General features: G+C 35.7%; 46 protein-coding genes and 5 pseudogenes (1 of these 51 cut by a window edge). 5 read left to right on the plus strand and 46 right to left on the minus strand.

Annotation, left to right across the window (positions count from 1 at the left end):
• Positions 1 to 473 precede the first annotated feature (473 nt).
• From AC25Y5_RS07005 to AC25Y5_RS07030, 6 genes are all read right to left on the minus strand, one after another.
• The gene (locus tag AC25Y5_RS07005) at positions 474 to 1,724 is read right to left on the minus strand and encodes an amidohydrolase family protein (protein ID WP_488139685.1); all 1,251 of its coding nucleotides are present in this window, start codon (positions 1,722 to 1,724) and stop codon (positions 474 to 476) included.
• Between the two features lie 677 nt (positions 1,725 to 2,401).
• A complete protein-coding gene (locus AC25Y5_RS07010; protein WP_488139686.1) occupies positions 2,402 to 2,602 on the minus strand; it encodes a hypothetical protein in 201 nt (66 codons plus the stop codon).
• Positions 2,603 to 2,836: 234 nt separating this feature from the next.
• Positions 2,837 to 3,817 carry a quinone oxidoreductase family protein gene (locus tag AC25Y5_RS07015; RefSeq protein ID WP_488139687.1) on the minus strand — a complete coding sequence of 327 codons (981 nt, stop codon included), beginning with the start codon at positions 3,815 to 3,817 and terminating at the stop codon, positions 2,837 to 2,839.
• A gap of 486 nt (positions 3,818 to 4,303) precedes the next feature.
• Positions 4,304 to 5,587 (minus strand): GntP family permease, encoded by a 1,284-nt coding sequence (locus AC25Y5_RS07020; RefSeq protein ID WP_488139688.1) that lies wholly within the window; start codon positions 5,585 to 5,587, stop codon positions 4,304 to 4,306.
• 97 nt (positions 5,588 to 5,684) lie between these two features.
• Complete coding sequence (locus AC25Y5_RS07025) at positions 5,685 to 7,196, minus strand: CoA-acylating methylmalonate-semialdehyde dehydrogenase (protein WP_488139689.1); 1,512 nt, start codon at positions 7,194 to 7,196, stop codon at positions 5,685 to 5,687.
• Between the two features lie 43 nt (positions 7,197 to 7,239).
• Positions 7,240 to 8,148: an NAD(P)-dependent oxidoreductase gene (locus AC25Y5_RS07030; RefSeq protein WP_488139690.1), complete on the minus strand. Its 909-nt coding sequence runs from the start codon at positions 8,146 to 8,148 to the stop codon at positions 7,240 to 7,242.
• Between the two features lie 398 nt (positions 8,149 to 8,546).
• On the opposite strand from AC25Y5_RS07030, the gene AC25Y5_RS07035 reads away from it, so the two are divergent.
• Positions 8,547 to 9,161 (plus strand): TetR/AcrR family transcriptional regulator, encoded by a 615-nt coding sequence (locus AC25Y5_RS07035; RefSeq protein ID WP_488139691.1) that lies wholly within the window; start codon positions 8,547 to 8,549, stop codon positions 9,159 to 9,161.
• A 701-nt stretch (positions 9,162 to 9,862) separates the two neighbouring features.
• On the opposite strand, the gene AC25Y5_RS07040 is transcribed toward AC25Y5_RS07035, so the two are convergent.
• The 12 genes from AC25Y5_RS07040 to AC25Y5_RS07095 form a co-directional block, all read right to left on the minus strand.
• A complete protein-coding gene (locus tag AC25Y5_RS07040) occupies positions 9,863 to 10,768 on the minus strand; it encodes a DMT family transporter (RefSeq protein WP_488139692.1) in 906 nt (301 codons plus the stop codon).
• 301 nt (positions 10,769 to 11,069) lie between these two features.
• Entirely contained in the window at positions 11,070 to 11,276 is a 207-nt protein-coding gene (locus tag AC25Y5_RS07045) for a hypothetical protein (protein ID WP_488139693.1), read from the minus strand.
• A 621-nt stretch (positions 11,277 to 11,897) separates the two neighbouring features.
• Positions 11,898 to 13,340 (minus strand): vWA domain-containing protein, encoded by a 1,443-nt coding sequence (locus tag AC25Y5_RS07050; RefSeq protein WP_488139694.1) that lies wholly within the window; start codon positions 13,338 to 13,340, stop codon positions 11,898 to 11,900.
• 80 nt (positions 13,341 to 13,420) lie between these two features.
• Positions 13,421 to 14,587 carry an AAA family ATPase gene (locus AC25Y5_RS07055; protein WP_488139695.1) on the minus strand — a complete coding sequence of 389 codons (1,167 nt, stop codon included), beginning with the start codon at positions 14,585 to 14,587 and terminating at the stop codon, positions 13,421 to 13,423.
• Positions 14,588 to 14,672: 85 nt separating this feature from the next.
• On the minus strand, positions 14,673 to 14,867 hold the full coding sequence (locus tag AC25Y5_RS07060) for a hypothetical protein (protein WP_488139696.1): 195 nt from the start codon (positions 14,865 to 14,867) through the stop codon (positions 14,673 to 14,675).
• Positions 14,868 to 14,891: 24 nt separating this feature from the next.
• A complete protein-coding gene (locus AC25Y5_RS07065) occupies positions 14,892 to 15,785 on the minus strand; it encodes a DUF6744 family protein (protein ID WP_488139697.1) in 894 nt (297 codons plus the stop codon).
• A 489-nt stretch (positions 15,786 to 16,274) separates the two neighbouring features.
• On the minus strand, positions 16,275 to 16,613 hold the full coding sequence (locus AC25Y5_RS07070) for a YolD-like family protein (protein WP_488139698.1): 339 nt from the start codon (positions 16,611 to 16,613) through the stop codon (positions 16,275 to 16,277).
• 1 nt (position 16,614) lies between these two features.
• Positions 16,615 to 16,878, minus strand: a complete 264-nt coding sequence (locus AC25Y5_RS07075; RefSeq protein WP_488139699.1) for a YolD-like family protein — start codon at positions 16,876 to 16,878, stop codon at positions 16,615 to 16,617.
• A gap of 5 nt (positions 16,879 to 16,883) precedes the next feature.
• Positions 16,884 to 17,258, minus strand: a complete 375-nt coding sequence (locus tag AC25Y5_RS07080) for a YhjD family protein (protein WP_488139700.1) — start codon at positions 17,256 to 17,258, stop codon at positions 16,884 to 16,886.
• A gap of 3 nt (positions 17,259 to 17,261) precedes the next feature.
• On the minus strand, positions 17,262 to 17,483 hold the full coding sequence (locus tag AC25Y5_RS07085; RefSeq protein WP_488139701.1) for a transcriptional regulator: 222 nt from the start codon (positions 17,481 to 17,483) through the stop codon (positions 17,262 to 17,264).
• Between the two features lie 303 nt (positions 17,484 to 17,786).
• The gene (locus AC25Y5_RS07090; protein WP_488139702.1) at positions 17,787 to 18,929 is read right to left on the minus strand and encodes a hypothetical protein; all 1,143 of its coding nucleotides are present in this window, start codon (positions 18,927 to 18,929) and stop codon (positions 17,787 to 17,789) included.
• 164 nt (positions 18,930 to 19,093) lie between these two features.
• Positions 19,094 to 19,369 (minus strand): hypothetical protein, encoded by a 276-nt coding sequence (locus AC25Y5_RS07095; protein ID WP_488139703.1) that lies wholly within the window; start codon positions 19,367 to 19,369, stop codon positions 19,094 to 19,096.
• Between the two features lie 138 nt (positions 19,370 to 19,507).
• On the opposite strand from AC25Y5_RS07095, the gene AC25Y5_RS07100 reads away from it, so the two are divergent.
• Both AC25Y5_RS07100 and AC25Y5_RS07105 read left to right on the plus strand, forming a co-directional pair.
• A complete protein-coding gene (locus tag AC25Y5_RS07100) occupies positions 19,508 to 20,086 on the plus strand; it encodes a Ku protein (protein WP_488139704.1) in 579 nt (192 codons plus the stop codon).
• Positions 20,083 to 20,847 (plus strand): ATP-dependent DNA ligase, encoded by a 765-nt coding sequence (locus AC25Y5_RS07105; RefSeq protein WP_488139705.1) that lies wholly within the window; start codon positions 20,083 to 20,085, stop codon positions 20,845 to 20,847. The genes AC25Y5_RS07100 and AC25Y5_RS07105 overlap by 4 nt, the downstream gene beginning before the upstream one ends.
• A 174-nt stretch (positions 20,848 to 21,021) precedes the next feature.
• Here the strand turns inward: AC25Y5_RS07105 and AC25Y5_RS07110 are convergent, their stop codons facing one another.
• The 6 genes from AC25Y5_RS07110 to AC25Y5_RS07135 form a co-directional block, all read right to left on the minus strand.
• Entirely contained in the window at positions 21,022 to 22,008 is a 987-nt protein-coding gene (locus AC25Y5_RS07110; RefSeq protein ID WP_488139831.1) for an acrylyl-CoA reductase family protein, read from the minus strand.
• A 1-nt stretch (position 22,009) separates the two neighbouring features.
• Positions 22,010 to 22,465, minus strand: a complete 456-nt coding sequence (locus tag AC25Y5_RS07115) for a PaaI family thioesterase (protein ID WP_419961749.1) — start codon at positions 22,463 to 22,465, stop codon at positions 22,010 to 22,012.
• A 112-nt stretch (positions 22,466 to 22,577) separates the two neighbouring features.
• On the minus strand, positions 22,578 to 23,426 hold the full coding sequence (locus AC25Y5_RS07120) for an alpha/beta fold hydrolase (RefSeq protein WP_488139706.1): 849 nt from the start codon (positions 23,424 to 23,426) through the stop codon (positions 22,578 to 22,580).
• An 87-nt stretch (positions 23,427 to 23,513) separates the two neighbouring features.
• Positions 23,514 to 24,095 carry a TetR/AcrR family transcriptional regulator gene (locus AC25Y5_RS07125; protein WP_488139707.1) on the minus strand — a complete coding sequence of 194 codons (582 nt, stop codon included), beginning with the start codon at positions 24,093 to 24,095 and terminating at the stop codon, positions 23,514 to 23,516.
• Between the two features lie 300 nt (positions 24,096 to 24,395).
• Positions 24,396 to 24,980, minus strand: coding sequence for a recombinase family protein (locus AC25Y5_RS07130; RefSeq protein WP_488139708.1), 585 nt, complete (start codon positions 24,978 to 24,980; stop codon positions 24,396 to 24,398).
• A gap of 242 nt (positions 24,981 to 25,222) precedes the next feature.
• The gene (locus tag AC25Y5_RS07135) at positions 25,223 to 26,587 is read right to left on the minus strand and encodes an MFS transporter (protein WP_488139709.1); all 1,365 of its coding nucleotides are present in this window, start codon (positions 26,585 to 26,587) and stop codon (positions 25,223 to 25,225) included.
• Between the two features lie 284 nt (positions 26,588 to 26,871).
• Here AC25Y5_RS07135 and AC25Y5_RS07140 point away from each other — a divergent pair.
• Positions 26,872 to 27,372, plus strand: a pseudogene (locus tag AC25Y5_RS07140) (zinc-binding dehydrogenase); the annotation flags it as partial.
• On the opposite strand, the pseudogene AC25Y5_RS07145 reads toward AC25Y5_RS07140, so the two are convergent.
• From AC25Y5_RS07145 to AC25Y5_RS07240, 20 genes and pseudogenes are all read right to left on the minus strand, one after another.
• A pseudogene (locus AC25Y5_RS07145) lies at positions 27,372 to 27,579 on the minus strand (alcohol dehydrogenase catalytic domain-containing protein); the annotation flags it as partial. The pseudogenes AC25Y5_RS07140 and AC25Y5_RS07145 sit on opposite strands and share 1 nt — an antisense overlap.
• A gap of 1,407 nt (positions 27,580 to 28,986) precedes the next feature.
• Entirely contained in the window at positions 28,987 to 30,417 is a 1,431-nt protein-coding gene (locus AC25Y5_RS07150) for an aldehyde dehydrogenase family protein (protein ID WP_488139710.1), read from the minus strand.
• Positions 30,417 to 31,448 (minus strand): NADP-dependent oxidoreductase, encoded by a 1,032-nt coding sequence (locus AC25Y5_RS07155; RefSeq protein ID WP_488139711.1) that lies wholly within the window; start codon positions 31,446 to 31,448, stop codon positions 30,417 to 30,419. The genes AC25Y5_RS07150 and AC25Y5_RS07155 overlap by 1 nt, the downstream gene beginning before the upstream one ends.
• A gap of 47 nt (positions 31,449 to 31,495) precedes the next feature.
• Positions 31,496 to 32,470, minus strand: coding sequence for an NAD(P)H-quinone oxidoreductase (locus AC25Y5_RS07160; protein ID WP_488139712.1), 975 nt, complete (start codon positions 32,468 to 32,470; stop codon positions 31,496 to 31,498).
• Positions 32,471 to 32,503: 33 nt separating this feature from the next.
• Positions 32,504 to 34,264: a thiamine pyrophosphate-binding protein gene (locus AC25Y5_RS07165; RefSeq protein WP_488139713.1), complete on the minus strand. Its 1,761-nt coding sequence runs from the start codon at positions 34,262 to 34,264 to the stop codon at positions 32,504 to 32,506.
• Positions 34,265 to 34,283: 19 nt separating this feature from the next.
• Complete coding sequence (locus AC25Y5_RS07170; RefSeq protein WP_488139714.1) at positions 34,284 to 35,054, minus strand: IclR family transcriptional regulator; 771 nt, start codon at positions 35,052 to 35,054, stop codon at positions 34,284 to 34,286.
• A gap of 34 nt (positions 35,055 to 35,088) precedes the next feature.
• Positions 35,089 to 35,586: a TRAP transporter small permease gene (locus tag AC25Y5_RS07175; RefSeq protein ID WP_488139715.1), complete on the minus strand. Its 498-nt coding sequence runs from the start codon at positions 35,584 to 35,586 to the stop codon at positions 35,089 to 35,091.
• Between the two features lie 23 nt (positions 35,587 to 35,609).
• On the minus strand, positions 35,610 to 36,923 hold the full coding sequence (locus tag AC25Y5_RS07180) for a TRAP transporter large permease (RefSeq protein WP_488139716.1): 1,314 nt from the start codon (positions 36,921 to 36,923) through the stop codon (positions 35,610 to 35,612).
• Positions 36,924 to 36,962: 39 nt separating this feature from the next.
• Positions 36,963 to 38,102 carry a TRAP transporter substrate-binding protein gene (locus AC25Y5_RS07185; protein WP_488139717.1) on the minus strand — a complete coding sequence of 380 codons (1,140 nt, stop codon included), beginning with the start codon at positions 38,100 to 38,102 and terminating at the stop codon, positions 36,963 to 36,965.
• Positions 38,103 to 38,116: 14 nt separating this feature from the next.
• Complete coding sequence (locus AC25Y5_RS07190; protein WP_488139718.1) at positions 38,117 to 39,127, minus strand: zinc-dependent alcohol dehydrogenase; 1,011 nt, start codon at positions 39,125 to 39,127, stop codon at positions 38,117 to 38,119.
• Between the two features lie 20 nt (positions 39,128 to 39,147).
• A complete protein-coding gene (locus AC25Y5_RS07195; protein WP_488139719.1) occupies positions 39,148 to 39,948 on the minus strand; it encodes an SDR family NAD(P)-dependent oxidoreductase in 801 nt (266 codons plus the stop codon).
• Positions 39,949 to 39,965: 17 nt separating this feature from the next.
• Positions 39,966 to 41,735: an acetolactate synthase catalytic subunit gene (locus tag AC25Y5_RS07200; protein ID WP_488139720.1), complete on the minus strand. Its 1,770-nt coding sequence runs from the start codon at positions 41,733 to 41,735 to the stop codon at positions 39,966 to 39,968.
• A 744-nt stretch (positions 41,736 to 42,479) separates the two neighbouring features.
• Positions 42,480 to 42,734, minus strand: a pseudogene (locus AC25Y5_RS07205) (site-specific integrase); the annotation flags it as partial.
• A gap of 118 nt (positions 42,735 to 42,852) precedes the next feature.
• A pseudogene (locus AC25Y5_RS07210) lies at positions 42,853 to 43,145 on the minus strand (IS110 family transposase); the annotation flags it as partial.
• 225 nt (positions 43,146 to 43,370) lie between these two features.
• Entirely contained in the window at positions 43,371 to 44,222 is an 852-nt protein-coding gene (locus tag AC25Y5_RS07215; protein WP_488139832.1) for a tyrosine-type recombinase/integrase, read from the minus strand.
• 493 nt (positions 44,223 to 44,715) lie between these two features.
• On the minus strand, positions 44,716 to 45,708 hold the full coding sequence (locus AC25Y5_RS07220; protein ID WP_488139721.1) for a hypothetical protein: 993 nt from the start codon (positions 45,706 to 45,708) through the stop codon (positions 44,716 to 44,718).
• 120 nt (positions 45,709 to 45,828) lie between these two features.
• A complete protein-coding gene (locus tag AC25Y5_RS07225; RefSeq protein WP_488139722.1) occupies positions 45,829 to 46,059 on the minus strand; it encodes a hypothetical protein in 231 nt (76 codons plus the stop codon).
• Positions 46,060 to 46,594: 535 nt separating this feature from the next.
• On the minus strand, positions 46,595 to 49,642 hold the full coding sequence (locus AC25Y5_RS07230; RefSeq protein WP_488139723.1) for a P-loop NTPase fold protein: 3,048 nt from the start codon (positions 49,640 to 49,642) through the stop codon (positions 46,595 to 46,597).
• 48 nt (positions 49,643 to 49,690) lie between these two features.
• Entirely contained in the window at positions 49,691 to 50,812 is a 1,122-nt protein-coding gene (locus tag AC25Y5_RS07235) for a DUF6602 domain-containing protein (protein WP_488139724.1), read from the minus strand.
• 652 nt (positions 50,813 to 51,464) lie between these two features.
• Positions 51,465 to 52,847 carry a reverse transcriptase domain-containing protein gene (locus AC25Y5_RS07240; protein WP_488139725.1) on the minus strand — a complete coding sequence of 461 codons (1,383 nt, stop codon included), beginning with the start codon at positions 52,845 to 52,847 and terminating at the stop codon, positions 51,465 to 51,467.
• Between the two features lie 1,779 nt (positions 52,848 to 54,626).
• On the opposite strand from AC25Y5_RS07240, the pseudogene AC25Y5_RS07245 reads away from it, so the two are divergent.
• A pseudogene (locus AC25Y5_RS07245) lies at positions 54,627 to 55,199 on the plus strand (site-specific integrase).
• A gap of 367 nt (positions 55,200 to 55,566) precedes the next feature.
• On the opposite strand, the gene AC25Y5_RS07250 reads toward AC25Y5_RS07245, so the two are convergent.
• Positions 55,567 to 56,952 (minus strand): restriction endonuclease subunit S, encoded by a 1,386-nt coding sequence (locus AC25Y5_RS07250; protein ID WP_488139726.1) that lies wholly within the window; start codon positions 56,950 to 56,952, stop codon positions 55,567 to 55,569.
• Positions 56,945 to 57,671: the 3' portion of a class I SAM-dependent DNA methyltransferase gene (locus tag AC25Y5_RS07255; RefSeq protein ID WP_488139727.1), read on the minus strand. The gene runs 704 nt beyond the window's last position; only the last 727 of its 1,431 coding nucleotides appear in the window; its start codon lies beyond the right edge, outside the window; it ends in the stop codon at positions 56,945 to 56,947. Before AC25Y5_RS07255 ends, AC25Y5_RS07250 begins: the two co-directional genes overlap by 8 nt.

Consider the following 57,671-nt stretch of genomic DNA (forward strand, 5'->3'; position numbering starts at 1 on the left):
TAAAGTACTGAGTCGCGGATTATTTGCGGAAGAAAAATACAATTAATAATCAACTATTCTCTTACACGGCCGATAATATAAATACATGAGTATATTACCTTTAGAAATAAAAATTTACACCGAATAAAAAAGCCTACAAGTTTCGTAGGCTTTCCGGAAATAATAATAAATATAAATGTTGAAACTGGCATTATGTTAACCAATTGTGTATGGACTATGCAAGTCCGTACAGCAATTGGGCCATATTGTTGAGGAATGTTTTCTCGTATTCATATAGAATAATAATTAAATTTTGAAGAGGTGTACTTGAACTCCCACAGATAGATTCGATTTACTCGAAAATGCTCATTAGCAGGATTTCAAACCATTTGTAAGAACTATAACGGATGTATGGAAAGGATACCAAATAAAAAATCCCCCTCAACACGTGCGTCGAGGAGAATAAACTCTTTAGGGATGATTGAGGAATCTTATTATTGTTTTAAGAAATCTATTTCTATTTCATTTTTTCGTGGTTCACGTCTAAACAGATATTTACCATTCCTAATTGATGCAATTACTTCTGCACGCTCACGAATTGCTTCATAAGTATCTTGTGCATCTAAAACGATAAAGTTAGCTGGTTTTCCCACTTCAATGCCATAATCATCGTTAACTCTCATAAGGTTTGCACCGTGGTATGTGATCAGGTTGAACGCCTTATTGATTTCATCAATGTGTGTATAATGTGCTAAATGGATACCATTGTCTAAAATGTTCATCATATTTCCATTGCCTAATGGATACCAGTAATCCGCAATGGAGTCTTGGGCAAATGCAACGTTATTTCCATTATTTAATAATTCTTTTACTCGTGTTAAGCCACGACGTTTAGGATAACTGTCGCCACGTCCTTGTAAATGTGCGTTTTCAGTTGGACAAGAAATAAAGTTAATTTTTGATTCTTTAAATAAACCTAACATTTTATTGGCATAACTGTTATCTACTGAACCGAAGCTACATGTATGACTTGCTGTTGTATATTTACCATAGTTTTTTTCCATAACGAGCGCATTTAACACTTCTAAAAACCGACTATTTGGATCATCGTTTTCATCACAGTGAATATCAATCATCACGTTATATTTTATTGCCATGTTGACAATACGTTGCAATGATTCAACACCATGTTCATATGAAATTTCAAAGTGGGGGATGCCTCCTACTACGTCAGCACCCATATTAAGTGCTTCTTCCATTAAACGTTCTGCACCTTCATATCTAAAGAACCCTTCTTGGGGAAATGCTACAAGTTGTAATGTAACGATATCTTTCAATTCTTCGCGTAGTTTAATTAAAGCTTTCATCCCTGTTAAATTAGGATCAGTAATATCTACATGTGTACGAATGAATTGAACCCCTTTACTCAATTCTTTTTGAATTCCTTTAATCGCACGCTCACGCACCATTTCTTCAGTCAATGATTTCTTATTATCACTCCAACGCTGTATACCTTCAAATAACGTACCTGAAACATTCGCATTTCCTTCTCCTAGCCCTGAAAAGATATAATCTAAGTGTAAATGGGGGTCAACATAAGGTGGCAACACCAAACAGCCTTTTAAATCAATCACTTCATCTGCGTTGTTTAAATCATTACCTATTGCTTTAAACTGACCGTTTTCTACTAAAAATTCATGAGATTCTGGGTTCCCATATATATTCGCATTAATAAATTTTTTCATATATACATTACTCCTTTACTTATTCTAATATAATACATTGTTATATTAACCATTATAACAGTTGTAAAAGGCAAACAAGAATTCTTACTCTAAAAATAATATGATAAGCCTATTTAAGAATCAGGCGCGATTGTTTAATAAGCGTCTCTGTTCTTATTGAGTAATGGAGTTAACTAATTCCGTGAACTAGTAGGTTCAGAAGCAACTAGTACATTGTACAACATACTGTTTAAAAAAAATGTCGTATTATGACAAAGTTATAATAGTTCACAATTTTGTCATAAGTTGCAGTAATACAAGTCGAAATAGTCGATTCTTAAAGATTCCAACACATAAAAATAAAGCCAGACTTCGGAAAAAAACATAAATCTAGTTCCTTATGTATTACGTGAAGGGGAGCAACTATTTGATGTTATAAAAGCAAACAAAATGGAAGGTATCATTGCTAAGCGCGTAGGCAGTCTCTATTTGCCTGGAACACGCTCAGATGATTGGCGAAAAATCATTAACTGGAGTTAGAGGCTTCCCAAAAGTTAAAAGAACTTATGGAAAACCTCTAATTTAGACCCAAATTGATGAAAATGTTACTCATTCGTTACCCTGTGGCTATTTCAGTGTATATAAAGGTCTATAAGCCCCACTTTTATTGAGATTCAGGGGGCTAATATTACATCATGCTAGTCATTTTTCTTCACCCATTCATTTAGCCACTTTATTTCACCTTGCGACAATCCCCGTTCAACCACTGCTTCTCTTTCTTCTACATGGTTCCAATTTTCTTTTTCCCATTCTAAGTGGGCTTCCCACTCACGCATTACTTTAACTGCCTTTTCTGTTTCTAATTGCTGTCTAGTTTTGAATGCTATTATTTTCGCCATATTTACCACCACTTCCGATCTAATTTGTTCCTTCTATAATAAAGGTTTCAACCGGAAGAATCAAAAAGGCCCAAACTATTCGAGTTTCTAGTTTGGACAATCTTTATATGATATTTGATTTTCGTTTCTTATATTTCTATTCCTTCTTTCTGTAACACACCCGTTAGTTGAAGAAGGAGGACGCGTTAAAAAGACCCAACTAGTTTACTAAGAATTATTAAAATTCATTCCCAATTAGTTAATTTCTAACAAAACTTTTCCTATGCTTTGTCTGCTTTCTACTAAGCGATGGGCGTGTGCAGCCTCTTCTAATTTAAAACGCTGCCCAATCTTTATGTCTAAACTCCCCTCCGCTAAATAACCCATTATATGTTCGGCTGTCCCACGAAATAGTTCCGGGCGGTTATTTCTCGTCGTACCCAAACTAAAACCGAGAACAGCTCGACAGCTGGCATGCAAATCTGTGGTTTTAAATTGGGCGAAATCCCCGCTTGCATTTCCAAAGTTGACCAATCGTCCATACATCGCTAAACAATTCAGGCTCTTTTCTGCCATCTCACCAGATATTGAGTCTAATATGATATCGGCTCCTTTCCCGTTAGTTAGTTCATTCACTTTAGCTACAAAATCATCGTTTTTGTAACAAATAACATAATCTGCACCTGCTTCTATGGCAGCTGAAACCTTGTTTTCACTACCTACGGTTCCAATGATACAGTTCGCACCTAAAATTTTTGCCAACTGGATAGCTGTCGTTCCAATTCCTCCTGCCGCCGCATGAATTAGAACCGTTTCCCCCTGCTGCAACCTTGCTACATTGGCGAGAAGTTTATAAGCCGTAAAAGAAACCAATGGACTAGCAGCAGCTGTCTGAAAATCAACGTTATCTGGGAGGACAAAAGTAAGATTTTCATCAGCTACGATATATTCCGCATATGATCCAGTTTTCGGAAAGGCAATCACCCGTTGTCCTACTTTCAAACTTAGCACATCGGTTCCTACAACCTCAATAATCCCTGCTGCATCTAATCCGGGAATAATGGGAGGTTTCCCAGCTGCATGGAATTTCCCTTGTCTTGTTTGAATATCAGCAAAATTGACACTCGTTGCTACTACACGTATTAACACTTGGTTGGCTTTAATAGAAGGAGTATCCACGTTGATATATTTTAATACATCAGGACCACCAAATTCATTGATAACAATAGCTTTCATAATAAATACCTCCAAAGAATATTTTGTCTAAATTAAATTCGACTTCCTATTAAACTAACCAGCCGTTAGTTTAAGTGTAATCAAACAGTGCCGCATCCCCTACAATATTTCATGTGAATTTTATTACAAAAAAACACACCAAAATGGCAGCCAACCTGTAAGATTCAGCGGTTTGTATTCTCATATTTATAGCCTCGTTAGATCAAAAATCGTACATCCTTCTCCTAACAATCATGAAATTTTAAACACTCGTGTTAGTTTCATGCACAGGCACCCTAAAAAGATTATAGCAATTCATGAGTGTGTAGAAATTTAATAGGAAGCCGAAGAATCATTATCTATTCGGCTTCCTTCTTTCACTTTATGCAATTCAGATATATTATCCGAATTGCTTCTGTTATACACCTGACATTAGCCTCAGAACCGACCTTTTTTGTCCGATCCTTATTGAGGGCTAGGTCTTTGTAGAAAAAACATAGTAATTATTTAATAAATCCCAAGAATTCCAAGTGTAATTGCGGGTATTAACGATAGCATTGGAAAAACAATAGCTACAACCGCCATCTCCTTATAGGATTCTTTGTGGGTCATTCCTGTTACGACTAATATTGTTAGTATTGCTCCATTGTGGGGCAATGAATCCAAACCACCTGAAGCTATTGATGCTATTCGGTGAAAAGCTTCTGGTGCCGGCCCAGTAGTTGTTGCAATTTCATAATAATGTTTCCCTAATGCTTCTAGCGTAATCCCCAACCCGCCTGATGCAGAACCAGTTGCCCCGGCTAAGACGTTTACGGCTATCGCCTCGGAGATAAGAGGATTAGCATTGATTCCTAAAATAGCATCACTTAACTTTTCAAAGCCTGGGACCGACCGTACTATTGTGCCAAATCCAACAGCAGCACTTGTATTAATCATCGCCATGACAGAATCACTGGCACCGCCATTAACTGCTTTGGCAAATCCTTTGAATTCCCTAACAGATATTATTAAGATAAGAAGAATACCAGTTATAAGCGCAATTACAATATCCCACTTTAATACATTTAATGCTATAATTACGGCCACTAATGGCAATAATGAAAGAATTATATGCGGGAAATCTTTACGCACTTCTTGACTTTGTTCTTCATCAGGTTCTATAAATACCTCACCAGCTTGCCTTAATACCTTTTCTCTTCTATTTAAATAGAGTATTGATCCAATCGCCATAACTGCTGTAGCAACTAATCCAATAATTGGTGCTGCGGTCGCAGTTGTATTAAAGTAGGAAGTCGGAATTAAGTTTTGAATTTGTGGTGTTCCCGGCAACGCGGTCATTGCAAATGTCATCATACCCGCAACAATAGTCCCCGGAAGAAGACGCCTAGTAATATTTGCTTCTCTAAACATATTTAGTGCTAAGGGATAGACTGCAAACACAACGACAAATACGCTAACCCCTCCATATGCGAGTACGCTTGATGCTATAATTACCCCAAGAATGGCACGCTCTTTACCAAAAACCTTTGCAATACCTATCGCTACAGAATGAGCCATACCACTGTATTCCATTAACTTCCCAAAAATTGCTCCGAGCATAAATACTGGGAACCAATCTTTAGCAAAATTCACAAAACCAGTCATGTATGTATCAGTATAAGCATCTAATAAGTTAAGGCCGCCAAACAATGCAACGATACCTGCACAAATTGGTGCAATCCAAATAATAGACCAACCACGATAAGCCAATACCATCAGCAAAACTAAACCAATAAAAATCCCCAGCATATTACCCCTCCCACATTAACTCCCATTAAATTTAATTATCTCCTAAAATAAGAAAGGATCGCAGTTTGACGTTGATTGCGATCCTGTAAGGAATTACTTAACTGCTTGGAAAGTTAAAGTCAGTTTTACTTTCATTGTACGAAGTATCGAACCATTTTTCTGAAATTGTTTTAGTTTTAGTAAAGAAACGTACAGTGTCTGGTCCAAACATCTGGCCTTCTCCGAATCTAGAACGCTTCCATCCACCAAAGTTGTGATAGCCAACTGGGATAGGAATTGGCACATTTACCCCAACCATCCCCACCTCAATGCTATCAGTGAAGGTTCTAGCTGCTTTACCGCTATCAGTAAAAATTGTTACTCCATTTCCAAACTCATGTTCATTAATTAAATCAATTGCCTCTTCAAGCGTATCTACCCTAACAACAATTCGAGCGGGACCAAAAACCTCTTCTTTATAAATCTTCATATCAGAAGTAACATTATCCAATAATGTTGCACCTAAATAAAAACCTTCCTCATGAGTTACCTGCGGATTACGGCCATCTACTGCTAGTTCAGCGCCTTCAGCGATAGCTTCATTAATCGCTTTCACTACGTTTGCCTTCGACTCTGCACTAATCAGAGACCCAAAGTCAGCGTTCTCATCGTCAAACGTACCTACTTTTAGTTCTCTGACTTTTTCTTTTAACCTCGATACAAATGCTTCAGCTGTTTTTTCTCCAACTGGGACTGCGCTAGAAATCGCCATACAACGCTGAGATGCCGCTCCATATGCTGCTCCGATAAATGAATTTACGGCTGTATCGATATCAGCATCCGGCATAATAATCATATGGTTTTTTCCTCCGCCAAACGCTTGGACTCGCTTATGATGCTTTGTTCCTTTTTCATAAATTGCTTCGGCTACTGGCGTTGAACCAACAAAGCTTACGGCCATTACGTCTTTATGTGTGAGCAGTGCATCCACCGCTTCTTTATCGCCATTTACTACATTCCAAACGCCCGCGGGTAAACCTGCTTCCGCCCATAGTTCTGAAAGTATTAATGCGGTAAGTGGAACTTTTTCGGATGGCTTTAAGATCATTGCATTTCCAACTGCTATCGCCATCGTACTCATCGCCACAGGCACCATTATTGGGAAGTTAAAAGGTGAAATACATGTTACAACCCCCAATGGTTTGTGAACAGAATATGAATTTATTTCTCCACCAACGTTTACCGAATGTTCACCTTTCAAAAGATGCGGCGCGCCAAGTGCAAAATCTACTGATTCAATCGCTCTCGATATCTCGCCTTTTGCATCATTAATTGTTTTACCATTTTCTTTCCCAATCGTATGCGCTAATTTTTCCGTATTTTCTACAAGTAAAGCACGAAACTTATGGAACACATCCATTCTTTTAGCTACGGAAACTTTCGACCAAACATCAAATCCCTTTTTTGCTAATTCTACAACTTCCCCTACTTCTTCTGCAGAAGCTAACGGAACCTCTGCAATTTTTTGGCCGAGTGAAGGATTATAAACATCTCCGTATCTTCCGCTCTTCCCTTCTACTTTTTCTCCATTAATAAAATGACTTAGTTTTTCGATTTCTACTGTTTTCATTTATTCTTCTCCTCCTATACAATCATATAATTTCATTTTCTATTTAAGTTTCTTGAAGTTGTCTTTTTATTTCATCTTGTATCATTAAATAGGAAGCAGACATATCTTTATCCGCATGGCCTTTTTCAATTTCCGATTCATAGTACTCAATCAGCTTCTCCGCAAGTGGTAGCTTCCCATGAAGCGAATCAGAGACATGCTTAGCAAGCTTTAAATCTTTTAGCAATAAATTGGTTGTAAATGCCCCTTTTATATATTCATCTTTTGAAATATATGTTTGATAATTCCGGGTGAAGACCGTACTCTGACCAGAGCTTACATTAACTATGTCGTATACGATATCGGGATCAACACCAGCTCTTTCAGCAAGTGTCAGAGCCTCAGCGGCTGCCTGATTGTGGAATCCAGCCATTAAGTTATTAATTAGTTTTACGACTGTCCCTACCCCGGGATCATCCCCAACATGGAATACATTTGCTCCAAGTACCTCGAAGTAAGGAAGTGTAGAATCGTACGTCTCTTTATTTCCACCAACCATGATTGATAAGGTAGCATTTTCAGCCCCCATCACGCTTCCACTCACAGGAGCTCCAAGATATTCTAGTTTTTTTCGTTCAGCCGCCTGTGCAATTTTCCTATTTAGCTCGGGTGAGATTGTACTTAAATCTACTAAAGCTAAAGGTTTTTCACAGCAATTAATAATGCCTGCTTCTCCTAGATATACGCTTTCTGCAATAGCGGGAGTTGGTAGACTCGTAAATATGATATCTACTAGGTTTGCTAATGAGGTAGTAGTCAGACCAGCATTTCCTCCTAATTCAGCAAAACTATTTTCCCTCTCTTTATTTACATCTAGTGCATAAACCGAGTACCCTTTTTCAAGTAAATTTTTGGCCATTGGAAAACCCATATTCCCGAGACCAATAAATCCTATCTTTTTATCTTTATACATTCTAATTCCTCCCTTTGTCATTTAATTTTTGCTGGTGGATCAAAAAATATTTTTCGGAAATTATTACCTTTAGTTGATTGGTTTATTACACTACTGCCCGGTACAAAAGTTTTAGTTAACCCAAGCCAAAACCGCCTCCATTTGTAAGCGCTTTCTTATATGTCGAACTATTGAACGAACGCCCCCTTTCCCTTTACCCACTTTGGAAATTCCAATCAGTTCAAAACTAAATGTTTTTGTTTAGCCGAATTCACAAACTGTAGTCGCATACCACAGTCACATACTGCGGTATCCCAATAATAACTCTTAAATTCTGATTAGTCAATACATTCAAAGAGTTTAAGTAATTCATTTATCGTGGTATTCTAATAATGAAGCAGTAACGGGGAGGACAGGGCATGCCAAAACTTAGACCTAGGCAATTAAAAGCACAAGAAACGAAAGAAAATCTTTTAGAAGCGGGATTGAAACTATTTCATGAGAAAGGCTTTGATCACGTAACCGTTGAGAGTATTGCAAAAGCATGCAATGTATCAAAGGGTGCATTTTATGTGCATTTTAATTCGAAATATGACATCTTTTTAGAGAAGTTTAAGGATATCGATGGTTTTTATTTATCGTTCATACCAAGTATCCCAAAAGAAATCAGTGCAAGTGAAAAAATACTACTCTTTTTTGAAGGGCAACTGACGTATTTACGCGATGTTTTGGGTAAAGAATTAATTCGCACAGTTTACGGCAGCGCCCTTTCATTAACAATGAACGAAAATCACTACTTGGCCAGTCCGGATCGAAATCTTTATAAAATCATTCTAGCTTTTGTCGAAGAAGGTGTGCAGTCAGGAGAGTTCAAAAAAGGCTTAACCGCCGATAACATTTCTATGCTTGTAGCACGTAGCATGAGGGGAACTATTTATGATTGGATTATTTTTGGAGACCGGTTGGATCCGGTTGAAGAGATTCAAGTGTTTACCTCAACTCTTTTACACGGTCTAAGATGCGAGAATCAGTAATGCGATAGCACTGAAAAAGTGTTGAAAGTTTTAATATTCCCGTTACTTTCATGTACAATAGGTACCCAAAAGATATTGGTTTTTGCTACACTAAGGGGCTCTAGTACCCAAACATGCATAATCAGTTCCTTTTGCAAATTGTAAAATTGAAGCAGATATTGAATAAAACAACCCACCCTTGAGCTCAAGGATGGGTTGTTTATTGTGTCGAAATTATTTGATTAAGAGTTGGGTCTCTAAATTCAACCAGCGGCTTGTCCGTACGCCATATAAATCCAATAGCCCACTGCATTTACTTTCAGGAGGATGTTTTTTGGAGCATCTAAACCCTTATATATCAACTGCAAAGAAGTTTCCAAGTTAAATCATTTAATTATGTAAATCCCCCCAACTTTTTCATATAAATGGTATTTCTGATGAATGAATGTAAGAGTAATACAGCTTACTCTCCACCTTTATAGAAAAAAGGCTTAGGGGGTACTATTATCATCCTTTTTTTGAATACCTCACTTACCTATTCTTAGCCTTTAGTTAAATAGCTGAACATCAAATTTTCAGAATTCATTTAAAGCATAATATCCATTCATTATTGAACTAAACCGTTCCGTTGGTTCAATAAGTTGCCTAACAACCCGTGACCTTTAACTAAAGCACACCGTTAGACAATAATATTTTTGACTACATTTTATATTACTCACTACTCATTTTGAAACTTGCGTAACTAATGATTTGGAAGGTTTTATGCTAAAATTCCCTGACAAATATAGGCCGAATAAAACAAAGATTGTTCCAATTACAGCGAATTTTGTAATTGGTTCTCCTAGCAATATTGCTCCTAGAATATAGCCAACAACAGGATTTAAAAGCAACCAATTATTTGCAATAATAGCGTCTTTTTTAAGCAGGTAAAACCAAAGGCTTAGGTTGAAAATTGATAGAACAAAAACTGACCAAAGTAAATAACCCAAAACATTTATATCAATCGTAATTGGTTGGCCAGCTTCTAAAAGAAGTGTAGGGATCACTAAAATAAGACCACCAAAAACTACCTGCCATGTGTTAATTACAATGGATGGTAACTGTAGGTCTGTTTTCTTATAAACAAGACTACCTATAGCCATCGACATAATCGCAACAGCTAATAGTAAAATACCGCTGATAGTAGCATGACTGCCTACTAATGACGAATATGAAGCGATGAATAATCCTATAATAGATATGACCATCCCTCCCCATTTCTTTAGTTGAATGGTTTGCCCTAAAAATATAAGGGCAAGTAGAGCATAAAGTAGAGAATTTACTGGCACAAAGAGATTAAAAATATTAGAGGAAACGGTCTGAAGTGCTATTAAACCCAATCCTAAAAACAAGGAGGTGTTTAACAGACCTAACCAAAATAATATCCCGAATTCCCTCTTATTCGGCATTCTATATTTCCCCTTTTGTAATACGTAAATATAGACTAACAACAACATTCCAGCAATTATAAAACGCAGAGTAGCAAGTGTTAGTGGTGGAGCAGACTGAAGTCCAAATTTCATTGCAACAGCTCCAGAGGCATATAAAACAGTAAATAATAGACCTAACATCAAACCCTTAAAACCCATAAAGTTTAATCCCCTTTGACAAAACATACATTGCAATAATGGTTCTATTAATATATCGTATCACAGTGTTTGCTGAAAGTTCTAAATTTACTTTACACAAATTCGATACGGAAGCCCCTACATTCTTTTACTAAACTGCAATGATGAATCATTTGCCATTTCATGTTCAACTGAACCTGATCAGCATATTGCTCAAATTGCTAAGCTAATGCCTGATAAATCGGTCTATCTTCTCGATTTAATGTCGGCTTTCATGTCAATGGTTAATCCTCAAACGAATTAATAGGCACAATCCTCATCTTCACACAATTATAAGTATGCCAACATATTCAAATCCATAATCTTTTTTACTAGTATAGTGAGGAATGCTCATTGAATAAAATGTGAAAGACTGCTCTTTATTTTCTTCCCCTTCTTCAATATTATGCCAATTCTCTTCTTTCCACTTACGCACTGTCTCTAATTGCTGTCTAGATTTGAATGGTATTATTTCAGCTATATTTATCACCCTTTGACCTAATATGTTTCTTCCATATTAAATAGTATAGGATAATAATCGGAAGTGAAAAAAGAGCCATAACCGAGTTCTATAGCTCAACTTTTACACATTATTTAATTCGATCATAATCTATTCGATTTATCCTACCAACTATACTTTTCAACTTTACTTCGTAAATGTCTCGTCTTTTTTAAATATCCGGACCTAATCAATTTGTGCAAATCTCCCGTAGGTTTACTCTTGATAATGTTCGATATATCTTCTTTCTCAAAAGGTCGACTACCGTTCGAATAACCCATTTCATTTACTTTAGCTGCGACCTTTTCAACACTTCTTATGTATGCGTACTCCTTGATGATTTAATCCTCCAGTGTCTCTGGCTGGAAGGATTCGACCAAATCAACAAACTCTTTTAATTTCGCAATTTCATCTTTTGCTTGATCTACGGTTTTCAAGTTCTTCATCATCTCTCCCCCATATTCGGGTTATTCTATATTCGACACTAAAAACCCTCTTATTAATGATGCCAAAGGTTCATTACGGTTAAAGTTAATAATATTAGATTCCCTTGATTTTAAAAAAATTAAAAGCACTACCCTAAGGCAGTGCGAAAATGTACAGTTTTATTCTTTAGATTTCAAACGCAGTAAAACTTCCCTTATCATTTAAATCCTTAACTTGGACAACTTTATCGGAAAACTGTGTCACCGTATTTGTACTACTACCTATTACAAGGGAAAGTACATTGAAGGCTTTCTCTTTTTTCTTCTTATTGAATGCTTCTAAAAATGAATCCCTTAATCTGTCTTCGCCGTCCGTAACAAACACAACATCTGCTTGTTTAAAACGACTTTCGTTTATGACATTCATCGCTTTATCAAGAGGCAGTGCAAAGTTCGTACCTCCGCCTAAGAAGGTTTGAGCAAGATTAACCATATCTGAGCCTTTAATTTTTCCTTTTTCATATTTAATGATTTTTGTCCGAGTAGAGAACAAGATTAAACAAAAATCCCTTTTCTGTTTTCTCGCAATCGACATAAGAGCTAACGTAAACCCTTTTGATTGAGTATCAAGTTTGTGCATACTTCCTGACTGATCTAGACAAAGCACGATTGGACCTTTCCCCAATACCTCACGCCCTTTCTGTTCATACATCATCGTCTGGCCTTCCACAAAGCGACGTAGGAAGTCGTTCTTCGTTATTGAATGTGTGTAAAAGCCCAACTCCATCGGCAACAGTCGTTCAATATCACTACCTAACGCAATTCCACTTCTTTCCGTCGAATCACTATGCTTTGATTTCTGCTTTCTACGGGCTATCTGTTTAAATCGACCAGCCCAATCTGCAATTTCTTTCATCTGTTTATTAGATGCAATTTTTTCAGCTAATGAAATTTGGTCCCGTAAAGGAATTTTTTTCAGTTCTGTGTCACCACTACCACCACTCGTGCCTCCAAGTAATGATTTCAAGCGATCTTTCGTCTGTTTTGTTTCCTGCATTGCTTGTTCCATCGCTTGGGAGAAGCTATGGCTGTTATTTTCTATTGTCTGTTGAAGTTGCCCATCTAAGTCTGACATTGCTTCTTTTAATTCCTCTTGTAGCTTCTCACTACCATTTCCAGCCCCATTTTGTTGTTCCTGCTTTTGAAGTTGTCTTTGCATCGCCTGGATTTCTTGCATCTGTTTTTGTAGGTCTTCATCCTGCTCTTTTTGGTCAGCCAGCCATTGATTCGTCTTCTCCCCGAATTTCACTGTGCCGATGGCTGACGATAAATCATCCAAACGAGTGAAGCTTCTATAATTGTCAAAGGAATCATCTGACATAATTTTTTCCATCAGTGATTTGTTAACTTGAAGATCCGCGGCAACGTCCTCTTTCGTCATTTCGGGTTTCATCTTAAATAAGGAAGCCCAGATATCAGCTAGTAATGGCTCGAACGTCGGCAACTCCCCCTCATCACTTATCTTCTGAAGTCCTTGTGACATCTCATAAATTTCCTTGAAACGTCTTTTATCGAATGCGTCTGTATTTAATACAGAACGATTTTCATTTTGAATTGTATTTTTTCTCATGAAGAACACTCCCTTTCATAATTGTAAAAAGAAATGCCAAAGGAAGTTCCTCGACATTTCAACTCTACATTCATCAATTTTTAAAAAGGCATCTCTACTGTTTGCTTTTCATTTGAATTCTTAAAATCCATTGGCTCTAAAATGCTATCCAGGATTTCTTGTTGCATGGACTTCACTTTATCGAGTATTGGATCGATATCCATAGACCGGCTTTGATTATGTTTCTTAAGCTTATTCAAGTCATTCACCAATGCCTTCATTTTCTGGGTAGCTTCCATTCCTGCATCAGTCGAATTATCCTTCAGCATAGAATTGAACACTTCATTTGCTTCATTTTGCATGGCATCAATAGCACGAGTCACTACATCTTGTGCATGACTACGAACAATGAGCGATACCGTATCCTTTTGATCAACTGTTTCCCAAAGTGCATTTTCTAGGATGACAATATCATCTACTTGTACAACTTGCCTTTGGTCAATCAAAGCTTTCGCTTGAAGCACCGAAAGCGACTGTTTAAAACGCCTGTCAGAAGGATGGATTCCTTCATCGCGCAATTTATTACGGATTTTTGAAAGTGTTTCATAGACTTCATCAGGAATTGTAACCATATCAGTAAAAAACTGAAGTTGAATCAATTCTTCCATTGTCATAGATGGCATTGGCTGGTTTTGACCAGTCCCCTTCATCATAGAAACAAAATTAGTTTCATCAGCAATGTAGTCTAGCTCGAACCGGAGTAGAAACCTATCAAATAGTGCTTCAAGACCTTCTCCTTCTTCTGGGTATTCATTTGAAGCACCTATGACTGACATCAAAGGAACCTTTACCGGAGTTCCGTTATTATAGAAGATTCTTTCATTTATAAGTGTTAGCAAGCTGTTCAAAATAGCTGAACTCGCCTTGAAGATTTCATCTAGAAAAACAAGATTAGCCTCTGGCATTTTAGTTGCTGTATTCCTCTTGTACACGCCTTGTTCAAGGTCTTTTAACGACAACGGGCCAAATACTTCTTCAGGTGTACTGAACCTTGTCAGCAACCACTGGAAATATTCTGTTCCCTTTACGATTTTGGCTAACTCAACTGACAATGCGGATTTCGCAGTTCCAGCAGGTCCAATCATCAGCATGTGCTGCCTAGAGAGCAGAGCGACAAGAATTCCTTCAACTTCTTGCTCACGTTCGAAAAATTTTGCATTAAGCGCATTTTTGATTTCCATTAGCTTTGTAAAGTTAGTATTTGTCATTTTAAATAGCCCCTTTGATTTTTAGTTTAAATAGAAAAGGAAGCCGGCCCCAATTGCAACCGTACTTCCCTATTAAGAATCCTCTTCAGTATTTAGCTGAAAGAATAAACAATTCTTGTTCTTTTATCGAAAGCTCCCTCATTTTCATCTGCAATTCTTGTTCTTTTAATTCATTTGAACGTTCGAGCTCTTGTGCAATCTTTTTAACATATTGCACACAGTCGACAACATCCCTTTCATAGAATTTCCTCCCCAATATTGTTTGATAAAACTCAGTCATTTTAATCTCTCCATTCCACTATTTTTAGAGATCCGCAACCATTTTTGAAACTGCAGCACGAATTGTCATAATTTTATTTTCTAGCGTTCCTGCTTCACTAGCGATAATGCCTTTGTAATTTTGATAGTTCGCAATTACAGACTTAGCATTTTCGATAATCTCTTTCACTTGCCCCTTTTTTAACATTGAACTCGATTTACAATCATTTAAAATAGATTCTAAATGGTCATTTAGCTTCGTGTTCACCATTTGTCGGTTATCGAATGTATTAACAACGGGTATCTTGAACCCCTCACTGTTCTCAAGAGAGGACGTGAAGCTTACAAGCTGATTCAACCCTTTCGTATGTGAATCTGGGACAAAGTAAATTCCCCCGTTTTGACGTACTGGTGTGGGTGCTAAAGACTGTAAGATTTTATTAACCATTACTCTTATTTGCTGGGCAGAATAATGGTTAATATAAATATTAAAATTTCGTTCCGCTTCATAGCACAGCTCTTTTGCAATTTCGTTCTCCGTTATAAATGTTAGAGAACTATTGTGCTTATCTAGCGTGATTACTCCCGCTCTACTGCTGTAATCAAGACGTTTACCAGCCTGATCTACCGTCTCCACTACAATGTTCCGCTGCACGTGGCTCTTGTCCGAGAACACTTCGCGAATAAGATAGTTCTCGAATACTCCAGCGTGCCCAGTAGATTTTCTAGCCTCTATCTCTTTAGTACTTCTTCGAAATGCATCGGCTGGACGAATCGCGTTCGGCATCCATTCAACAGGCAATCCCGACTGAATAAGTGCTCGCTCCAAATCATCCATTTTGATTAATTGCTTACCAACCGAGAACCACATTAAATGCCCTAGAATACCGTCTTGTTGCTTGTTTTGGACAGCCGTCATATTATCAAGATTAATCGACATACCTAACAACCCTTTCTATTTTTGTATTTTAAATAAATAAAAAAACGCATTTATACCTAGCGATTGCTAAGTAAATACGTTTTAAAATAACCCTATTTTCATATTTCAATAGATCCTCTTCCATCTCCCTTCAATAACTTTTTGAATGCAAAAAACCGACATCTCCTGAATAGGAAAATCGGTTTTAATATAGTTCACGCTATATGCGTAAGTATCACTTTTGATATGCAATGTAATTTATTGACGTGTAACACGTCTGCCTAACTTTTCCTATAAATTAGGAATATAAAGGCTGAACATTTATGCCGAGTCTCTTTTCGTAAATGCAAAAAGTGTAACGACTTTCACTAGTGGAAGCAGTGACTTAATAATTTAAAGAATATACATATAGACTAACAAAACCGTTTGCCCATCGCAAACTTGTGGAAAATCATTATTGCCTAATGTGAATAAAAGACCAACCACTGAACAGGATTGATCATTTTAATTTTATTCCTCACATTGCACCCCGATGATATCCGAAACCAGAATTTTGTACGTCCCAAATGGGTCGTCAAATATAATACACTCATTCCGCGAATCAATTCCTTCTATTACACCGCCCATTGCATTGACTTTTCCATCCTTCCAAGTCTTTACGAGCGTTTGGCATTTGCGTTTATACGCTACTTCGATTTCTTCCTGGATAGATTGTAAATCCCAATCATTGAGTTCTGGTCGCTCTTCGTAATGGTCCTTATCCAACCAATTTCTCAATGCAACTATATGCTCTGGTAGCATCATAGCAGTCCATTTCTTTGTGCCGCGATCACGAATGTTTTCTAACATTTCAATTCACGCTCGCAATATTATTCATGTTGATTTTTATGGTTTCGTGGCCCACTTGCAGCGATAATTTACCTTGTTGGCCATCAACTTCTTTAACGATTCCTGTAACTGATTCATACCTCTTTTGAGCATATATAGTAACTTCAACCTCTACGCCGAATTCCTTTGATTCACCGATTCTCTCGCTAATTTCAAGAAAGTCGGTTTCTGTTAGTTTCGGGCCTGCCACAACCTTTGATTTTGGTGGTTTCGGAATTGGTGTCATTTTTATCATCCTTTCAGAATTGGGATATTTACTTTGGCAAAGTACACACTTATTAATTCTTCAGTTCGATTGCGCAGCCTGACATTTAAATAACGACGAAGATCTTCGTATCCGCCGTGGACAAATACATACTCGGTGAATGAGCCATCTTTCCCCTTCTTAATTACCTTCATATTTTTTCTTCGTGCATACATATTTGTTTCTTTTAATTCGGCCCGTACGGCCTTTAGCGCACTTTCAACGATATTGATATAAGGTCCTTTTAATTTGAATGAGCTTATTTCAATCACTTGCCGGTCTCTCTCTAAAATGCTTATAATCATCGGTAAATAAATCATATTCTCGAAATGTGGTATTGCTTCTCCCGGGATTAACGCCACGACTTAAATCACCAGACTTTCTTTCGTTATGACGGGAACAAGTGCCAGCACGTTGTCAATTGTAAAAGTACGCTTGGATTTACGTAAGAAACAGTATGCACGGAATGACACCTCGCCGACCTGTAGGACTTTGATTCTTCGTTTGCTGATTGAGCCACCTTTCGCGATGTACATCATATCCAGAAGTTCACCATGGACCTCTGACTTCGTTAACTGATTACGCACACTTGTTCCCTCCTTTTCAATCAGTATACGGAATGCACGTTCGTATTGCAACCAAATAAAAAAAGCACTCGTGAGAGATACTTTTTATTTTTTAACTTTTGTATTGATAAACACACATCTTATGTGAGAATATATAATAAGATGGATAAAGGAGTGATATTATGATTAGAATGTTCCAAGTCTTATACGGCTATTCTCTGATCATATCACTATTTTATTTATTCTATATTTTATTACAGTCTGTTCTCGACATTGGAATTCCAGCACCTATTTATGTTACACTTACTATACTAACCTTTTTAATTATTCGGGTTCGCCCACATCCAGAGAATTCCCGCTATCCATTCTCTTTTTGTGTCCAAGGGTTTTCCCGGCAATAAATGCAGAGATTTTTAGTTCTTGAGATAACTCATGAGCCATCGTCTCTGCTTTTTCTATTTCTGTTACTTCTTTAGTTGGCAGTTCTATCACTAATTCAATTTCTCTTTTTTTATTCTCTACATCAATTTTTTTGAGATCGTTGTCTAATTGCATATTTTCGTTTTCGATTTTCATTCTTTCTCTTTCTAATTTCCCGCTTCCGAAAAAGTATGGAACTACTCCTTGAATTTCAACACCACCAAGCTTGAATTTCCCTAAAATTGCGCCTGAAAGAAGTACAGTAATGGAGACCACCTTAGGTAAATTTGCAATTTCAGATAATATTTCGATATAACCTGGACTTTGGACATTTGATTTCACAATTATCTCTGTGGAATCTTCTTTTATTTCTTCAATGACGCTATATAACTTTAACCATTCAGTTGATGTAACACCTTGCTTTTTGTCAACTTTCAAAGCACCATAGCAATGACCATTTTTGATATAAATCGGAGCCAATAGTTTATCGATATATTCGTCGTGTTCCTCTAAAGAGAGTATTGATTGATGGGTAGATAGAATCCAGTACATTTTTTCTGAAATATCCCTTCTGGGAACTTCTTTAACCCAATGCACTTCTCTTCTTTTTAGATATGGACATTTAGCATAATGTTCAGGGATACCAATTTCTTCTTCTGTAATCTGATATGGCTTTCCGGTAACTATACCGACAATGAAGTTTAGAGATCTGTGTGATGGCACAAGGATGATATCATTTTCTTTGATATCATCAAGAAACTTCATTGTTCTAGACGCTGAGTGCGCGATTTGCTGGTTATTCCATTTTTCATAAGTATCATTATATAAACTTTTGTAACCTTCAATTGTGTGCCCGATGTCACTATTCAATTGAGGGAAATCTGAAATAGATTCCAAGGTCACTTCATTGTCAGATACAGCTATGAAGTTATTTAACATAAAATCATTATAGTATTTCCCGCCATCAGCTCTAACCAACCAGTATTTTGTTTCCGCCGGAATCTCTAATATTTTTCCTTCTTTTAGAAAATCATATGTCGAATTCACTAACGATATTCCCCCTTTTTTCTAATAGTATACCAATCTATTTCAAAATACACACCAAACAAAACATTTCGACATAAAAAAGCGACCTACCCACAATCTAATCTGTGGACGGGTCGCATTTTACGCGTTCGTATTGCATACAAATAAAAAGTCCAATTGGCCTTTTAATGAACAAGATTCTCGTATTCTTTGTTTAGTTCTCTTGTCGCTATTCTTCTAGCAAATTCTTTACTTTTTGATGAGCCTTTTACCAGTATATCCCGGAATGGTGCTTCACCTTCGTCACATAAATTGAGATATACGTCATAACGATCCTCGTACTCCAAAATCACATAATCTAACACATCGCCATAGTCATTAATCGTAAAGCCGTTGTCGTGACCTATGGCATCAGTAGCAAAAGATTCATCGTCAAATAACTCTTCAAGTTTAGATTTCAATTCATCATCCTCCTAGTTATCTGATTATTCGACAATTCAATTGGAAACCCTTTAATTTTCAGGCAAATAAAAAAAGCGGTCCATCCACTATGTATTAGAATTTATCGCAATGGTGATAATAACCATGAGGTGATTTAAGTGCATACAGTGTGGAAAGGTGCAATATCGTTCGGTCTTGTAACAATTCCGGTTAAATTACACGCTGCCACGGAAGACAAAGGAATTAAGTTAAGACAGATTCATGATAAATGCAAGAAGCCGATTAAACAGGAAAAGGTATGTCCTATATGTAATGAGGACGTGGATTCGAAAGCATATGCATTACTACGAGAAGCAATCGCAAAGTCGAAGAAGATTGGAATAGCGAAAATCACCATACGTTCTAAAGAAAGGCTTGCAGCAGTACGTGTTCTCAATGACCATCTAGTTTTAGAGACGTTACATTTCCCGGACGAGGTACGTTCCACAATTGACCTTCCACAGATTACTAACGTCAAATTAACAGCGAAAGAAAAGGAAATTGCCCTGTCATTGATCGAACAATTAACAGCAGAATTTGAACCTACCAAATATCACGACGAGTATCGTGAACGCCTTGAAAAACTAATCGAGAGTAAAATACCTAAGAATGCAGAACAGCCATCGAATGTTATTAATCTAATGGATGCTATGGAGAAAAGCATTGCATCAATCAAGGAACAAAAGAAGCGGGCATGAAGTTAGTTAAACCCATGCTCCTTGGCTATCAAGAGGACGTTAGTTCAGAGGATGGTTGGTTATACGAGCCTAAGTTTGATGGTATTCGTCTGCTAGTAGGTAATGATCATTCATATACTCGTCATGGAACAATAACCACCAGTCGCTTCCCTGAACTAATTTTCGGTGGTCAAGAGGCTTTAATAGACGGTGAGTTAATAGCGCCCGGCACCAATGCCCCGGATGACTTCGCAGGATCTATGTCTCGATTCAGTGGGAATAAAGAGCAACCTATCTCGTTAATGGCATTTGACATTCTTTCATACAAAAACAAATCAGTCATTCAATACTCACTCGAAGAAAGAAAAGATTTATTAAACGAGTGTTTAGCTGGTATTGATTCGCCTTACATCAATTTAATTTCCTACGTTTACACCGAAGGGAAAGCACTTTTTGACCTGATGAAAGAAAACAGTATGGAAGGTATGGTTGCAAAGCGATTGGGGACACCTTACATTCCTGGCACGCGTTCAGATAATTGGAGAAAAATCATTAACTGGAGTTATCATGATGTGATTGTTTCGAAGGTTACACTTGGACCGCTTACAGTACAGTTACAAAGCATAGAAGGCGTTTATTTAGGGAGCGTTGCGATTGGATTTACGAAGGATATCAGAGAAAAGCTTCTATTAGGGATTCCTCCATTCAAAACTAAAGTTAAATCACGAGGTTGGACGAGCGGAGGTAAATTAAGGTTGCCGCAAATTGTTGAGATTAAATGAAAAATGCGACTGTCCATTTAGGATACGTCGCCTTTTTGATGTTCTATTGCAGCAAGGAAAAAGACCGTCAATAAACGATCTCCTTTTGTTCAACTAACGCACCTTTCAACGCCTCCATATATGTATCTTTTATTACTTGGTCAGTTCATAAGTTTTTTTGTGAATTGTATCCTTTTATAGTTTAACAAGCGTTCTTCCACGTACTTTTCCTTGCAAAATAGCACCTAATAGTTCTGGCAGTTCTTTTAATGAGACTTCATTGACCATTTCCTCATTTAACGTCGTTGGTTTCAAATCATCGGCTAAACGATTCCAAATTTCTAAACGCTTTTTCATTGGATATTGAACCGAGTCGATGCCAAGCCAATTAACACCTCTTGAGATAGGAGGAAAAACGGTTGTGGAAACCTCCATCCCACCTGTAAAACCACATGTAGCTACAGATCCGCCATACTTCAATGAACTTAGAATGTATTGAAGCGTTTTACCGCCTACTGGGTCGACAGCTCCAGACCATTTTTCTTCACGCATTGGCGCTTGGTCGTTATCTACAATTTCATCACGATGAATGATTTGTTTTGCTCCTAATCCTTTCAAATATTGTTCTTGATTTAATTTGCCCGTACTAGCTACAACATCATAGCCTTTTTTAGCTAAGATATTTACAGCAATACTGCCCACTCCTCCAGTAGCACCTGCTACCAATACAGGTCCATGACTAGGTTCTAATCCATTATCTTCAAGTCTTTGCACTGCTAACGCTGCTGTAAATCCAGCTGTTCCAAGAATCATGGATTCCTTTAAAGATAAACCTTTTGGAAGAGGAACAACCCACTCTGCTGGTACGCGTGCGATTTCACTAAATCCACCAAAATGTCCTGTTCCTAATTCGTAGCTAGTCACTATGACTTCATCACCTGTTGTAAAGCGTTCATCTTTTGAATCAATAACCGTTCCAGCTAAATCGATTCCTGGTACTATAGGGTAGGAGGTTACGAACTTGTTTAGGATGGCTACTGCACCGTCTTTAAAGTTCACACTGGAATATGCTACTCGTATAGTTACTTCCCCTTCTGGAAGATCATCTATACTTAATTGTTTGATTTCTAATTTCGTATCATCATTCATTTTATCTAACACCATTGCTTGAAAACTATTCATTTTATTCACCATATCCTTTCTTTTCTCTTTTTTGTTCAGAATTTCCTTTTAAAATCATACAAGTACTAGTTGAGTGAGCAACAAGACTTTCTTTTTCATCATATATATGACATTCCAGCAATCCCACTGTGGTGCCTTTTTTAATAATTTCCCCTTCAGCTCGAAGTTTCGAATTAAATATAGGTTTAAGGAAATTTAATTTAATTTCCACTGTCGTAAAAACTTCGTCATCAGCAAGCGTACTTGCAAAGGTATATCCCATCGCAGCATCAGCTATATCACAAAGTATCCCACCATGTAGGGTGCCCATCGGATTATGCAATCTTTCAGAAGCTTCCATTTCTATAACAACTCTACCTTCTTTAACTTCTACAACCTTGAAACCAAGTACTTGTGCAACTGGGGGGCCAGGTATTTCACCCGCCATCATGTTCTTTAAGTTTTCTAAGTGATTCATTAACCACACCTCCTAAATAATAAATATTAACTTTTAAGTTTATTTTCAACGATGCAGCTGGGGATATCCATTAGCTCGGTGTAGGAATTTCCTTCATTCCTACTGCCGTGACTTATAGTGATGTGGCATCTAAAAATGAATTCACATTCTCAGCAAATAACTCTGGGAATTGGAATAAGTGTCCGTGACCAGAATCGGGATAAATAATTAATTGGGCATTTGGTAACTTCTCAGATAAGATAAAACTATTTTTTGTTGGTACCATCACATCTTCGATGCCATTCGTCACAAGTGCTGGGTGAGGGATATTTTTCAACCAGTCATAATCTTGATCAGGCTTGGGTTGTGCCCATTTTGCAACAGCATTAAGTTGAGCAGCTTGAACTTGTTCTGAACTTTCAAATTGTTTCTGGCTCATAATTCGTTGCAGAGAATCCATCCCAGCAGATTTACTTGTTTCAGATGATTTGTAGAAGAAGAACATGAAAGCGTCTATGGCATTGTCTACATTTCCTCCACGACGTTCCATTCTTTCAAAAATCACTGGTTCTGGGTTTACCCCTGCTTCTGGAGAAGAACCAGCAATTATAATTCGACGAATAAGGTCTCCTTCTTGTAATGCTAATTCTTGTGCAACCATTCCACCGATTGAAAATCCTAAAAGATCAACTTTATTTAAATCCAGTGCTTTAATGAACGTTGCGGCATCCTGAGCCATTTCACTAATAGTTTCTGGTGTTTGCCCATTTGTTTCCCCCACACCTTTATTATCAAAAAGAATGACTGGTCGTTCTTTCGCGATTGGAGCAACCATATTCGGGTCCCAATTTTCCATTGTCCCTCTAAAATGCACTAAGAAAACAACAGGTGTACCTGTTTCAGCCCCAAATTTTCTGTAAGCAAAACGTGTACCATTCGCCTCTATAAATGTTGATTCTGTCGGTATTGTGAAGTTTGACATATGAATTCTCCTTATTTTTAATTTTGTTTTATCACATTAACATTTTAAGAACGACCGTTCTAGAATTAATAAAGAAAAAAGAAAGCGCTAATCTAACACTTTCAACATTAAATCAAGGATACTTTCAAGTTTCTCTTTTGAATAGTTTGTTTTAACCATGACCCTTAAACCAACAAGGTTATTATGCAGAAATTGGGCAGTAATTTGAGGATTTAGCTCTTCATTCAACTCGCCTTTTTTTAGACCTTCTTCAAGCATTTGCTCGAACATAACCTCTGTATCTTTAAACATTTTTGTCACTATATGTTTAATATCTTGGTCTAGTAAGGATAGCTCTACAGCAGCATTTACTGATAGGCAGCCTGTTGGATAGACGTCTAATTCAGCTGATTGTATAACATAATTAAAAACATCCCGAACAGCTTTCTTTACTGTTGTAGAGTTACTGATAATTCCAGTATATGTTTCGATAACAAACGTTTCATAGTAATTTAAAGAAGCTAAGAACAGTGAGCGTTTATCCCCAAATGTATCATATATACTTCTACGATGAATACCCATATAATCAACCAAATCTTGCATTGATGTTTTTTCATATCCTTGCTTCCAGAAGAGTTCCATCGCTTTTCTAAGGACGACTTTCTCATCAAATTCCTTATTTCTAGACATTTTACTTCCTTCTCCTTAATGGGCAATTTCCTTTAAAAACATTTTAGAACGATCATTCTATAATTAGAGTACACCAATTAAAATGATTAGTAAAGAATCAATTAATTTACTTTTTATTCTACAGAACAGCACCGTTAACGTAAAAAGAAATTTAATCATCTTAACCACAAAGTGTCTGATTACTTTTTCAGTTAACCTGCCCCGTTAGTTGAAGAAGAAAACCGTTCTCCTTTTGATCGTGGTAAAGAACACCTTCGACAATTAAGCAGAACAACCTTTTTTACAAAAAAAGCTCATCTTTTACCTGTTTATATCATATTTGTCTCTGTATCTTCTAAACGTCCTGCGGTTAATACCTGTGATTCGCTCAATATCTTTTTCAGTTTCTCCATCAAGATATAACTTAAAAGCGTGCAGCAGCTTAGGATCGTTTTCTTTATATTTCAGCTTCCCCCCTTTAAACTTCCCTTTCTTTTTAGCGATAGTAATGCCTTGGGCTTGTCTTTCTTTGATGCGCTGTCTATCACTCTCGGCTTGATATTTGTATATTTCAATCATTAGATTATTGATTAGTCGCCTTAAATTAACGTCCTCGATACCTTTCAAAGAAGGAAGGTTAAGGACTTCTAGTGTCGCTCCCTTCTGCTGAATGATATTCATTAGGTCCGTTAAATCTTCGTTGTTTCTTCCTAGTCGATCAAGTTCTGTAACCACGACAATATCGCCTTCTCTGATATAGTTCAGCATGGTTTTTAATTGAGGGCGATCGGTAGACTCTCCACTTATTTTGTCAGTAAATAATTTGGAAACGTCCTCTAACGCTTCAATCTGTCGGTCCAAATTTTGTTCTTTACTACTTACTCTCGCATAACCTACTTTCGCCATAAAATCAGCCCCTTCAATGCACAACTCTGTTGTCACTTTTATATTGTTATTCTACCACGTTTTAACATAATGACAACAAGGTATACTCTGTTGTCATTAAAGGCAGCGAACTACAGATTTATAAAAACAAAAAAAGAAGCTCTAGGCTTCTTTTGATGTCTGCAAGTATATTATATGGAATCACTCCTTCGTATTACATCAAGATGCTATATTAAACTTTCACGGAAGATAAAGGAATTAAGTTAAGACAGATTCATAGCTCTTCGATAATATAAACCATATATTAAAACAGCTATAATTATAACAAAGGAAAAGCAAATATAAATATTTCTATAAATAATTTCTGAAGATAAACTTTCTTGAAGTGCTAATAATAATCCAGACATTGTGACTCCAAGCCCTCCACCGAAAAATTGAATTAATTGGGCGACTCCTATACCAGAACCGATTTGGGTCATTGGCAGGATCCTCGTTACCTCGTTAGAGATACTCGTTGAAAGTGATGTAAAACCAACACTCGCGAACATATATGCCGCAAGTACAAAATAAGGGCTGATGGTAGATAACAATGCGAATAGGATGGTCGCGCCTAATAAAAACAATTGCCCCGAAATAATTATTGGCATATTGCCAAAGCGGTCAATTAATTTCCCTATAAATTGTCCAGCAATCACTGCAATAATAGCTCCTGGAAAAATGATCAATCCTACCTCTATTGGTCCTTGTCTGAATGCAGTTGTAAGCATAATAGGCATTAAAAAAAGATTTGCAAAATTTATAAAAAAAGCTGCACAAGCTATAAACAATAGTTTTGTATACTGCTTATTTCTAAGGAGTATTGGCGGAATAAACGGCTCTTCCATCTTATTAAGATATCTCCATAACACCACAAATAGAACAACTGTCCCTATTAAAATAACATATGAAAATGTGGATAGAAAAAGTAATAAACCTGTAACACCAAGTCCCGTTAGAATTGCACCAAACAGATCGAAGTGTCCTTTTTGAAGAACTTCTTTCGGCAACAGCTTTTGGAAGAATGGAATGGAGAGGACCGAAATGCCGCTGACGACGAAAAGATAATTCCATCCCAAGTATTGAGTAATGACTCCCCCTATTACAGGCCCTAACCCAAATGCCAAAGAAGCAGTAGAAGAAATAATTGCCATCGCTCTTCCACGCCTTGAAAGAGGTATATAGCGCCCAGCCATGATCATTCCCAATCCCATAACTCCACCACCACCGGCAGCCTGAACAATTCGAACTCCTAATAAGAGTACATAATGATTGGAAAAAAAGCCGATAATGGATGCAATTCCTAAAATGCTAATTGCAAAAAATAAAAGCCTAGAGATGGGGATAAAGTCCGACAATCTGCTAAAAGCCAATGATGCAATGGCAAACATGATTGAATAACCGGAAACGAGCCACGACGCTGTTGATGAATTTAAGGAAAAGTCTTTAATTATAGAGGGCAATGCAACATTAAACATTGTTGTGTTCATTACCACCAGCAAGATGGTAAAACTCATAATTAAAATGATCTTTTTCTCTTGAAAGGGCACCTTGCTATCATCTTTGGAAGAAGAAATCGAAATTGAAGTCATTTAATCCCAGCCTTTTTTTAAAATTAGTTGTAAAAAAACAAAATCGCTTTTGGGATGTTTCTCGCTTCTATCATTGGCAGACTAAATATTATTTTATATGGAGCTTTTATTACTTGGTCAGTTCATAAGTTTTTTTTGTGAATTGTATCCTTTTATAGTTTAACAAGCGTTCTTCCACGTACTTTTCCTTGCAAAATAGCACCTAATAGTTCTGGCAGTTCTTTTAATGAGACTTCATTGACCATTTCCTCATTTAACGTCGTTGGTTTCAAATCATCGGCTAAGTTGGACTAACTTCATACCAAGTTCTTCATGATATATTGAGTGTGAAAAACGGTCAAAAAGTTCTCATTCATGCTGGCTCAGGCGGCGGAGGAACTTTTGCTATACAACTAGCAAAAGAAATGGGAGCGTATGTTGCAACAACTTCTAGCGAAGGAATTGAATTAACCAAATCACTTGGAGCAGATAAAATCATTAATTATAAATCTGTGAATTTTGAAGACGTCATAAAAGATTATGACGCAGTAATTGATAGTGTTGGAGGTGAAACATTAGAGAAGTCATTTTTGACAGTAAAAAAAGGGGGTATAATTGTTTCTATCGCTGGAACTCCAAATGATCGTTTCGCAAAAGAAATGGGACTTGGTCTAATTAAGAAAATAATTCTCTCATTAGTCAGTTCAAAAATAACTGGATTGGAAAAAAAGTATGATATAAAATACACCTTTCTTTTTATGAAACATAGTGGGCAACAGTTAGAAATTTTATCAGAACTTTTAAAAGGGATAGAAGCTGCTTCTTCAAAACTAAGGTTGTTTTAAAGCAACATCTGCTTCATGAACAGTTAGATATTCTGTAAATGCACCCATCTTTTCTGAACGAGGACGACCGTAAACTTCATCATCCACATTGAATTTGGTTACCCCTTTACCAACTTCGATAATGGTTCCACTAAAATCGTTACCTAACGTTAAAGGCATGTCGTATTGCGCTCTATAGCCATTGAAGAAGAAGAGTATACTAAAAAAATACAACATTCGGATTATTTGATTGGTCAGGATAAAATCTCCTTCGATCATTATGAAAAAAGTTTAAAAAAGATTGAAAACAAATATGATATTACTTTAGAGAATCTTATTAGAAATAAGAAAAAAGCGTAAGCCTAAGTATTTAACCCCCAATATTTTGAAAATCATTTTCATTTCTTATTCCAAAGCTTTCCACGGCTCCCCATTCTTTTTCATATCACTAATTCACTTGACTTTTCTGCTTTTCAATCTGCGAATGGAAGGCTTGCTCCAGGAATTCGGCGCGGATTCGTTACCTTACTTCTAATAACGAATAGAATCGTAGTTAGATATAAAGTGACAGCATTACTCTCAGTTATGGATGAAGCCCGAGGGTTCCCGTATGCCCTTGTTTAATCGGAGTATCTCTACTCACATATTCCCATTGAATTATTCCTCACCGAATATAGAATACGATTACCGACTGCGTACAGTCCCGATAATCCCACCGCGCTATTAAAGGTAGCGCTCACCAATTCATCAACCACCGAAACAGGAACGGCTTAACGGTTGATATAGCCGAATTTATTGCGTCGGATCGCCTTGAACTTTCCATAAATAACGTAAGCGCTTTGAAAGTATGACGTTTAGGAAAAGAAATCACACACTTCTTAATATTAATGCCTTATAAAGTTGAAGTTCATCTAACATGAATTCAAGATTATCAAACTAGTTTTGATCTACCATCTGGAATATTAGTCCAATAATAAAGGCAATCGCCTCCAACTGTCCCGGGCAGACCCACCTATTTTGCACTATTTGTCGCATAAAAACTCTTCAATTATAGATTCATTTTCTCCAGCATTTCTTTTTTCGTAGGGTTTGTATATAACATCCTCGTATGATTATCCCTCTTGATTAGCCACTTCATGAATGCACGTGCCTTACCTTCGCGGAACCCGTTTATCCCGGAAATTTCATCAATTCTGTAACAGGTTCCCATGGAAGTATTAGCGTTTGTCACAATTAGAAAACACTCTAAATGCCTGACTTGTGATTGGCAAAAGACTTAAAAGACGGCCTATTCTAATAAAGGCATTGTCATAGTGAGATGCAAACGAATCACATTACTTCATCTTTATTGAATGGTCTAAACGATCTAACGTTATTCAATTTTTAGTATTACATTCAGAAATAGCGGGAAGTTGTCTATCTATAAATGATTATGAATGGTCCCCTTCTAAATGTTGGCGTGGTAACTTACATTTTACAAGAAGTGACGCTTTTTTTGTACACATTTTTAGAAATGAAAAAAGGACTGCCCTCAAAGTCATTCTTGATGATTTTTGGGACAGCCCATTTATTCCGTTTTTTTCCTTTGATCCCAGCTTAGCTATTATTCCAAACGACCAATTTCATCTCTGTCATATCCTGAATGGCATATTTAATACCTTCTTTACTATTACCACTTTCCTTAACACCACCATATGGCATTTGATCTACACGATAGGTCGGTATGTCATTAATTATTACTCCTCCAACTTCCAACTTTTCAGCCGTTTGGAAAGCTGTTTGAATATCATTCGTAAAAATTCCAGCTTGAAGACCATAATTTGAATTGTTAATGTGTTGAATACCTTCTTCAATTGATTCTATACGATTTACGAGGACTATTGGCGCAAAAGCCTCTTCACAGCATATTCTTGCTTCGGCTTTAACATTAGATAGAATTGTAGGCATGAATACGTTATTTTCGATTGTGCCTCCTAGTTCAACCACAGCACCTAGGTCTACAGCTTCTTTTACCCATTCTTCTGCACGCGCTTGCTCGTCTTGCGTAATCATCACTGTAATATCTGTCTCTAAATCTAATGGAGAACCAACTTTAAGTTTCTTACTTTCTTCCACAAACTTTTCAAGGAATTTCTCATAGACATCACTCATGACATACGTACGTTGTAATGAAATACATACTTGTCCTTGATTAGAAAATGCTCCATTCACACATCTTTTGGCAACAGTATCAAGATTAACATCTGAATCAACCAGTAATCCAGAATTTGATCCAAGTTCAAGTGCTGTACGTTTTAAACCTGCTTTCTTTTGAATCCCGATACCTACAGAAGGACTTCCTGTAAAGGTGATCATAGCAATTTTATCACTTTCTACTAACACATCCCCTATTACAGCACCACTACCGGTGATTACATGAAATCCACCTTTAGGTAAAGAGGTTTGATCGATTAATTCTGCTAAGAATAAGGCCGATAATGGCGTTTGGGATGCCGGTTTTAACACAATAGGATTTCCAGACGCGATGGCAGGTCCTACTTTGTGTGCTACAAGATTTTGAGGGAAGTTGTAAGGAGTAATAGCCCCGATAACCCCAATTGGTTCTTGTATCGTATATCCGAATCTCCCTTTCCCGTTTTTCGCTGCATCCATGGGAATCATTTCACCTGTCAGGCGTTTGGTTTCTTCAGCTGCAAACTTATACGTTTCGATGGTGCGATCTATTTCTTGCAATGCAAGTTTTAGTGGTTTAGCCGATTCCAATGAGATTATACTGGCTGCTTTTTCTCGATTATTAATTAATAAAGATGTAAGCTCTTCTAGTATTTGTGAGCGTTCTGCTGCAGTTAATTTCCGCATTGTTTCACGAGCTTCATAGGCTTTATCAATTACTTTCTGGACTTCACCAACAGTTAACTGAGGAATTATTGCAATTACTTCATCTGAAAATGGAGAGCGCAACTCTTTATCTTTACTGGCATTTTTCCATTCGCCTGAAGTATAATATTTTTTCTGTAAATTCTTCACTATTCTACCTCTCCCTTTCTTGAAGGCTCACTAACTTTCACAATCATCTTCCCTAAATTTTGACCTTTAAAAAGACCAATGAATGCTGTTGGTGCTTGTTCGAGCCCTTCTATAATAGTTTCATATTGCGTGATTTTCCCCTCGTTAAGCCATTTTGACAATTGACTTCTCACTTGAGAAAAAAGATGGGCATAATCACCAACGATAAACCCTTGCACTTTTATGCTATGCGTAAGGAGATAAGGAAATAATCGTGGACCCACTTCTTTTTCAGAACTGTTATATTGAGAAATCTGTCCACAAAGAACAATTCGAGAATGAAAATTCATTCTTGGTATTACTTCATCACTAATCCAACCACCGACATTATCAAAATAGACATCGACACCATTTGAACAAATTTGAGAAAGTTGAATAGCCAAGTCTTTCGAATCGGAATAAACGATAACTTCGTCAAAATGAAGTTGCTCTATTAATACCTTAGCTTTCTTTTCAGAGCTTGTAATACCGACAACTCGACACCCTAATTGTTTTCCAATTTGTCCAACTGCCATCCCTACTGCGCCAGCCGCACCGCTAATTACAAGTGTTTCATTTTCTTTAATGACACCTATATTTATTAATCCAATATAAGCAGTTAATCCTGGCATTCCAGTTAAATAAAGAGCTGACGTTAAGTGAGAACTATCTAGCTCCACCAATTTAGTCAACTGATCGGTAGGAACCACATTATAATCTGACCAATTTAGCATTCCTGTAATAAAATCACCTTTGGGAAAAGCAGAACTTTTTGAATCAATTACTTCTCCAACTAATCTCCCTGTTAAAGGAACCTGTAATTCAAAGGGAGTAATATATGACTTCTGGTTATTCATTCTGCCACGCATATAAGGGTCTACCGAAAGATAGAGTGTTTTAACTAATACTTCTCCTTCGTTTAATTCTTTTGTTTCTTCAACATGGAGTGAGAAGTTCTCGGATGAAACCATACCTTCGGGTCTTGAATTTAGTTTAATGACGCGATTCTTCAATTGATTTATCTCCTTTCGTCTATTTCAGGATGATAAATCCCCTTTTTTCAATCGATACGAAGAACAATTTTCCCTATATTTCTATTTTCCTCCATGTATTTATAAGCGACATTTACTTCCTTCCACGAATAAACTTGATCAACAATTGTTTTGAATTCTCCTGAGATAAAAAGATCTTGAGCAAATGAATAAAATTCTGTTGTCAGATTTTGTTTTTTCTCAGGAGATTTTGAACGTAATGTTGAACCAATAAAATGAACATTTTTTTGTAGTAATAGTGTCAAATCTACTTCTTGAATCACACTTTGTCCTAGAAGACCAAGCAACACCCAGCGACCACCATAACCAATAACTTGGAGGTTCTTTTTCCAGTATGACGCGCCAACGAAATCGAGTATGGCATTTACTCCGTTTGGACAAATCTCTTGAATACTTAGTGAGAAGTCTTCATCCTTGTAATTAATCGTATAGTCTGCTCCTAATTCTCGGCATTTTGTACACTTTTCGGAGGATCCTGCTGTGACTATAACTGTTGCGCCAAGCTTCTTGGCAATTTGTATTGCCGCTGTTCCGACGCCACTTGCACCTGCATGAATTAATATCGTTTCATTAAGTTGAAGATTCACTAACCATTTCAAATTCATATAAGCGGTTAAATAAGCTTCTGGAATAGAAGCTGCTTCTTCAAAAGTGAAATGTTCAGGAATCTTCATTGCCATTCGCTGATGAATAATAACTTCTTCTGCATATCCTCCACCAGATAGTAAAGAAAAGACACGATCTCCTGGAGCAAAATTCTGTACATTTCCCCCAATTTCTTTGACTATACCTGACATTTCAAGACCCAATACATCTGTTTCACCAGGTGGCGGCGGATAGAGTCCCGCTCTCTGTAACAAATCCGCACGATTTAATGCAGTTGCTTTTATAGAAACACGTATCTCATCTGCATGGATATTGCGTGTTTCTTTATCTACCATTATTAATTCTTTCGATTGCGAATCAGCAATAATACTTTTCATCTCTATCACTCCCAGCGTGATAATTATTAACTCTTACTTGTCTTCAAGAGATGTTGCTAAATTATACATAACTTTTTTATAACTTTCTTTATCAGTAGTTTTTACATCAATAACTGCAGGTTTACCAGTATCGAATGCTCGTTTTAAAACTTCTTGAATTGTATTGGGATCTGTTACTGTGAATCCTGCACATCCCATGGATTCGGCGATTTTTGCAAAGTTTACATCATCAAATTCCGAGGCAATTATATCCTCGCCCTGTGCATTCTTTACCCAACCTAAAACGGAGTTATTTATAATAATGGAAACAACTGGAATTGAGTATTGTACAGCTGTTAATAATCCATTCATTGTCATGGCAAATCCACCATCGCCTGCAATGGCAATCACTTTTTTATCTGGATTTGCAAGTTTCGCTGCTAGAGCTGATGGTAATGCATAGCCCATTCCTCCTGCTGAACCTGGAAGAACCATACTGCCGGGAGATTTTGTCTTAAAGTAATGTACTGTAAATACCCGATTTTCACCCGCATCTAAGGTAATAAGCGTATCTTCATCAATAAAATCATTAAGTTCCTTAAGCAGACGTTGTGGAAGTATGGGTGTTGAGTTAGAATTCATTTCTTCACAATACATATAATTCATTTCTTCTTTTCGTACTCTCAATTTATCGATTCGTTGCTTCGTTTGCTCACTGTCAACTTTTCCTTCTTGTTCAAGTAGGGTTGTTAAATCTGCTAACACGCGCTTTGCGTCCCCGACTAGAGGTACATCGATTGGAAAAGTCCAACTAACATTTTTCGGCTCAATATCGATGTGAATCATGACTTGTCTTTCTGGATCAATTAATTCTTTTGCATGGTTACATGTATCTGTTGGTGCTAATTTAGACCCAACCACAAGGAGTACATCTGCTTCACTTAAGAGTTGGTTTGCCACTGGTTGTCCCCAGTTACCAATAACCCCCACTGCATTAGGATGAACTTCTGCAATTGCACTTTTACCCTGAGCCGTTGTTCCAACAGGAGCCCCTAACTTTTCAGCAAAGTTTACCAATTCATCATACGCATCTGATGCTTTAACACCATTCCCTGCAATAATAAACGGTTTTTTTGCATTTACTAAATGGTGTAGAGCTTCAAGTAATACATCTTTGTCTTCTGTCGCTTTTTTTCCTACAAGATAATGTTTAGTATTATAAATCGTCGGTGCTGAAGTTTCATTAATCTTACCGTTGATAGCAGAACTATGAAAAACAACCGCTGTAGGCCCCATATTCCCTTCTGTAGCATGTTTTATTGCCAATTGTACACTTTGAACAGCTTGTACAGGATGATGAACAGTTGTTACGTATTTTGTAGAAGCTTCTAATACTTTCTTTACATCATAGCCACCATATTCACCGGTCCCTACTTGGTACGAACCTTGATGAGAAAATGGTGCGTTATCTGTCATGTCCGTTAACACTAACATCGGCGAGCTTCCTTGAATTGCTTCAAGTGGCCCCATCATTCCATTCGTGATTGTCCAAGCGCCCTGTGAAGTATAAACACCAGGTTTCCTTGTTAATCTCCCATACGTTTCAGCCATAATACTGGCAATTTGCTCATGACGAACGAGGATTGGCTTCACTGAAGATCCAAGTAATGAATCGTATAGGTGTCCCATATATCCACCAGGCATACCAAAAACATAATCAATCTCTGCTTCTTCTAATACATTGACAACCGCATCCATGGTTTTAGTTTCTTTTGTGATTGTTGGTCTTGTTTTGTCATGTCTATTGAGAATCATTTTTTTTCCACCCTTCTTATTAGATAAGATTTCGACCTATTTTTGATGCACCTTCTTGTAATGCAGTTACGTAATTCATTTTCTTTCCTGAGTCATAAGAACTTTCCGTCATTATCATCGTCAACGTGTTAATAGAATAGCCGGTGGAAGAATTAAATATCGGTACCGAAATTCCCACAATACCCTCAACATGCTCCCCAACTGTAATACAATAACCATCTTTTTTAATTTGTTCCGTTGCTTTCAATAAATCTTCTAGATTTGTAACGGAGTCTTCAGTGAACTTTTGCAAATTAAGTTGAGATAAGTAGGCTGTCTGTTCCTCATTATTAAGTTGTTCTAAAAGATAGGTGAGGTGCGTTTTCCCAGCCGTACCAATAGGCATATTGTAAGTGGATCCTACATCCTCAATCCATTTTAGTGGTTTTGGACTATCTTCTTTCTCAATGATTAATATCTTTTGGTTGTCATGGTAGAGTTCACTCATATAAACTGATTCTTTAAATCGATATGCAATTTCTTGAATGACTGGTTTTGCATAATCACGAATATCTTTGCTAACCATGTTGTAAAGTTGCAAGACTATACCAGTTACCAACTCATACTTTTTATTACTTTTACGCTTTACAAAATTCATTTCTTCCATTGTATTAAGTATGCGGTAAATAGAAGAAATATTGATTTCTAGTAAATCCGCCATTTCTGCGGCTGAAAGTTCTTTTGTTTTTGAAAACAACATAAGTAAATTTAATGTTTTTTCCGTTCCAAGTGATGTATTGTTTTTTTTCAACTTACTTTGTCTCCTTATACTTTATTAAGATCTGTTAGGAACGAACTGCCTCTTTATTTCGAATTGTGCTAATAAAGCGATAAAAAATTAAAAATGTCATCCAGGCAAACCCAATGAACATTAGAATATGGATTGGATACAACGGAAAGTTGATTCCGTTCGTCTTGAAACCCATTTCATTGACCATTGAGTAAATACTAAACTGTAATAAATAATAAGATACAAAACCGAATAGGAGAAACTCGAAAAACGTAATTGTGGATTCAACCACAATCCTTACTCTATTTGAGGTTATTTTTTCGGTAAATGCATCCACACGGGGAAATATTCCACTGAAATAAGAATAGCCCAATGCTGCAAAAACGGTTATAGGCATCAAGTAATTTTCTATGATTTCGTAAGCTGTAGGAATTGAGTAGCTAAATATATAGCGCGTCACTACTCCTGCTGAAATCATTAGCATTAGTCCAATCAAGGCAATACCACTAAGTATACCTAAACCATTATTGACTTTTCTTATGAAACTTTCCATAATTCATCCTCCTTTCGAGTTTCTCATTTCATTGAGTTTGGTAGCCATGTCATTAATTGAGGGAAGATTAAAAGCAAGCCAGTAACAACTATTGTAATAATAATTGCATACACCATGGTATAGCTGAATATCTTATTCGAAGATATCCCTGTCACACCCGAAACGGCGTATGTACTAATCCCAACCGGCGGAGTAATTAATCCAGCAGTTCCTACAACTGAAACTAAAATACCAAATTCCAAAGGCGAATAACCGATACTTTCTACGAGCGGTAAAGTGATCGGAACTAACATGACGATTGCCGCTGCTCCTTCTAAGAACATGAACGCAACAAAGAATATGAACAATAGAATACCCATAATGATGAACGGTTGATCCAATAAAGGTTCTAAGGTTTCAATTACCTGTTGTGGTAATCGAGATAATGTAACAAAGCGTGTAAAGATTGTTGCGCCTACCATGATTAGCATAACCATTGTCGTAATTTTTATCGTTTCACGGATTGAGTTAACGACAAATTCTTTATTTACTTTTCGCAGAACAAATGCTGCGATTAAAGTAATTAAAGCTCCCACTCCACCAGCTTCTGTGGGCGTAAATAATCCTGAATAAATACCACCAAAAATTACAAGCATTATTGCAAGACCTGTAATAATCGATATGACATAATCTTTAGTTTCATATTGTTTTTTTCCACTGTCATGAATTTCTACAGATGGGGCTTTACGAGCTTCTTTATAGTAAACCAAAACAACTATTAGAGACAAAACAATAATTGTAATTACTCCAGGAATAAGAATTCCTATAAAGAGACTACTAATAGATGTTTGGGTAATGGCTCCATATATAATCAATCCAATTGATGGTGGAATTATCGATGCTAATGCACCAGCTGCTGCAGCTATTGACGCAGCAAAATTTTCACTATATCCATGCTTTTTAAGTTCTGGTACTGCAAACTGACCTAAGGCTGCAGCCATAGCAGAGGCTGAACCTGAAACCGCTCCTAAAAAACCACCTAAAATTATCGTGAAAACACCTAAAACGGCTGACTTTCCTCGTGAGACTATGAAAATTAATGAATATAAATACTTAACGATATCAGCATTCACTATAAATTGTGACATCAAAACAAATAAGGGAATGGTCGTCAATGTATAACTTGCGACTGTAGAGAATGTATCTGCTTGAATTAAATTGATTGCTGGTTCAATCCCCACTAAAAGATAAATGCCAATAACCCCTGTGGCAATTAATACAGAACTTATGTTAAGTCCTCCGAAAATCAAAATTATAAAAACGATTATCACAATGAGTAAAGCTAAACCACTATCCATTAATTAACCCCCTTGTGTTCCCTCTGTAAATTCTCCTTTTTAATCCATCGATAATTCTTTGATTTTCGGTGGTACCTCTCCGCCTGCATCAAGAACGGCATCTCTCCAGCGTATCGCAGCTTCTTTAGCCGGATGGCCAGAAGACTCTAAACTTTCAATCCAATCAAGCCATGTTTTCTCAATTGCTACATCTACAGTGTCTTGAATATCTTGAGGTAGATCACTTAATTTATCTACCTTTCCACCATTTTCATAGAAACTATTCATAATCTCTTCTTCCAGTTCTACGTTTACTGCCGCCCATTCCGTATTGATTCCCAAATCAAAAGTCTCTTTCGCAGCGTTCGCAATGATTTCTTGAATATCTTCTGGAAGTTCTTCAAAACGATCAGATGTCATCGTAATAGACGATGGCCAAGAGCCTGCTTCGATTCCATCAATGACATATTTAAACACTTCTTCAAATCCATAACTCTTCCAATCTGTAATCGGCGTAAATCCAGCATCTAACGTTCCTCGATTGAATGCATCAAAGGTTTCATTTATGGAAATCCGTGCTGGAGAAGCGCCTAGGTTACGGGTGAAAGTTTCATGAACACTGCTTGGCACACGTATTTGTAGAGCTTGGAATTCTTTTAATGATTCAATTGGTTCTCCGACTGAACCAATTGTATATGAGCGACCTGAAGCGAAAGGCCATGCGATTAGTTCATGTTCACCGTATACAAGTTCTTGATGAGTTTTACCATTACTATATGGTTCAGTGTTTTCATTAAGTGTGAAAATTGCTTTTGAATAAATTTCTTGATTTGCTTCTTTTAATGGAAGCAGTGGAATTTCAGAAAATGGGAATCGAGCTGTATCATACACGTCATACATTGGCACAGCGATATCGATTGTACCAGCACGTAATGCCTCTAGCTCTTCACCAGCACGAACTAGCGATTCAGAATCATACACTTCAAACTCAACTCGACCATCTGAGTCCTCCTCGACTTTCTCAATAAATGGCATAATCCCGTTTTCCATTAACATGTGCTTAGCCGGTAGATTTGTACCCGCTTTCAGAACAATCTTCTCCCCATCACTCCCACTGGAAGTTCCTCCTTCGGCGGCGGTACAAGCGGAAAGCAATAGAACTGCTAGTGCTAATGATGTAAGTGTTGCATATTTTTTCATAGTATTAACCCCTTTTATTTTTTATTTGGAGAAATGATTGGTTTTAAAACTTTTTGTTGACGAGCATCTGCAAATGCTAAATAACCTTTATTCAGCGGATAAATATCAATCAATGATTTGAACTGTTCTTGATATTTCTCTAAAACTTCCATGGCTTTATCAAAATCTGATCTGACAGCTGCATAACTTGTTAACACGTTAATCTCTTTTCTTACTAAAACATTTATCGGTAACGGTACATCCTTTTCGTATAATGCGACAAGAATCATACATCCACCTTTTTTTATTCGATCAACCGCTCCAACTGTCGCTACTGCAGAGCCTGAACACTCAAAGAGATAATCAAATTCTGGTTGAACAGTTTCAAGAGTTTCGACAATTTCAGTAGAAAGACCAAATTGACTTGCTCGGCTTAAGCGATGTTCCCAGTCCATCTCTAACCCTGATAACGTAACTTGAGCACCAAGTTCTTTAGCTGCAATCGCCGTAAACATACCAATGATTCCACAACCTTGAACCAATACTTTCTTTCCTTTAAGTTTTGAATTAACTCGATTTACCGCATGAATGGCAACGGACATAGGTTCGGTAAGCGCTGCGATATCAAGTGAAAGGGAATGTAGTGATTTAATCAATTGATTTTCTTTTACCACTATGGCCTCAACCATTCCCCCATCCATATGAAGTCCTACTCCAATAATATTTTGACAAATGTTCTCTCTGCCTTGCTGACACTGCTCGCACTCCCCACATAAAATACCAGGGTGCACAATCACTTCTTGATTTAACCAATTCTCAAGTCGAGATGCCCCTACTTTTGTAACAACCCCTGAGAACTCATGCCCCAAAACGATTGGTTTGGGAACAAATTCATAGCCTTTTGCATGATTAGCTGCATGAAGATCACTTCCGCAAATCCCACAATAAGCAACTTTAATTAATACTTCATCTGATTCGAGATCTTTTAATTGGCGTTCTTCAATTTGGAACTCATTTACCTCTTTTGTTTTAACAAGAGCTTTCATAAGGCTAAATCACTCCACTTCTATTGAATTAATCCACCTGTTACCTCTATTACTGTCCCAGTTACATAATCTGACAAATCCGATACCAGGAATTCTATTGCGTTGGCACAATCTTCCGGCGTACCTAATCGCCTTAAGGCGGTTTGATTCGTAAAGTTCTCGACGCCACCTTTTTCGAATTGCTCCATTAAGCGACCTGTTCCGATATAACCAGGTGCAATTGCATTTACTGTGATGTTATAAGGACCTAGATCCTGAGCAAGATATTTTGTATAGGATACTATTGCTGCTTTTGTGGCACCATAATGTGCATAGGTTCCTGTATCATTTGCTTTCAATCCAGCTACAGAAGTGACTGTAATTATTTTCCCATATTTTTTCCTCTTCATTCCTTCACTTACTGCTTTCACACTATAGATTGTTCCGTAAAGATTTCTTTCCATGACTGTCTCAAGCTGGGAGCTGTTAATTTGGGACGCTGCGTTTTCTGAAATTTCTCCAGAACCACCGCCTGCATTTGCGATTAAAATATCAACTTCACCCAGTTCAGCAACAATTTCTTTTATTGCAGATTGCACTTGTTTTTCATTTGATATATCGGCTTCCATACCAAAAGCTTTTACACCTAGACTTTTAATTTCTTCGACAACTGTTTCATGTTGAATAGAAGCCTGTTCTCTTTCAAAGTGCTGATACGATTTCAAATCAATATCAATTACACCAACACTTGCACCCAACTGTGCTAAGCGAAGTGCGTATTCTCTCCCTATACCACGAGCAGCGCCTGTGACAAGTGCTACTTTACCTTCTAATTTTTTCATTTTGAGTTCCTCCTTTATTAGATTTCGATTAATTTATCCATGATTGTCACTGGAGGTATGTTTTCTGGATTCGTAATAAGATCAATGACGACACTTTCATCCAAAGCGAACGCTTCGTCTAGTACATCGCCAATTTTACTTACATCACTTAATCGAATTCCTTTAATACCACATGCTTCTGCTACTTTAGTGTGATCTACACTACTAAAATCACATACATTTGTATAACGACCAAACAAGGCGGTCTCACCATATTTTTGATATCCGAGAATACTGTTATTGATAATAACAAGTACCACTTTAATACCCAGTCGTTTAGAGGTTTCAAGTTCACTCCATACGTGTCCAAAACCACCGTCTCCTGCTAAGCAAAATACTGGACGATCTGGTTTGGCAATTTTTGCCCCCATTGCCATTGGAAAGCCCCATCCTAACCCAGCTAAGCCACGTGGAAAAATAAATTTTCGATTTTTTGTTGCTTGGATATAACTTGCGTTCCATACGGATGAAATACTTGCATCTGCCACAACCACATGATTGTCAGCAAGTCGTTTGTTTGCTTCATACAAGAATTTTTCTACTAAAATCTTACCTTGAGTTTCTTCGTATAATGGTTTCATTACTTCCGCATGCTTTTGCCGCGATTGCTCAATTGTTCGTTTTACTTCTCTGCCTTTTGTTTGACGTTTTTCAAGATTTTGATTGGCTAACTCTTCAAACAATGCTTGCAATGTTGTTTTAGCATCTCCTACGAGACGTAATGATTCATAGTTGCGACCAATTTCAGTAGGATCAATGTCGATGTGTATATACTTAGCATTGTCAGGTAGTAATGACCATGAGTCTGTTCCATTTTGGTTTGTTCGATTACCTACTAACAAAATTACGTCAGCATTTTGAACCATTGGTTTAAGTGCAGTATTTACACCGCGTTTCCCCATGTAATAACCGATTGGTCCCATTGACAATTCATGCGTCTCATCTACGGAACCTTTCCCCATTGTTGTAGTTGCAACAGGGATTGAATATATTTCTTGAATGTCACGTAATATGTCATGTGCACCCGAAGAAACAACTCCTCCACCTGCATAAATAAATGGATTTTCTGCATCTGCTAGTTGTTTAGCAGCTTCTTGAACTGTCGCTTGACTAGGCTGGGTACGATCAAGTGGGAAAACACCAGATGATAGTTGACGATTCGAAAGAATCGGATACTCAGTTGGGTCGTTAATGATATCTTTCGGACACAGTAGAACTGTAGGACCCGGTCTGCCACTTGCCGCTATTGTGAACGCGCGTTCTACAAAATCTTCAATGCGTTCTTGAGATGGAATGCGTTTCACCCATTTGGATACACCTTTAAACAATTCCGTGTGGTCTAATTCTTGGAAGGCGTTTTTTTCCAGGTGAGCATTGTCTACTTCTTCAACAATAGCAACTATAGGGTAGGAAGACTTTAGGCTCTCCGCTAATCCTGGAACCAGTAATGTAGCGGCGGGTCCATTTTGCGCAGTCACTACAGGAACTTTGTTATTCAACATTGCATAACCTTGGGCCATATAAGAGCCGGCATTTTCTTGACGATATCCAATTTGTTCAATGCCAATGTCATCACAAGCTAGTGTGACACTAGGTGGATTGCTTTGACCAAAAACGTATTCCACTCCATGATCTTTAAGTGCAAGCGCGATTCTCATTGCATTTGTAGCTGTTTTAACCTTTTTATTTCCCTCCACTCCATGATCTTTAAGTGCATTTCCTATTGTATTTGTAGCTGTTTTATCCAATCTATTTCCCTCCATTCATTTTTGTTGAAAACGCTTCCAATAACATTTCAATAGTTGAAAAATATTTCATCTATTGATATTAATTAATTTAACCTATCAAAAGAAGTTTGTCAATTACAAAAACAGAAGATTCGAAATATAAATACTTAAATAAAAAGACTACTTAAGTATTAAAGCTATATATATGAATTTCTATCAAAATAATATAATTGAGTTAATTTCATAATTCCGAGCCCTTGCGTGTCACTTTGGATGTTAATTTGCGCTAGCTAAAAGTGTTTTTTGCACTTTCAACTTTAAAAACCCAGCTACCTTCACATGAGAAGATTAGCTGGGTTTCTTAATTATTTACATTCACCATTTATTGAACGTTAGAATCTGTTCAATAAAAAAATGTCTATACTTATTAGTTTCAAATTTTATTTAGATTCAGTATAGATCTTTGAGCTCACATACTTTAATATTTTCGTTTAATTCTATTCAAGAAATTATTCTCTATCTATCTTGCATACCTAGTGTATCAAACAACTAAATTTGTTACTGAACCAAAATGACCTCATTACTTACTAAACTATCTTATAGAAGAACTTTAATTTTATTTAAAAAGAACTAAAAAAGGCGATATTTAGTCACTATAATATCTTTCATAGGTTCTCCTTTACAGTGATGAAGGGACAAACTTCTCTCATTCTTTCAACACTCAAATAGCATGCTTTTTAACAGGAGCGAGAAGTCTTCCGAAAGTTATGAGCAATAAATTGTCCGTTTAATTGTATGATGAGCAACGCAAGCAGATGGTACCGTAACATTGAAAAACCTGCTGGTCCTATAAGCGTCAAATAACATCATCGTATGAATAATTGAATGTCCCACTTGATTCGCCACTTCATGAATACTCATGCCTTTCTCATTTGCATTTGAACAAAAGAAATGACGAAGATCATGTGGTGTTATATCTTTTCCTATCTTAGCCGAATAAGTATTAAACAACCGATTCAAAAACAATAGTGATTTTTCAATAATAAACACCCCCTAAAAATGAGCATAAAAAAAGCCATACCATTTAGATATGACTCCTAACGCTATCATTATTTTGTTAATGATTTTGTTTCTGTTTCAAGACTAGTGGAATCCCGTAGTGATCTAAGAAGTAAGCCAAGTTCATCCAGTAGTGGCCTGTAGGCTCAATTCCGATGATAACGTCTGTTTTCTTAGCTTCCTTCATTGTTTGACGAACCTTTTCATACAAACTTTCAAAGCCTACTTTTGATGTACCGCGAAGGCTTTTTCAATTACGCGCCCTCGTTCATCGACAAAGCACGCGTAATGAACGCGCTTGGCAATGTCCATACCAACAACGAGTATATTTTCAGTAACTTGATAAATTTTTTCATTCCATTTAAAATGCATAGAGAAGTCCTCCTGTTTGATGATGGGTCAATGGTCGTTGACACTCATGCATCACACTAGAGGGCTCTTTTTCTTTCAAGACCCCGAACATCCTTCAAACAGGAATGATGCCCCGTTAATTGAACAAAAAATTGGCTCTTCTACATGAAATCAATCTAAAAACCGGGCAGCCCCCCTGTGTTAAACTAGTTATCGCATGGAATCTCTTCAATTATAGACTCTTTATTAAAGGAGATTCATTTTCTCCAGCATTTCTTTTTTGGTAGGGTTCGTATATAACATCGTCGTATGGATATTTGAATGTCCCGCTTGATTAGCCACTTCATGAATACTCATGCCTTTCTCAATCGCATTTGAACAAAAGAAATGACGAAGATCATGTGGTGTTATATCTTTTCCGATCTTAGCCGAATAAGTATTGAACAACCGGTTCACAACAGTACGATCTAACCTCCTGTTCCGGTTGCTCGGGAAAAGGAATTCGCAATCTATTCCTTTTTCTTTCCTTTCCCGCAGCCAAGACTGTAAGGCGATTTTTACTTTCTCCCCCATAAAAACTGTTCTAGATTTATCTCCCTTCCCATCTACAATAAGTATTTCACGGGAAACCAAATTAATATCAGTTATTTTTAAATTGAGTGTCTCTGAAATGCGTAATCCCCCATAGGCTAGAACAGTTACGATTGCATAATTTCTTGCCTTTCCACTATCCAGTACTAACTGACGAAACATTTCTGCATCCTGAAATTCAACTTTTGCAAGGGACGCATACTGCTGCTGAACTTTAACAAAATCACTTTTTTCAATAACTAGATTGGATTGTTTTTTGCTATGAATTAAAAACTCGTTGAATTTTACTAAACCGCTTAATTTCGTGTTAATCGTTTTAGCCCCTACTGTTTTAATTGCTTTAAGATAAGATATATATTCTCGCATATTTTCCCGGTGCAACTTAGTGAATGAAACACCTTTTGATTCATCGAGCCATTTTAAATATCCATTGACGGATTGATTGTATCCTTTGATGGTATTTTCACTTAAATTGCTTGAAGCTAAATATTCTCGGAAAGACCCTATCGAAATATCATCTCCTATAAATTATGCTGCATTAATTATCGAATGCATCTCATAAACTATGTTGCATAATAGTCTGAATCATATCTAATAAAACAGAAAAATACAACATAATTGACATTATGTTGTAAAAAGAAAACGCTAACTTTTTTGCTGTTAGCGTTTCGATATATCAATGTAGAATCTAAGGTAAAATGTTGAAAACGTTTAGATGAAACTCGATGAATTAAGGAAAAGTAAAAACCCTTGATTACCAAGAATTTTTACACTGTTTGAAGTCATATCATTTCTAGGTATGGAGACGGTGGGAGTCGAACCTGACTCCAAAAACTTACATATTTAGGTAAATATACTTGCAAATGTTGACTATCCACTACGCTAAAAACAAATCGTTTTTTTTAAAACTGTCATAAAAGTTTCTTGCACAGGTATGCAATATTCAAAAAAGACATGCATGGCTAAACCAGCATGTCCGCATCCTATCCATTTGCCTACCTTACTTTTTATCGCCCTTCCTTTTAAACTTTTGCCAAAACCTTTTTTTGCCTTTATGATCATCAAGAAAAACCCAAATAGAGAATGCACTCACAGCAATCATACCAATATAAACAGACAATTCCCAGTATGTAAATAACAGAAGGTAATCCCATATAGAATTCCCTCGAACAAACACATCATATGAATCGGCATTTCGATAGCTAATCGGTAGTTTGTCTCCTATGCCATATTGCGGATAGGTGTGTCGCGTTACGTCTTTGGCCATTTCAATCGTTCTGCCCGTATGATCTTTATAAGAGATGGTTAATTCCCGAATTGAGTCTTCATATTTCCGATAGGTCGTATACTCGAATCGGTTAACGACTGTAGCTTCCGTTTTTGTCTTTCCGAATGGCTGCACTGTTCGTATCAGGTTCACTACAAAACTTTTGGCAATGAATAGAAAAATTGCAATGACAATACCTGCATTTCTCCAAGCCCTTTGTCTCGAATCTACTTTTTTCTTTCGTTTCTTTTTCCTCATTCTTTTCCTTTTTTCAAATCGCTCAGAAGATATCTTCTCTTCTAAGCGCTCCAATGCAGGAATGGATAAGAAAAAGGCCACGAGTATACAGAAAGCCATAAACGCAAAAACAAAAATAGCAATCAAGTAATAGAGGCCATCAATGAGTATATCGCGCAGTGTCGAAAATGTTGTAGCACCTGTCAAATAACCATTAATCGTATCGCCAATTTCAATGTTCTCTATCTGACTTTTGGAAACACGGTTGCGATATTTAATCTCTTCTCCGCCGGCAAGTTCGACCCAAACAAAATAGGTAGGAGGGGTGAATAACCCTTTGCTTGCTGTTTTTTCAATGACTGTCGCTTCTGCTGATCGAATTGAAGCTAAATCGTACTCATCCAGATAAGAATCGATCATTATCCAAGTGAAAAGGCTGAAAAATAAGCCCAGAACTAAAAGCCCGGCTAATTCTTTGATGTTTGTCATAATTTCCTCCATAACCATCCTTCCACCACCATATCAAACAGACGTTAAAATACAACCATAAAAAAACTACCAGCAAATGCTCTGATGGCAGGTCTACTTAAAATTCACCGTATGGTTGTTTCAAAATTTCTGCACTATAGAATCATCCTTTACAAGAAGTTCTACTTCTTTAGTGTCATGACCATTACCGTATAGAATGATATTCAGAGAATAGTTACCGTTCACTATTGAAGTAGCACCCTCACTTGCATGTTGAATGATTTCTTCATCCTTAAGTTCGTTCATTTCTTCAATTGTTAGCGTTGTGTAGCCACAATATGTTGTTACATCCCCATCTTTAAAAACAAACACTTCATCAATACGACTATCTCATGTTAGATCTTGATTCGCTATGAACCAAACTGGATACTTTTCAAAACCCTTACTTATCAGTATAAATTCATTTTCTCCAGCTTCATTTACTTTTAAAGTGTCTGTTTTCGTTGCATTTTCAGTGCTTCACGTCTCCACCTCCACAAGCTGTTAAAAACTTGTCAACCAGTTTATTATTAACAAATTAACGTGCCACAAAATGTGTTTCTTTTCCTTAGCAATAAAAATAGGGATATTGCACAGGAGTTTACCTCCCGTTCAATATCCCTACTCTCTAAAACCGTTAATACGACTACATTATCAGCCATATCTCTATGGAGACGGCGGGAGTCGAAACACTATCTCTCAAGAATACTGTCAGATCAGGGTTTATAAGGTTTTTTTAGACTCTAAAAAAACCTCTGACAACGGTTTTGACTATGTTTTATTAATATTGCTTACGGAGACAAGTCTTTCAATCGCTTAACTTTTATATCTAGCAAGTCCTATATAAATTGCTCTAGTACAACTAGGATTAGCTTATATTCAACCGTTTAATATTCTCTATTATTTCACCTAATTTTAATGTACACAAAACCCACGTACTTTTTCCTTCGATGTTTTCTTCATAATCATCAATCGGTAAAGCATTGTATATTTCCTTAATCTTTTTAATAATTTCATTATCAATTTTATTATTTCTTGTATATCTTTCCAAGTGACCAAGAATGGAACTAAAATAACTCAGATGCTGAAAAGTTATTTTATCTTTTTTAACAATCATAATTCTATAAATATCCTCTATATCGTAAGTTAACTCCTTAATAGAAGAATAAGAAAGTTTTTCATTCAATTTATTACTTAGATTCACTTTAGAATATTTTAATTTTTCTCTGAGTTCTTCTTTTATTTCATATATTTTCAAGAATTTTCGAATACTATTTCCGTAGTGTTTTACTGATTCTATAATATATTCATTATCTACATTTTCATTAATTATTTTTTGAATTGAGTCATTAAGCCATTGATTAAAAATATCTAATTGTGATTCTGATGTTTCCTCTAAATTATAGATTCCCTTAATAGCATCTACCATTTTTTCAAATCTAATAATGTCATTCATATCTGTTGAAATGCTTTCATAACTATATCTAGAATCTCCTAACTTTAGTAGTCTCATAAGCATTATAATATTGTTTCGATAACTCAAGAAGACACTTACTGAGATATTTTCAAGATAATTCTGGCTAACATTTTTTTCATTTGAATCTACAAAACTAGTATCTTCTTTAATAATAGAATTTAAAGTTGAGAGATATAATTCATCATCTAATAATGGATTTCTTTGTGGATTACCAAGAATTTCAAATAAACTTTTAAGATTTAGTATCCGATTTTCGTATAAACTATTTATATGGTTTATTAACTTTTGTCTTCTTAATTTTATAATACTACTATTAACATTGTCTGAATTAAACATTATAGTATCTAAATATTCCTTAATATCTTCAAGACTTTCAATGTCCAATTCAATATTTGGGTCATCTAATTTACTTAGAATGATTTCGCTAACAGTCTTTTTGTCCCGCAATAAATTATTAAATGAGCGGTTAAAGATTAATGCATTACAAAAATCATTTATAATATCCATTTCCAAGCCTTTCCCTTGGGTATAACCACCATTATTAAATTTTAAAAATAATGAACTTAGTAAGTAATCTTTTAACTGAAGATATTTTATTTTATTCATAACACTATAAAAATCATCATGTTGTTTATTAAAATCATCTAAGTGTTCCCCAAAAAGCACTTTAAAGACAGCAATTCTAATAATTAATTCGTCAACTTGATTTATTTTGTTCAGATTTTTTTTAAAATTTTGATTTTCATAATATAACTCATTACAAGAGATTAGAATTTGTTTTAATTCTCTTACCAATTTTTTAACTTTTCTAGAATTTGATACTCCATCTTTTAATTTATAGAGTAAAAATTCATTTTCCTTTATTTCATTATTTAATTTTTCTTCTAAATTGGAATATGTATCAATTTGTTTTTCTTTATTAGCCTTTTTTTCCTTTAGTAAAGACTCGTTATTTTTTTGAATTTCTTCACTATTTTTTTCAAAATCTAATATAATTTCATCAATATTAACAACAATATTTTCTTTTATTTTAATACCAACTTTATTCGACCATTCAATGTTTAATCTCTCTATTTTTAAGTTCTTAATAAAATAATTAAATATCTCATGATAAGTAATTTTAGATAACTGGAATTTCATATTCACAAATTTATCCAGATAATCTCTATTTATCTTTTCGTGTTTTTCAATTCGTTGTTCATCCATTAAAAAAATCACATTTATACCTTTAAAATTTACTAACTCTTTTATAAATATCAATGTATTTTTAAAAGTTTCTTCCTCTACTCTATCAAAGTCATCTACAATGATAAAAATTTTCTTATGATTTATTCCTAAGTTTTTAAGGTCTGATATATCATCATCATTATATTTTGATTTTTTTTTAGTTTTAGTATTTCCTAGCAGTTTCTGAATATCATTTTCCAATATTTTCTTAGTGTTTCTAAAATCAACTTGTTCATTATCATCCAAATTATCTAGTAATCCATCTAGCTTAATTACTTGCTTTAAGTTTAGAGTATTAATACTTTGGAATATTATATTTATATACTTTTTAAAGGGGCTATCTTTACCTGTATAGATACCATTTAATTTCAATATATCTTCAAGCTGACTAAAAAAATACTCCATCAGTTTCTCCGTTGTATCTAATACCATTGGTTGAATAAAGATATTAAAATTACCGTCTGCCTTTAATTTCTTTGAAAGAACGTTTACCAGACTGGTTTTTCCTTCTCCCCAATTTCCATTTAACAATAGAGCAAATGGTTCATTGTAATTGTTTCCGCTTAACAAGCCTAATATTTTTTTTAGTTCCCGTTGTCGAGTAGGCAATAGTTTTTTATATGAATTAATTTCAACATCTGATTCTTCATCAACTGTATCGCTGTTCTTTATAGATTCTTGTGATAAAAGTTGTAATACAGACCAACCTAGTATAATTACAAGAATGAACATAAGATCATTTATAACAACTAACTCGTTGATAGATATTGCAGTAAAAATATATGTTAACCCCAAGTAATAATATATTTTGGAAAAATTTTTGGTTATTTTATTAGATGATTTAATATATATAACTAATTCTTTTAAAAACAAAATAAAAATAAAACAATACAAAATATAGCCAATTGACCAGTACATTGATAACAAATGGTTTATTTTCTCAAGATTTGCTATTTTAAATAGATGGCCCAAAATGCAGGCTAAAGCTATATGACTCATTATATTTATAATTTTCAAATTAGAAAAAGCAGCACTTCGCTCTTTATTTTTTTTATCCCATACATAAATAACTACTAATACTAATAATATGCATAATACTATTACCGAATTATTATTTTTAATAATTTCATAAACTCCATTGGAAGTAAACTTCATTATTTGTATTATGTTTTCTAAAATTTTTAATATGAATTGGGTCAGTGTGTTATTCATTGGCTCGTCAATTAACTCCTTACTGTTCTTGGTATTCCTGTAATAGTTTTAATATTTCATGTCTGGAATTGTTATATATTCATTAATTTCCGGGTACAAAATTGTTGCATTGCTTGATATTTGATACATAAAATAAAAAAATAATTTAATGTGATCATTATTTTCATTAGCTGGCACAAAAACCATCTCTGTCTTTTCTCCCCACCAAACAGGATATGGGCAATATTCTCCTTTTTTACTTTTATATAAAATGATACCATCTTTGATACTTAGAATTATATTGTGCCAGTTATACTGTTCAGTTGTTCCGTACCAACTTTCTATATTTTCAATTAAACTTTTTTTGTTTTTTTCAATTGATTCATCTGTTTCTCCAAATTTTAATTTGTTACAAACTAGAAAAGTTGCCAGGTGGTCAAAATGAAATGATTGGGGATTATATCTCATTGCCGCATATGTTTTGTGCATAGTGTTAAAATCTTTTATCGCTTGCTCTATTTTAATTTCAACATTTTGTTGTACCTCAAACCCAACTTTTATTTCTTGAATGTTTTTAGAAAATAACTCTAATTTCTCGTCTACTTCCTTTAATATATCCATAAAGTTTTCTTTTTTCTTTTCTTCTAAACTGCAGATTAACTTTTTTAGTACCGCAGCATTTTCAAGTAATCTGTTATAAAAGAAATCAGTTTGTTTCCTGTATGAATTGCCTTTTAATAAGACTAAAGAATTTAAACTTACATCTTCTCTAAGAGGTTTCACTTTATCTGCGAGTTTTAACAAACTACTTTTCAAAGAATTCTCTTCAGCACCTAATGCTAAATCCGACTTCACTTCTCCTATAACTGCTGCACTTTCCACAGTAAAGAACCTTTGTAAACCCGCTGGTTGAATTAATGGACTGTTTCCTTTATCGTATACAACTACGTCACATTGAGGACTATTCCTATCAGAAGGAGTAATTATAAAACCTTGACTTATGTCAAGAAATTCAGGAATAAAAGATCTTAAATATTGTCTTACCAGTTCTTCTCGATATGTGCCAAATTCATGGTTATGAAAACTCATTGCATCGGGATGCTTTTTAAAAAGTGATTTCGAACTTTCAAATGCTCCTTTAAAGTTTTGTGCATGTTCATCAATGAAATATTGAAATTGAGAGTTTGCCATATCTTTCCCCCCTGTGACAAATTTTAAAGTGTTTAATACACAATTGATTTTTCTTTACGTTTTTTATCATATAAACTGGTACTTCATTTAATACTACAACTACTAATAAAAATCCTACGAAGTTCATCTCTGAATAAACTTTGTAGCGAAATCTTATATTATTTTTGCCTTAGTTCATTACACTAACTCCAACCACGCGACCGCTTCGCTATGTGCGGAGTCTATGTGGTAACACAAGGGATGTTGGTGGGTTTAATTGTATAGGTAATATTTCCATTTATGCTATCATTTTGTATTCCCCAAACAATAAATACTATATATATTTTTAGTCTTATCAATCAGACAGTAAATGATTTTTCTTCATTTGGTTAATTGTGAATACAGGACCAGTGCTTTCTTTCAAGTCTTTAAGTGTATATAGCCATCCCTCTGCTTTATTAGCTGGCGGATGCGGTTCATTCGGAAGATCACAAAGCAGCTTCTAAAGATAATATTTATATTTTGGTGCCTTATCAAATCCGAAATCTCTGTATCTATCAACTATATAGTTAGAGACACTATCTTTAACTATGTCGGGTATATCTATTTTTCCAAGCTCATTATTCCACTTTATTACTAATCTAAAAGTTGAAGGGTTATAAAAAGCGTCCTTTTATTTCATCCTCTTCTGTACTCTAATCCAATGCCTTTTAACCTGCCTTCGAATCATACTTCTTACTGGCAATTGATTCATTTTTTGATGAGCTTTATATGCATAAGAGATAAAATTACCATAGTCTTTATATTGATAACCTAAATGTGTATATAAGTCATAAAGCTCTTTTTTAGGACCTGGACGACCAGTAGCGTATGAAATACGTTTGCTTGTATTCGCCTTCCTATATGCCCTTGAGTAATATTTAAATAGGCTCTTTTCACGGATTTTTATTAACTTGCCATTCGTCACAAAGCCCAAATAATCTAATGTAGATGGCTGCAGTTGCTCATTTAAAATATCTCCATTTTGATAAAGCCTGATTTCTGTTTTTTCTTTTTGTATATCTAAACCATCCTCTTTATACTTCTCCATAATATCTAATAACTCATCTCTTATTGAATGGACTGTATCTGTTGCTTGATTTGAAATTGGAATAACTAAAATGAGATCATCACAATATCTTCTATATAAGGCTTTAACATGTTTTTGTTTTGCCCACTGCATCATTTCTTTATCGAAGTCTATTAAATGAACATTTGAGCATACTGCGCTCATTCCAGACCCCTGTGGTATCCCAAATTTATTTCTATTTACATGCAGATGTTCCTTTTTAAATTCTCTAAACTCAATCGGCTCCATTATTTTAGATAATTTTATTTTCTTTAGCTTCTTCTCACCATGCTTAGTCTCTAAAAACTGGTCAATATCATCCTTATTGACGTATGTAAATTTCGTTAAGTTTCTAAATATCTTGTACCAATCATCTGATAAGCTATCCACATTCAAAACGCGCTTTATATTGTTTTTTAATGTTTTATGTGAAATATTATCAAAGAAGCTCGTGAAATCCATTGAAATAATTACCGCATGTTCTTGCTTAAATAAATGTTCAAATACTTCGTGCGCAAAGTTCACACTATTCTTACCTTTTTTATTATTTCTATAAGCTACTGCTATTTCATCGATATTTTTGTCTTCAGCAAATTGGTTATAAGAATTGTTTAATAAATCACCGTAGTATTTATAGATATAGCTATCTTTATGTGCTGAGTAGAAAATTTTTCTTACTTTCTTTTTCTTCTCTTTCCTTTTGCTCTTCTTCACATGATCGTATAATTCTGGAATTGTTACGTACTTTTTAAAAATAATTTCAAAGTGAATGGACGGTAAAAAAGCATAAGAAGCTACCCATTCACTATCTTGGAGCTTAGACTTCATATGCTCTATTTTAATACGTTCATCGAAATGTAAATAATTCTTTTGTTTATACTTTGACCAGTTGATATTAGAAGAGCTAGGAAGGTTATGTAATCGTCGTGGTCCCTTACTCCGTTTCATAACAGAACAACCTCCTAGCCTAATGTTGTGTCATTTATTCATAAGAATAAATGCTCTGCTGACCACTATATTTCACTTTGTTAAAAGCGAAAATCTTTAAAACACTCAATTATAATTACATTAAGGAGGTAATTACAACTGTGATAAGTTTGACTGACTTGCCAGACCTGCAACTACTGTTACTGTATCTAGAAATCATATGGCTGCTTGGTGAGGTTCTTAACGTTAAGAAACTTGCCAAGCATGAAACCTATCTCTCTCATAACCATTTTTATGAGACTATTAGATTATACAATCTATACTAATTTTAGTCAATTTCACCTATTAAAAATAATCTAATAATGGCAAGATTTAATATCAGATCAATACCTTTACTAGTGTTTAAGTGTTTAAGAGTTTCAGCGTTAATTTAGTTCCTGATTATACATTCAACCCCTATTTGCCACGCAATCGCACTAGTTATCCAAATTTGCTGCTTAGATAAATTTAAATAAAAAAATGTAGCTAGTAGTATTTTCAATGTATCGTTGTTAGGGTTCATATTGTATTGTCAATATTTTTGTGTTTATGATTTTTCAAGAGCAACACGTCTTTATTAAAATCAATATAACGTCGGGTCGTAAAGCGCTGATTTTATTCCTTGAATTGCGCCACCAGGTTAATTGTTCTTTATGCTGCTTGCCCTGTTTTACTGTCTGTTGCTTTTTTGTGGTTTTAAAGTCATCACAAATTTTCTGGCGATTTTAAACAACAACTTTATGCTAAATATTGTGTGCCACGTTGACTAAACACGCTTGATATTTCGCTTTTTGAGACACTGGTTCGCGTATACCATGCCTATTGTGTAATGCAAAATAACAGTACATAGAATTGCAATACGATGGTGGTGGCAATTGCAAAGAAAAATACATACCGATTTGAGCAATATTTCACATGGAGAGGCGGGCATGATTGCCTGCATTGGCTGCATTGGCTTCGCCAGGTCCTTGTGGCCCTGGCTTCTTGGCTTGTGCATCTTGCCCGTAGAGGCTCCTTGTCAAATCAACTTCGAGTCTGCAATATACTTCGTTTTGCAAAATACACCTATTAAGCCGTCTAAGATAAATATGGGACATCTTCAACACCACAGCCTTTGATTTCCTCCAACCGTTCTTGTCAGTTACGGCTAAAACTTCCTTAGGTCTATCTTCGCTAATGTCTACTGCGATATAAATGGATTCTTTAGACACCAATTCATGACATGCCGCAATATATGTGACATATTAATAAACGCACTTAAAACAGTTATGTAGAGAACAATTGTTAATTGCTTAAAAGAGTGATGACTTTATCTTTTCCCAATAGTGCGTGAATAAAATCCATCCGGTTATATTTCTCGTTCTCAAGGATTCTGTTGGTTCTATCGCCAGCTGGCCGTTTCTAAATGATTGCGAACGCCCCCTACCCGCAAAACATCCATTATCTAAGTAATTCCTCTCCTTATATTCAAACAGTAAAAACTAGTTTTAACTGTAATGTTTTTACTGTTTTAGATTTTGAATTAAATATTTTTGAAAATTATTGTGGATGGACTTTTATATATCAAATTCAATATCAAACCTAATATCAAAACCTATTAGCGGTTCATTTTTTAACGGAAAACAGTCCTTTAAACTATTGATATATAAGGCTTAAACGAGTTTTTCTATTTTGTTTTTCTTATGGACAACTTTAGGAGTTAATCTTTTCGTAGAAAGCATAGGGATTTCTAGGTAACTTATCGAACATAATAAGTTTCTTATAGAAGATAATTTACGACGTTATGCTTTCTTTCATTTATTATCGTTTTCTGGTATGCGTAAAAGTGAAGGGTTTGGCCTAATGTGGAAAGATATTGACTTTGAAAACAATGAGGTACGCATCAATAAAACTGTCGCACGTGGAAAAGAAGGTCTTTATTTAGGTCCAACTAAAAACGGCTTACCACGCACAATTAAGATGGATAATACGACTATGCAACTTCTAAAGGCATGGAAATAGAAGCTAGCAGAAGATTTCCTGCCACACGGCATAAATACGCTGAAGCAAAACCAACTTGTGTTTCCAAATACGTTTAATGATTTACATGAGCCTAATAAAACGTTTCGCTGGTTAAAATATATTAGGGAAAAATATAAACTTGATCCTATTACAACTCACGGCTTACGTCATACACACTGTTCCTTGCTGTTTGAAGCTGGTGCAACAATTAAAGAAGTACAATTTCGCTTAGGTCATAAAGATGTGAAAACCACGTTGGATGTATATACGCATGTTACAAAAAAAGCAAAGGCAAGCACCATTGAAAAATCCGAGAAATATTTATCAAATTAAATCTGTTTTTGACGAAGGCTTTGACTATTTTAATTTGAAATTCAATGAAACTATATGAAATAGCAAAAACGTCAAAATCCTTATATACCAAGGGTTTTGACGTTCATTGAAACTCAATGAAATTGCTTTATGGAGACGGCGGGATTTGAACCCGCGTCCAGAGGCTCCAACACTTAAGCACCTACGCGTGTATTTTGCCTATTTGGATTCGCGTAGCACTATGCCGACCTAAGAGTCTCAACGGTTTGTCCGTTTTCATACTAATTTATTTTACGGTTTTACTCTGTAGTGAGTATTACATATTAACAAACTTGGTTCAAAGACCTTCTAATTAATATTATATATCAACTCTTTAATATTTTGAAGCTCAACTCATTATTTCTTGTAAGACAGATTTTAATAATTCAATTGCAGATTCATCTTTTGAATCATTTGTGCCTAGTTCTCCTTTGAAAGCTTTCGAGAGAATAGACTTTGATATTTTTTCTATCAATCTCAATGAGTCAGAATACAATTGTGAAATCTCATTTTCTTTTTTCCTCAAAGCTACCAAAATACCTACAATGGCTTCTTGTTCTTCAATAGACGGTACAGGTATATTAATTTTCTTTAGTTCATTTGCTGCTAATTGTGGTTGCGCACTGCCCGTAGAATATATTGTAAGTTGGTCTTTAAAATACCTAGAAGTCATCAAGTAAAGAAAATATTCTGGTAAGTAGTCAACGTTTTTCTCTTTTAATCTTAAAATAACTAATTGAGCGTTTATAAATCCTGTATTACAGAAGTCATTCTTTAAAAATAATCCTAATTTCCCAATACTTCCTCTTAAAGACATTACGATATCTTTATCTTGTAGTTTACCGCTACGTAATGATTCAAACTTTTCCTGAGTAATAAATTGCAAATTTTCCATTTCAATATCTCTATTATGAAGATTTTTAGTGGAAATAAAAGGTATTCCCAAGTCAACCAATTCAATTTTTTTAGGATAATTTGAACTTCTATCACCATTAATCACCTCAAAAACTTCATTTATGGTTTTAAAACTCCATTGCTCTTTAAGTTGCCCAATTGTTCCATCAATATCTATATTATTTTTTCTGTTATTAGTCTCATCTTTAATATTTGTTAAAGTATTTAACTCTCCATTAAAAGCCTTTTCTAAAATCGCAGCACGACGAAGTTCAAATGTTTCTTTTGCATCTTCAATTAATTGCTTAGCCTCTTCAATTTTACTTAAAAGACTTTCTATTGTCTCTACTATACGTTTTTGTTCGTTAAAAGGTGGAACTGGTAATAGACTTTCTCTTAGATACTTATAATGTCTACTATACCCTTTGTTCGGTATGTTAACTGTTTTTAATAAGTAATAAAAATACTTTGAATAAAGGTTTTTACTAGGTTTTAACAATTTTGTCCCATCTGCTCCTTGAGCAAAATTAAAATCTATCCACTTTATACACCTTGTATGGTCACCAAAAACAATAACTGGCAATTCACCTGTGTATTCATTTTCTTGATTATTAGTAAATCCAGATATTAACTGCATTCCTTGGTCTATTACGGGAATTCTTCCTTTTATCGCATACTCTTTTTGTTTAATAGCATCTGCTCTATTACCACTTAATTTAATTACACTATCAAACTTTACCCATTTCCAATTCCCAGGTAATTCATAAGGTAGTTCATCTTCTGGTAATAACGCTTCTTCTACTAATTCCTCTAACGTTTGTTGTTTATTTTTCTTACTCATCCCCCGCCACCTCAACAGCGCGTAGTTCTCCTACGACTTCATTTAACAACCGCATTGCTTGTTGTAGTTTTTCAATCGCTTCTTCCGCTGATTCAATTGGGTCTGGTAAGTTATTATAAGCTGATAGGGAGTCGTCCGCGATTAGACCAATATCTAAACTATCATCTTTTGCAGCAATACCTTCACGTGTAAACATATTCCAACGGTCATCTTTCACAGTAAAATGGTTTTCCGCTTTGTATGCCTCAATAAATCCTTCAAAATGTTTTTCTGTAAACGGAGTACGTTTTCCAAATGAAGGCATGTTTGTGCGCATATCATATACCCATACTTCTTTTGTGTTCCCCTCATCTGTTTTTCCTCTATCAAAGAATAAAACATTTGTTTTAACGCCTTGTGCGTAGAAAATACCTGTTGGTAAACGTAAGATTGTATGTAAATTACATTTATTCATTAAGTCCCGACGGATTTGCGCACCTATTCCACCTTCAAATAATACGTTATCTGGTATTACTACTGCTGCACGCCCTGTACCATCTGTTACAAGTGAGTTATAAATTAATTGCAGGAAGTTTAATTGCTTATTTGATGTTTCAAATGTTAAATCATCACGTGTAGCACGTTCGCCGCCTCTTTTCGTACCAAATGGCGGATTCGTTAAAACAACATTGTAGTTTTTCATCCATTTACCATTTGCTGATAGCGTATCACCTTGTTCT

Source organism: Sporosarcina sp. Y1011, assembly GCF_057669885.1.

Excerpts from the sequence above, each read along its gene's own strand:
- AC25Y5_RS07030 (WP_488139690.1), bottom strand. The coding sequence starts at position 8,148 with ATGTATAAAGATAAAAAGATAGGATTTATTGGTCTCGGGAATATGGGT.
- AC25Y5_RS07075 (WP_488139699.1), bottom strand. The coding sequence starts at position 16,878 with ATGACACCAATTCCGAAACCACCAAAATCAAAGGTTGTGGCAGGCCCG.
- AC25Y5_RS07065 (WP_488139697.1), bottom strand. The coding sequence starts at position 15,785 with ATGTCGATTAATCTTGATAATATGACGGCTGTCCAAAACAAGCAACAA.
- AC25Y5_RS07070 (WP_488139698.1), bottom strand. The coding sequence starts at position 16,613 with ATGTTAGAAAACATTCGTGATCGCGGCACAAAGAAATGGACTGCTATG.
- AC25Y5_RS07015 (WP_488139687.1), bottom strand. The coding sequence starts at position 3,817 with ATGAAAGCTATTGTTATCAATGAATTTGGTGGTCCTGATGTATTAAAA.
- AC25Y5_RS07060 (WP_488139696.1), bottom strand. The coding sequence starts at position 14,867 with ATGACTGAGTTTTATCAAACAATATTGGGGAGGAAATTCTATGAAAGG.
- AC25Y5_RS07135 (WP_488139709.1), bottom strand. The coding sequence starts at position 26,587 with ATGACTTCAATTTCGATTTCTTCTTCCAAAGATGATAGCAAGGTGCCC.
- AC25Y5_RS07110 (WP_488139831.1), bottom strand. The coding sequence starts at position 22,008 with ATGAATAGTTTTCAAGCAATGGTGTTAGATAAAATGAATGATGATACG.
- AC25Y5_RS07130 (WP_488139708.1), bottom strand. The coding sequence starts at position 24,980 with ATGGCGAAAGTAGGTTATGCGAGAGTAAGTAGTAAAGAACAAAATTTG.
- AC25Y5_RS07185 (WP_488139717.1), bottom strand. The coding sequence starts at position 38,102 with ATGAAAAAATATGCAACACTTACATCATTAGCACTAGCAGTTCTATTG.
- AC25Y5_RS07055 (WP_488139695.1), bottom strand. The coding sequence starts at position 14,587 with ATGACAAATACTAACTTTACAAAGCTAATGGAAATCAAAAATGCGCTT.
- AC25Y5_RS07180 (WP_488139716.1), bottom strand. The coding sequence starts at position 36,923 with ATGGATAGTGGTTTAGCTTTACTCATTGTGATAATCGTTTTTATAATT.
- AC25Y5_RS07025 (WP_488139689.1), bottom strand. The coding sequence starts at position 7,196 with ATGAAAACAGTAGAAATCGAAAAACTAAGTCATTTTATTAATGGAGAA.
- AC25Y5_RS07195 (WP_488139719.1), bottom strand. The coding sequence starts at position 39,948 with ATGAAAAAATTAGAAGGTAAAGTAGCACTTGTCACAGGCGCTGCTCGT.
- AC25Y5_RS07020 (WP_488139688.1), bottom strand. The coding sequence starts at position 5,587 with ATGCTGGGGATTTTTATTGGTTTAGTTTTGCTGATGGTATTGGCTTAT.
- AC25Y5_RS07235 (WP_488139724.1), bottom strand. The coding sequence starts at position 50,812 with ATGGCAAACTCTCAATTTCAATATTTCATTGATGAACATGCACAAAAC.
- AC25Y5_RS07010 (WP_488139686.1), bottom strand. The coding sequence starts at position 2,602 with ATGGCGAAAATAATAGCATTCAAAACTAGACAGCAATTAGAAACAGAA.
- AC25Y5_RS07160 (WP_488139712.1), bottom strand. The coding sequence starts at position 32,470 with ATGAAAAGTATTATTGCTGATTCGCAATCGAAAGAATTAATAATGGTA.
- AC25Y5_RS07165 (WP_488139713.1), bottom strand. The coding sequence starts at position 34,264 with ATGATTCTCAATAGACATGACAAAACAAGACCAACAATCACAAAAGAA.
- AC25Y5_RS07220 (WP_488139721.1), bottom strand. The coding sequence starts at position 45,708 with ATGACAAACATCAAAGAATTAGCCGGGCTTTTAGTTCTGGGCTTATTT.
- AC25Y5_RS07190 (WP_488139718.1), bottom strand. The coding sequence starts at position 39,127 with ATGAAAGCTCTTGTTAAAACAAAAGAGGTAAATGAGTTCCAAATTGAA.
- AC25Y5_RS07175 (WP_488139715.1), bottom strand. The coding sequence starts at position 35,586 with ATGGAAAGTTTCATAAGAAAAGTCAATAATGGTTTAGGTATACTTAGT.
- AC25Y5_RS07230 (WP_488139723.1), bottom strand. The coding sequence starts at position 49,642 with ATGAATAACACACTGACCCAATTCATATTAAAAATTTTAGAAAACATA.
- AC25Y5_RS07250 (WP_488139726.1), bottom strand. The coding sequence starts at position 56,952 with ATGAGTAAGAAAAATAAACAACAAACGTTAGAGGAATTAGTAGAAGAA.
- AC25Y5_RS07035 (WP_488139691.1), top strand. The coding sequence starts at position 8,547 with ATGCCAAAACTTAGACCTAGGCAATTAAAAGCACAAGAAACGAAAGAA.
- AC25Y5_RS07105 (WP_488139705.1), top strand. The coding sequence starts at position 20,083 with ATGAAGTTAGTTAAACCCATGCTCCTTGGCTATCAAGAGGACGTTAGT.
- AC25Y5_RS07005 (WP_488139685.1), bottom strand. The coding sequence starts at position 1,724 with ATGAAAAAATTTATTAATGCGAATATATATGGGAACCCAGAATCTCAT.
- AC25Y5_RS07115 (WP_419961749.1), bottom strand. The coding sequence starts at position 22,465 with ATGAATCACTTAGAAAACTTAAAGAACATGATGGCGGGTGAAATACCT.
- AC25Y5_RS07050 (WP_488139694.1), bottom strand. The coding sequence starts at position 13,340 with ATGAGAAAAAATACAATTCAAAATGAAAATCGTTCTGTATTAAATACA.
- AC25Y5_RS07125 (WP_488139707.1), bottom strand. The coding sequence starts at position 24,095 with ATGTCTAGAAATAAGGAATTTGATGAGAAAGTCGTCCTTAGAAAAGCG.
- AC25Y5_RS07040 (WP_488139692.1), bottom strand. The coding sequence starts at position 10,768 with ATGGGTTTTAAGGGTTTGATGTTAGGTCTATTATTTACTGTTTTATAT.
- AC25Y5_RS07240 (WP_488139725.1), bottom strand. The coding sequence starts at position 52,847 with ATGAAACGGAGTAAGGGACCACGACGATTACATAACCTTCCTAGCTCT.
- AC25Y5_RS07120 (WP_488139706.1), bottom strand. The coding sequence starts at position 23,426 with ATGTCAAACTTCACAATACCGACAGAATCAACATTTATAGAGGCGAAT.